The organism is Pseudomonas sp. S60 (assembly GCF_016647865.1).
Classification (GTDB): domain Bacteria; phylum Pseudomonadota; class Gammaproteobacteria; order Pseudomonadales; family Pseudomonadaceae; genus Aquipseudomonas; species Aquipseudomonas parafulva.
Map to the genome: position 1 here is coordinate 57,672 of NZ_JACVVH010000013.1, position 57,539 is coordinate 115,210.

General features: G+C 62.7%; 49 protein-coding genes (1 of these 49 only partly in view). 16 read left to right on the plus strand and 33 right to left on the minus strand.

Annotation, left to right across the window (positions count from 1 at the left end):
- On the plus strand, positions 1-663 hold the 3' portion of the coding sequence (locus tag IAE33_RS08685) for an SDR family oxidoreductase (RefSeq protein ID WP_201163188.1). 195 nt of this gene lie to the left of the window's left edge; only the last 663 of its 858 coding nucleotides appear in the window; its start codon lies beyond the left edge, outside the window; its stop codon occupies positions 661-663.
- Between the two features lie 42 nt (positions 664-705).
- On the opposite strand, the gene IAE33_RS08690 is transcribed toward IAE33_RS08685, so the two are convergent.
- The 8 genes from IAE33_RS08690 to pedF all read right to left on the minus strand — a co-directional run bounded on the left by IAE33_RS08690 (position 706) and on the right by pedF (position 8,420).
- Complete coding sequence (locus tag IAE33_RS08690) at positions 706-939, minus strand: hypothetical protein (protein WP_154660085.1); 234 nt, start codon at positions 937-939, stop codon at positions 706-708.
- A 137-nt stretch (positions 940-1,076) separates the two neighbouring features.
- On the minus strand, positions 1,077-2,804 hold the full coding sequence (locus IAE33_RS08695; protein WP_201163189.1) for a PAS domain-containing hybrid sensor histidine kinase/response regulator: 1,728 nt from the start codon (positions 2,802-2,804) through the stop codon (positions 1,077-1,079).
- Positions 2,788-3,951, minus strand: coding sequence for an alcohol dehydrogenase-like regulatory protein ErcA (gene ercA, locus IAE33_RS08700; protein ID WP_201163190.1), 1,164 nt, complete (start codon positions 3,949-3,951; stop codon positions 2,788-2,790). Before ercA ends, IAE33_RS08695 begins: the two co-directional genes overlap by 17 nt.
- Positions 3,952-4,086: 135 nt before the next feature.
- The gene (gene pqqA, locus IAE33_RS08705; protein ID WP_080667878.1) at positions 4,087-4,158 is read right to left on the minus strand and encodes a pyrroloquinoline quinone precursor peptide PqqA; all 72 of its coding nucleotides are present in this window, start codon (positions 4,156-4,158) and stop codon (positions 4,087-4,089) included.
- A 132-nt stretch (positions 4,159-4,290) separates the two neighbouring features.
- A complete protein-coding gene (gene exaC, locus IAE33_RS08710; RefSeq protein WP_028634284.1) occupies positions 4,291-5,811 on the minus strand; it encodes an acetaldehyde dehydrogenase ExaC in 1,521 nt (506 codons plus the stop codon).
- Between the two features lie 401 nt (positions 5,812-6,212).
- A complete protein-coding gene (locus IAE33_RS08715) occupies positions 6,213-7,148 on the minus strand; it encodes a quinoprotein relay system zinc metallohydrolase 1 (protein WP_201163191.1) in 936 nt (311 codons plus the stop codon).
- Positions 7,149-7,185: 37 nt separating this feature from the next.
- Complete coding sequence (locus IAE33_RS08720; RefSeq protein ID WP_236406313.1) at positions 7,186-7,896, minus strand: quinoprotein dehydrogenase-associated SoxYZ-like carrier; 711 nt, start codon at positions 7,894-7,896, stop codon at positions 7,186-7,188.
- A 62-nt stretch (positions 7,897-7,958) separates the two neighbouring features.
- Positions 7,959-8,420: a cytochrome c-550 PedF gene (gene pedF, locus IAE33_RS08725; protein WP_201163193.1), complete on the minus strand. Its 462-nt coding sequence runs from the start codon at positions 8,418-8,420 to the stop codon at positions 7,959-7,961.
- Between the two features lie 252 nt (positions 8,421-8,672).
- Between pedF and exaA the strand changes: the two genes are divergently transcribed.
- Together exaA and IAE33_RS08735 are read left to right on the plus strand one after the other, a co-directional pair.
- Entirely contained in the window at positions 8,673-10,568 is a 1,896-nt protein-coding gene (exaA, locus tag IAE33_RS08730) for a quinoprotein ethanol dehydrogenase (RefSeq protein WP_033728068.1), read from the plus strand.
- A 61-nt stretch (positions 10,569-10,629) separates the two neighbouring features.
- On the plus strand, positions 10,630-11,289 hold the full coding sequence (locus IAE33_RS08735; RefSeq protein WP_201163194.1) for a pentapeptide repeat-containing protein: 660 nt from the start codon (positions 10,630-10,632) through the stop codon (positions 11,287-11,289).
- Between the two features lie 6 nt (positions 11,290-11,295).
- Here the strand turns inward: IAE33_RS08735 and IAE33_RS08740 are convergent, their stop codons facing one another.
- On the minus strand, positions 11,296-11,934 hold the full coding sequence (locus IAE33_RS08740) for a response regulator (RefSeq protein WP_028634290.1): 639 nt from the start codon (positions 11,932-11,934) through the stop codon (positions 11,296-11,298).
- A 150-nt stretch (positions 11,935-12,084) separates the two neighbouring features.
- Here IAE33_RS08740 and IAE33_RS08745 point away from each other — a divergent pair, with 150 nt between their 5' ends.
- Together IAE33_RS08745 and IAE33_RS08750 are read left to right on the plus strand one after the other, a co-directional pair.
- A complete protein-coding gene (locus IAE33_RS08745; protein ID WP_201163195.1) occupies positions 12,085-12,645 on the plus strand; it encodes a PQQ-dependent catabolism-associated CXXCW motif protein in 561 nt (186 codons plus the stop codon).
- A gap of 58 nt (positions 12,646-12,703) precedes the next feature.
- Positions 12,704-13,369, plus strand: coding sequence for a response regulator transcription factor (locus IAE33_RS08750; RefSeq protein WP_028634292.1), 666 nt, complete (start codon positions 12,704-12,706; stop codon positions 13,367-13,369).
- On the opposite strand, the gene nahK is transcribed toward IAE33_RS08750, so the two are convergent.
- The 9 genes from nahK to pstS all read right to left on the minus strand — a co-directional run bounded on the left by nahK (position 13,366) and on the right by pstS (position 23,860).
- Positions 13,366-16,014 carry a hybrid sensor histidine kinase/response regulator NahK/ErcS' gene (nahK, locus tag IAE33_RS08755; protein WP_442967357.1) on the minus strand — a complete coding sequence of 883 codons (2,649 nt, stop codon included), beginning with the start codon at positions 16,012-16,014 and terminating at the stop codon, positions 13,366-13,368. The two genes, IAE33_RS08750 and nahK, sit on opposite strands and share 4 nt — an antisense overlap.
- Positions 15,944-17,107 carry a nitric oxide-sensing protein NosP gene (gene nosP / locus IAE33_RS08760; RefSeq protein WP_060481839.1) on the minus strand — a complete coding sequence of 388 codons (1,164 nt, stop codon included), beginning with the start codon at positions 17,105-17,107 and terminating at the stop codon, positions 15,944-15,946. The genes nahK and nosP overlap by 71 nt, the downstream gene beginning before the upstream one ends.
- A gap of 127 nt (positions 17,108-17,234) precedes the next feature.
- Positions 17,235-18,419, minus strand: coding sequence for a porin (locus IAE33_RS08765; RefSeq protein WP_201163197.1), 1,185 nt, complete (start codon positions 18,417-18,419; stop codon positions 17,235-17,237).
- A gap of 262 nt (positions 18,420-18,681) precedes the next feature.
- On the minus strand, positions 18,682-19,281 hold the full coding sequence (locus IAE33_RS08770) for a hypothetical protein (protein ID WP_201163198.1): 600 nt from the start codon (positions 19,279-19,281) through the stop codon (positions 18,682-18,684).
- On the minus strand, positions 19,281-19,973 hold the full coding sequence (locus IAE33_RS08775; RefSeq protein ID WP_028634297.1) for a hypothetical protein: 693 nt from the start codon (positions 19,971-19,973) through the stop codon (positions 19,281-19,283). The genes IAE33_RS08770 and IAE33_RS08775 overlap by 1 nt, the downstream gene beginning before the upstream one ends.
- Positions 19,974-20,066: 93 nt before the next feature.
- Entirely contained in the window at positions 20,067-20,828 is a 762-nt protein-coding gene (pstB, locus tag IAE33_RS08780) for a phosphate ABC transporter ATP-binding protein PstB (protein WP_042141089.1), read from the minus strand.
- 75 nt (positions 20,829-20,903) lie between these two features.
- Complete coding sequence (gene pstA / locus IAE33_RS08785; RefSeq protein WP_028634299.1) at positions 20,904-21,797, minus strand: phosphate ABC transporter permease PstA; 894 nt, start codon at positions 21,795-21,797, stop codon at positions 20,904-20,906.
- Positions 21,797-22,762 carry a phosphate ABC transporter permease subunit PstC gene (gene pstC, locus IAE33_RS08790; RefSeq protein ID WP_028634300.1) on the minus strand — a complete coding sequence of 322 codons (966 nt, stop codon included), beginning with the start codon at positions 22,760-22,762 and terminating at the stop codon, positions 21,797-21,799. The genes pstA and pstC overlap by 1 nt, the downstream gene beginning before the upstream one ends.
- Before the next feature lie 66 nt (positions 22,763-22,828).
- Positions 22,829-23,860 (minus strand): phosphate ABC transporter substrate-binding protein PstS, encoded by a 1,032-nt coding sequence (gene pstS / locus IAE33_RS08795; RefSeq protein ID WP_201163199.1) that lies wholly within the window; start codon positions 23,858-23,860, stop codon positions 22,829-22,831.
- Between the two features lie 196 nt (positions 23,861-24,056).
- On the opposite strand from pstS, the gene IAE33_RS08800 reads away from it, so the two are divergent.
- Both IAE33_RS08800 and IAE33_RS08805 read left to right on the plus strand, forming a co-directional pair.
- Complete coding sequence (locus IAE33_RS08800) at positions 24,057-24,752, plus strand: type 1 glutamine amidotransferase domain-containing protein (protein WP_201163200.1); 696 nt, start codon at positions 24,057-24,059, stop codon at positions 24,750-24,752.
- Positions 24,753-24,915: 163 nt separating this feature from the next.
- On the plus strand, positions 24,916-25,323 hold the full coding sequence (locus IAE33_RS08805; RefSeq protein ID WP_201163201.1) for a response regulator: 408 nt from the start codon (positions 24,916-24,918) through the stop codon (positions 25,321-25,323).
- 41 nt (positions 25,324-25,364) lie between these two features.
- On the opposite strand, the gene IAE33_RS08810 is transcribed toward IAE33_RS08805, so the two are convergent.
- Positions 25,365-26,963 (minus strand): histidine kinase famiy protein, encoded by a 1,599-nt coding sequence (locus tag IAE33_RS08810; protein ID WP_201163202.1) that lies wholly within the window; start codon positions 26,961-26,963, stop codon positions 25,365-25,367.
- A gap of 198 nt (positions 26,964-27,161) precedes the next feature.
- Between IAE33_RS08810 and IAE33_RS08815 the strand changes: the two genes are divergently transcribed.
- The 3 genes from IAE33_RS08815 to IAE33_RS08825 all read left to right on the plus strand — a co-directional run bounded on the left by IAE33_RS08815 (position 27,162) and on the right by IAE33_RS08825 (position 30,434).
- Positions 27,162-27,971: an alpha/beta fold hydrolase gene (locus IAE33_RS08815; RefSeq protein ID WP_201163203.1), complete on the plus strand. Its 810-nt coding sequence runs from the start codon at positions 27,162-27,164 to the stop codon at positions 27,969-27,971.
- Entirely contained in the window at positions 27,968-29,146 is a 1,179-nt protein-coding gene (locus tag IAE33_RS08820) for a PAS domain-containing sensor histidine kinase (protein ID WP_201163204.1), read from the plus strand. Before IAE33_RS08815 ends, IAE33_RS08820 begins: the two co-directional genes overlap by 4 nt.
- Positions 29,147-29,228: 82 nt before the next feature.
- On the plus strand, positions 29,229-30,434 hold the full coding sequence (locus IAE33_RS08825) for a zinc-dependent alcohol dehydrogenase (RefSeq protein WP_201163205.1): 1,206 nt from the start codon (positions 29,229-29,231) through the stop codon (positions 30,432-30,434).
- A 52-nt stretch (positions 30,435-30,486) separates the two neighbouring features.
- Here the strand turns inward: IAE33_RS08825 and IAE33_RS08830 are convergent, their stop codons facing one another.
- The 4 genes from IAE33_RS08830 to IAE33_RS08845 form a co-directional block, all read right to left on the minus strand.
- Positions 30,487-32,517, minus strand: a complete 2,031-nt coding sequence (locus IAE33_RS08830) for a hybrid sensor histidine kinase/response regulator (RefSeq protein ID WP_201163206.1) — start codon at positions 32,515-32,517, stop codon at positions 30,487-30,489.
- A 109-nt stretch (positions 32,518-32,626) separates the two neighbouring features.
- Positions 32,627-33,151 (minus strand): hypothetical protein, encoded by a 525-nt coding sequence (locus IAE33_RS08835; protein WP_201163207.1) that lies wholly within the window; start codon positions 33,149-33,151, stop codon positions 32,627-32,629.
- Between the two features lie 30 nt (positions 33,152-33,181).
- On the minus strand, positions 33,182-33,352 hold the full coding sequence (locus tag IAE33_RS08840) for a hypothetical protein (RefSeq protein ID WP_201163208.1): 171 nt from the start codon (positions 33,350-33,352) through the stop codon (positions 33,182-33,184).
- A 9-nt stretch (positions 33,353-33,361) separates the two neighbouring features.
- Entirely contained in the window at positions 33,362-33,595 is a 234-nt protein-coding gene (locus IAE33_RS08845) for a PLDc N-terminal domain-containing protein (RefSeq protein ID WP_201163209.1), read from the minus strand.
- A 335-nt stretch (positions 33,596-33,930) separates the two neighbouring features.
- Here IAE33_RS08845 and IAE33_RS08850 point away from each other — a divergent pair, with 335 nt between their 5' ends.
- Positions 33,931-35,217, plus strand: a complete 1,287-nt coding sequence (locus IAE33_RS08850) for an MFS transporter (protein ID WP_201163210.1) — start codon at positions 33,931-33,933, stop codon at positions 35,215-35,217.
- Between the two features lie 399 nt (positions 35,218-35,616).
- On the opposite strand, the gene IAE33_RS24550 is transcribed toward IAE33_RS08850, so the two are convergent.
- Positions 35,617-35,901, minus strand: a complete 285-nt coding sequence (locus tag IAE33_RS24550; RefSeq protein ID WP_201218392.1) for a DUF6555 family protein — start codon at positions 35,899-35,901, stop codon at positions 35,617-35,619.
- A 228-nt stretch (positions 35,902-36,129) separates the two neighbouring features.
- Here IAE33_RS24550 and IAE33_RS08860 point away from each other — a divergent pair, with 228 nt between their 5' ends.
- On the plus strand, positions 36,130-37,881 hold the full coding sequence (locus IAE33_RS08860) for a glycoside hydrolase family 15 protein (protein ID WP_236406317.1): 1,752 nt from the start codon (positions 36,130-36,132) through the stop codon (positions 37,879-37,881).
- Between the two features lie 41 nt (positions 37,882-37,922).
- On the opposite strand, the gene IAE33_RS08865 is transcribed toward IAE33_RS08860, so the two are convergent.
- The gene (locus tag IAE33_RS08865; RefSeq protein ID WP_201163212.1) at positions 37,923-39,032 is read right to left on the minus strand and encodes a Gfo/Idh/MocA family protein; all 1,110 of its coding nucleotides are present in this window, start codon (positions 39,030-39,032) and stop codon (positions 37,923-37,925) included.
- A 58-nt stretch (positions 39,033-39,090) separates the two neighbouring features.
- A complete protein-coding gene (locus IAE33_RS08870) occupies positions 39,091-39,315 on the minus strand; it encodes a hypothetical protein (protein WP_201163213.1) in 225 nt (74 codons plus the stop codon).
- 285 nt (positions 39,316-39,600) lie between these two features.
- On the opposite strand from IAE33_RS08870, the gene IAE33_RS08875 reads away from it, so the two are divergent.
- Positions 39,601-41,151 (plus strand): sensor histidine kinase, encoded by a 1,551-nt coding sequence (locus IAE33_RS08875; RefSeq protein ID WP_201163214.1) that lies wholly within the window; start codon positions 39,601-39,603, stop codon positions 41,149-41,151.
- A 128-nt stretch (positions 41,152-41,279) separates the two neighbouring features.
- Positions 41,280-42,437, plus strand: a complete 1,158-nt coding sequence (locus tag IAE33_RS08880) for a mechanosensitive ion channel family protein (RefSeq protein WP_201163215.1) — start codon at positions 41,280-41,282, stop codon at positions 42,435-42,437.
- A 47-nt stretch (positions 42,438-42,484) separates the two neighbouring features.
- Here the strand turns inward: IAE33_RS08880 and IAE33_RS08885 are convergent, their stop codons facing one another.
- From IAE33_RS08885 to pssA, 4 genes are all read right to left on the minus strand, one after another.
- A complete protein-coding gene (locus tag IAE33_RS08885) occupies positions 42,485-42,772 on the minus strand; it encodes a hypothetical protein (protein ID WP_201163216.1) in 288 nt (95 codons plus the stop codon).
- A 209-nt stretch (positions 42,773-42,981) separates the two neighbouring features.
- Positions 42,982-44,139: a GGDEF domain-containing protein gene (locus tag IAE33_RS08890; protein WP_201163217.1), complete on the minus strand. Its 1,158-nt coding sequence runs from the start codon at positions 44,137-44,139 to the stop codon at positions 42,982-42,984.
- Between the two features lie 105 nt (positions 44,140-44,244).
- Positions 44,245-46,791, minus strand: a complete 2,547-nt coding sequence (locus tag IAE33_RS08895; protein WP_201163218.1) for a bifunctional diguanylate cyclase/phosphodiesterase — start codon at positions 46,789-46,791, stop codon at positions 44,245-44,247.
- A gap of 103 nt (positions 46,792-46,894) precedes the next feature.
- Positions 46,895-48,223: a CDP-diacylglycerol--serine O-phosphatidyltransferase gene (gene pssA, locus IAE33_RS08900; RefSeq protein ID WP_201163219.1), complete on the minus strand. Its 1,329-nt coding sequence runs from the start codon at positions 48,221-48,223 to the stop codon at positions 46,895-46,897.
- Between the two features lie 195 nt (positions 48,224-48,418).
- On the opposite strand from pssA, the gene IAE33_RS08905 reads away from it, so the two are divergent.
- The gene (locus IAE33_RS08905) at positions 48,419-50,611 is read left to right on the plus strand and encodes a TonB-dependent siderophore receptor (protein ID WP_201163220.1); all 2,193 of its coding nucleotides are present in this window, start codon (positions 48,419-48,421) and stop codon (positions 50,609-50,611) included.
- A gap of 36 nt (positions 50,612-50,647) precedes the next feature.
- Here the strand turns inward: IAE33_RS08905 and katG are convergent, their stop codons facing one another.
- Together katG and IAE33_RS08915 are read right to left on the minus strand one after the other, a co-directional pair.
- Complete coding sequence (katG, locus tag IAE33_RS08910; RefSeq protein ID WP_201163221.1) at positions 50,648-52,906, minus strand: catalase/peroxidase HPI; 2,259 nt, start codon at positions 52,904-52,906, stop codon at positions 50,648-50,650.
- Positions 52,907-53,016: 110 nt separating this feature from the next.
- Entirely contained in the window at positions 53,017-53,895 is an 879-nt protein-coding gene (locus IAE33_RS08915; RefSeq protein ID WP_201163222.1) for a DMT family transporter, read from the minus strand.
- Positions 53,896-54,141: 246 nt separating this feature from the next.
- On the opposite strand from IAE33_RS08915, the gene IAE33_RS08920 reads away from it, so the two are divergent.
- Entirely contained in the window at positions 54,142-54,966 is an 825-nt protein-coding gene (locus IAE33_RS08920; RefSeq protein WP_201163223.1) for an aldo/keto reductase, read from the plus strand.
- A gap of 15 nt (positions 54,967-54,981) precedes the next feature.
- Here IAE33_RS08920 and IAE33_RS08925 read toward each other — a convergent pair whose 3' ends face one another.
- Positions 54,982-57,093, minus strand: a complete 2,112-nt coding sequence (locus tag IAE33_RS08925) for a putative bifunctional diguanylate cyclase/phosphodiesterase (RefSeq protein WP_201163224.1) — start codon at positions 57,091-57,093, stop codon at positions 54,982-54,984.
- Positions 57,094-57,539: the final 446 nt, after the last annotated feature.

Genomic DNA, 57,539 nt, shown 5'->3' on the forward strand with positions numbered 1-57,539 from the left:
GGGGCCGACGTGGCCATTTCCTACCTGGACGAACACGAAGACGCCAAGGAAACTGCCCGCTGGGTGGAAGAAGCCGGGCGCAAGTGCCTGCTGCTACCCGGCGACCTGGCCCAGAAGCAGCAGTGCCAGGCTATCGTCGAGCAAACCGTCGCCCAGTTCGGGCGCATTGACATCCTGGTGAACAACGCAGCGTTCCAGATGGCCCACGAGGCCTTTGAAGACATCGACGATGATGAATGGGTAAAAACCTTCGACACCAACATCACCGCGATTTTCCGCATCTGCAAGGCTGCCCTGCCGTCGATGCCCAAGGGCAGTTCGATCATCAACACCAGCTCGGTCAACTCGGACGACCCGTCTTCATCGCTGCTGGCCTACGCCGCTACCAAAGGCGCCATCGCCAACTTCACGGCAGGCCTTGCGCAATCGCTCGCCAAGCGCGGGGTGCGGGTGAACAGCGTGGCACCGGGCCCGATCTGGACACCCTTGATCCCCGCCACCATGCCCGATGAGGCCGTTAGAAACTTCGGCTCTGGCTACCCCATGGGTCGCCCGGGCCAGCCAGTTGAGGTGGCCCCTATTTACGTGCTCCTGGGGTCTGACGAGGCCAGCTACATCAGCGGCTCGCGTTATGCCGTCACTGGCGGCAAGCCAATCCTGTAGAGCGACGCCAGGCAAGCCTTAATGGCTTGCCTGCACACGCCATCACGGCATCAGAATGGCCTGGGGGTGATCGATGCAGGGCACAGGCACCAGGCTTCGGTTGGCCATCAGCCACTCGCGCATGCGCACGGTATCGAATATCTGCCCTTCTTCCATCATTGCCAGTATCAGGTCCTGGGACATTCGGTAACACCCGCACACCGCGCATTGGCGCTGCTCCCAGCCACTGCTGCACTCGATGGACTCGGCCTGCCCCGCGCATATCAGACAACTCATGTTAGCCCCCTATTGTTCTTGTTCAACTGCGAGCAGCTGCAAGGTCAACCCGGCTGCGCCGTGCCCGCTTTACATGAGATATCCATGCCAACCTTAAAATTCCCTGACAATTCCCTGACGTTGTCAGCCAAATAGCGTCAGGCCAGCAACTGGCTCAACACCGCCCGTAACTTGCCCGGCTTGACCGGTTTGTTGAGTATCGGCATGCCTAGCGCCTGCAGCGCCCTGCGGCATGGGTCGCTGCGGTCCGCCGTGATGACTACCGCAGGGATGTGCTGGGCGAAATGCGCCCGCAGCCGGCAAGCCACATCGCAGCCCAGCACACCATGGTCGAGGTGGTAGTCGGCCAGAATCAATTCAGGCGCCTGGCCTTGCAAGGCCAGCAAGGCAGCCTGCTGGTCGGTGGCGGTGACCACTTCGCACCCCCATTGGCCCAGCAACGCGCCCATGCTTTGCAGAATGCTCGCTTCGTTATCCAGCACCAGCAGGCGCCGCCCCGGCAGCGGATCCCCCGCCACCGGCAGCATCTGGCAGGGGGGAATCTCCACTGGCAGTGCGTCGGCCAATGGCACCTCGATGCTGAACACCGAGCCCCGCCCCGGCCAGGAGCGCACCTGAACCGAATGGCCGAGGATCTTGGCGATGCGCTCGACGATCGCCAACCCCAGGCCCACGCCCTTGCGGTCGGCAGCGCGGCCCACATCGAGCTGATTGAACTCAAGGAAGATGGCCCCCAGACGATCTTCGGCGATGCCCCGCCCGGTGTCCCATACTTCCAGCCGCAGGTACCGCCCACGGCGCCTTGCCCCCAGCAATACCCGGCCCTCGGCGGTATAGCGGAACGCGTTGCTGAGCAAGTTGCGCAAGATACGGGTCATCAGCCGCAGGTCGGTGCTGACGGCATGCTGCCCGAACCGGGCACGCAACGGGATGCCTGCTGCATCGGCCACCGAGCGGAACTCCGACACCAGCGGCGCGAACAGCGCCTCCAGGTGATACACGGCAATGTCCGGCTTCACCGCCGCCTGGTCCAGGCGGGAGATGTCCAGCAGGTCGGTAAGCAAATCCTCGGCGCCTTCGAGGGCCTGGTGGGTGCGCTCCACCAGCACCTGCTCAGCTTGGGGCAGCTGCCGCTCGCGCAGGGTGGAGATGAGCAGCCGGGCGGCATTCAGCGGTTGCAGCAGGTCATGGCTGGCGGCAGCCAAATACTTGTCCTTGCTGCGGTTGGCGGTTTGCGCGGCGTCCCTGGCATCACGCAGCGCCCGGGCAATCTGCTTGCGCTCGGCAATCTGCTGCTGCAGGTTGCGGTTGGCCTCCAGCAACTCGTCGGTGCGGGCGGCTACCCGCTGCTCAAGCTGGTCATTGAGCTGCTGCAGGTGTTGCTGGGCCAGCTTGCGCTCGGTGATATCGGCCACGAACCCCTCGACCAAGGCTTGCTGGCCGGGCTTGAGCAGCAGGTTCATCAGCACATCGACAGGGCTACCGTCCCGGCGCCGCAGGCGGGTTTCGTAGCCATGCAGGCTGTGCTCGCGGGCCAGCGTGGCGGTAATCGCCTGCAGCTCCTGAGCGCCGCCGACGAACAGGTTGGCGGCAAGGTCCTTCAGGCTGAACAGCACGGCCTGCGGGTCGTCATACCCCAGCATGCGCGCAAGCGCCGGGTTGGCGGCGCGCATGCCGTCTTCCAGGCTAGCCTGGAAAATGCCATGAACTGCGTTTTCAAACAGCCATTTGTAGCGGTTTCGCTCGGCCTCCAGTTCATCCAGCCGGGCCGCCAGCTCAGGGTAATGGCTCTTGCGCGCCGAGTGGTCACCCAGGCCCAGCAACCCGGCCAGCGCCCGCTGCTGCTCCTCAGAGGGCCTCGCCATACACGACCTCCACGTCGCGCTGGCTGGACGCGCGGGGGTTGGTGAGAATGCACGGGTCGCCCATGGCATGCTGGGACAAAAACGGTATGTCGCTGGTACGCACACCGTGCAGGCCGAGGGTTTCATGGAAGCCCATGGCGTGCTTGAGGGCGATCAGGTGCTCCACCAGGCGCGCGCAGATCTGCCGGTGGTTCAGGCCCCGGCAGTCGATGCCCATCACCTCGGCAATCACCTTGAACCGCTCCGGCGCCGAGCTGTAGTTGAACGCCACCACATGCTCGACGAGCACGGCATTGCACAACCCATGAGGCAGGTCGAGAAAGCCGCCCAGGCTGTGTGACATGGCGTGCACCGCGCCCAGAATGGCATTGGAAAACGCCAGCCCCGCCTGCATGCTGCCCAGCATCACTTTTTCGCGCAGGCCAATGTCCCGGGGGTTGGCGATCATCTCCACCAGGTTGCCATTGATCAGGCGCATGGCTTCCAGGGCATGGGGGTCGGTCAGCGGGCCGTGACCCGTGGAAACGAACGCCTCGATGGCGTGCACCAGCGCATCGATGCCGGTACAGGCCGACAGGAAGGGGTCCATGCTCAAGGTGGTCTGCGGGTCGATCAGCGACACATCGGGCACTACCGCCTTGCTGACGATGGAAAACTTCATGCGCTCCTGCTGGTTGGAGATGATCACGAACTGCGACACATCCGCCGATGTACCGGCAGTGGTCGGGATGAGGATCAGCGGTGGGCTGGGCACGCGGATCATGTCCACCCCTTCGAACTCGAGAATGCTGCGGCCATGGGCGACCACGATGCCGATGGCCTTGCCGCAGTCCATGGGGCTGCCGCCACCCACCGCAACGATCACATCGCAGTGGTGCTCGCGGTAGATGTCGGCCCCGAGCATCACCTCTTCAACCCGGGGGTTGGGTGATACCGCACTGTACAGGCAGTAGTCGATGCCCTGCGCCTGCAGGCTGGCCTCGACGTCCGCGACCCAACCGGCAGCGATCACGCCGGGGTCACTGACCACCAGTACCTTGCGCGCGCCGAAGGTTTTGGCGTAGTTGGCCACGTTGTGCCGGCAACCGGCACCGAAGATGATTTCAGGCGAGACGAACTTGCGAAGCGGGCTGAAACTCTGGCTCATGGGCAAGCCTGTTCTTATTGTTCTGGAAGGTAGCTGCCAGCGTAATGCATCCCCCAGCGCAAGCAACCAGACCAAAGTGCCAACCAGGCGTGTGGCCGGCGCCGGCCGCCGTCGTGACGGCCGGTGCCTGATGCCTCAACGGTTGGCGAAATACATCGTCACTTCAAAGCCGATGCGCAAGTCGGTATAGGCGGGTCGGGTCCACATGGGCAGGTCCTCTTCTTGTGCCGGGCGATTCCGGTAACGGCATTAATGCACGGGGGGCGTCACGGCCAAATGCTACTTTGGAACGAACTTTCCCCCGACAGGGACAGGCGGCGGCACTACTTCAGAAGAAGTTCAGAAGAAGCCCAACGGGTTGATGTCGTAGCTCACCAGCAGGTTCTTGGTCTGCTGGTAGTGGTCGAGCATCATCTTGTGGGTTTCACGCCCCACGCCAGACTTCTTGTAGCCACCAAAGGCAGCGTGGGCCGGGTACAGGTGGTAGCAGTTGGTCCACACGCGCCCGGCCTTGATGCCCCGGCCCATGCGGTAGGCGCGGTTGATGTCGCGGGTCCACACACCGGCGCCCAGGCCGAATTCGCTGTCATTGGCAATGGCCAGGGCTTCGGCCTCGTCCTTGAAGGTGGTTACACCCACCACCGGGCCGAAGATTTCCTCCTGGAACACGCGCATCTTGTTATCGCCCTTGAGCAGGGTCGGCTGGATGTAGTAGCCGCTTGCCAGGTCCCCCTGCAGCCGCTCCGCGCTGCCACCGGTGAGCAACTGCGCACCCTCGTCCTGGGCGATCTGCAGGTAGGAAAGAATCTTGTCGTACTGCTGCTCTGATGCCTGGGCGCCCACCATGGTGTCGGTGTCCAGCGGGTTGCCACGGGTGATCTTGGCGATCTTCTTCATGACCTCGGCCATGAAGGGTTCGTAGATCGATTCCTGGATCAGCGCACGTGAGGGGCAGGTGCACACCTCCCCCTGGTTGAAGAACGCCAGTACCAGGCCTTCTGCGGCTTTTTCGATGAACGCAGGCTCGGCCTGCATGATGTCTTCGAAGAACACGTTGGGTGACTTGCCGCCCAGCTCCACGGTAGAGGGGATGATGTTGTCAGCAGCGCACTTCATGATGTGCGAACCCACCGGGGTGGAGCCGGTGAAGGCGATCTTGGCGATGCGCTTGCTGGTGGCCAGCGCCTCCCCTGCCTCGCGGCCGAAGCCTTGCACGATGTTGAGCACCCCTGCCGGCAGCAGGTCGGCGATCAGCTCGGCGAACACGGTAATCGACAACGGCGTCTGCTCGGCCGGCTTGAGTACCACGCAGTTGCCGGCAGCCAGCGCCGGTGCCAGCTTCCAGGCGGCCATCAGCAGCGGGAAATTCCAGGGGATGATCTGGCCCACCACGCCCAGGGGCTCATGGAAGTGGTAGGCGACCGTGCCTTCGTTGATCTCGGCCGCTCCACCCTCCTGGGCGCGGATGCAGCCGGCGAAGTAGCGGAAGTGATCCGCCGCCAAGGGCACGTCGGCATTGAGGGTTTCGCGCACAGCCTTGCCGTTGTCCCAGGTCTCGGTCACCGCCAGCAGCTCTAGGTTCTGCTCGATGCGGTCGGCGATCTTGAGCAATACCAGGGCACGGTCCTGCACCGAGGTTCTACCCCATGCATCGGCTGCAGCGTGGGCAGCGTCCAGGGCCTTGTCCACGTCTGCGGCCGTGGAGCGCGGGAATTCGGCAATGGGCTGGCCGTTGACGGGCGAGCTGTTGGTGAAGTACTGCCCAGCCACCGGCGCAACGAACTCGCCGTTGATGAAGTTGCCATAGCGTGGCTTGAAGGACACGACGGCGCCTGGGGTTCCGGGTTGTGCGTAGATCATGCTGAGCCTCTGCGGGTCGATGCCTGTCCAGCGACAGGCGATGCAGCGATGGTATGAAGCCTGCGCAGGGGGGCGAATGCATCGTTGGCAGGGGGCGGCTCGTCATTTGGTCGTAGGCGCGTGCGGCGGGTTCCAATCACAGGCAACCCAAGAGCCTGTGGAAACTGTCTTCCAAAAAACTCTGAATGCTGGCGCAATCCACCTTGTGGGAGCGGGTTCACCCGCGAAGCAGGCAGCGCGGTGCATGGCACCGGCTTCGCCGGTGTTCGCGGGTGAACCCGCTCCCACAGTGATTGCGCCGACTTTGAGATCTTGTGGAAGACAGTTGATCCCACAGGGGGGGCGCCAACTTTGGGGTTTATGCAAAACCGTTGCTCTCGCATTGGTACCGATCAACCCGCTTAATCGGGTTTGATATCCACACGCTGTAGTGCCCGCCGTTCATACAGGGGGTACAGGTGGCTGACACTGCGGATCAGCTCATACCGGGCTAGGCGGATGCCGGCGAACCGCTCAGGGATTGGTGTGCGGATCACCTCGGTCATGTCATCCCCACGCGCGGCACCCTCGCGCATCAGCCCATCCAGCCAGCCCAGGTAATCACGCATCTGCACCAAAGGCTGCGGATCGCTGGCCAGCGGACCATGGCCCGGTACCAGCTGCTTCCAGGGCAGCGCCTGCAAGGTGTCCAGGTCTTGCAGCCAGGTGCCAAGCCCTGGGCTGCTGGGCGTGGTCAAGGCGCGTTGATAAAACACCAGGTCACCCGCAAACAACACACCAGTGGTTTCATCGAAAATCGCCAGGTCGGCACCGGTGTGGCCTGCCAGCCCCAGCAGGCGCAAGCGGTGGCCTCCCACAGTGTGCAGCCCAGGTTCCAGCACGTGTGCTGGCAGCACCACTTCGGTGCCGCGCATCCAGTCCCCGACCAGCCGATACATGTTCTCGGCCATGGCATCGCCCTGCTGGCGCAGCAGTTCAGTGGTGCCTGCCAAGGCCCTGATGGGCACGTCGGCAAAGGCCTGATTGCCCAGTACATGGTCGGGGTGATGATGGGTCAGCAACACCTCGACCACAGGTTTGTCGGTGATGCTGGCAATGGCCTGGCGCAGCGCCTCGCCATAACGCTTCGAGGGCCCGGTGTCGATGACCACAACGCCGCTGTCAGTGACAATGAAGGCCGTGTTGACCACGTTGCCGCCATTGTCCTTGGCAAAATTGTCGGTACTGCCCTCCAGCAACCAGGTGCCCTGGGCGATCTGCCGGGGTGCCAGCCGGTATTGCAGGTCGGCCAGGGCGGGCAAGCCCAGGCCCACCAGCAGCAATAGCATCCAACGCATGACGGCTTCCCCCGTTAGTCATAAGCCAGGCATGGCATCACGGCACAGCGGCCTCGAAGCGGTTGCCGCTGTTGTCCTGCAATACCAACCGGGTCAGCCCGTGACCCTGCAGATCAAAGCCCAGGTTGGGGTTCTCGCTCACCGCCGGGTACAGCGCCAGCGTGGCAAGAACCTGGCCCTGGGCGTCCTGCAACTCTACATGGTCGATGAAGAATTCAGGGATGCCACTGACCAGCCCGTTGTCCATCGGGTGCGCCACCTCCACCCGCAGCCGGTCGCCGGCCCCACGTGGGTAACGCCCGCCCAGTACCTCACCCAAGTGCTCCTCCCAGCCGGGTTGCGTGCGCACCACGCTGGGTGCTGTACAGCCACCGCCGGCGGCGTCGATCAGGGCCGAGCCCACATGCCAGGTACCGTCGCGGGTGAGTACCGCCGCGCGTAACGGCGTTGCCTGCTCGATGCGGATACGGATGGACAGCCACGGCAGCACGCCCGGGCCGGGTTCGAAGTCGACGATGCGGGGCAAGGGGTTGAGCTCGGCCCAGGCGATGATCCGCACCACCTCCGCACCCAGCGCCCGGGCGTCGATTTCCAGCGGCACCTGGCGGGCATCTTCGGCAAACGGCGGCGCAAGCAGCTTGACCCGCTCATCGAAGACAAACGCGCCCTGCCCTAGCAGTTGCTTGTGGTAAAAGGCCCACATCACCGAAGGCACCGGGTCGGCGTTGCCGCGGCTGTCGTCCGCCATGGCGGCGCTTGCCAGGCAGCACAGCAGCAATGTGGGCAGCAGCCCGACCAGCCGCATGGCCGTCACTCCTCGATGTGAACACTGTCGAGGTAGGTACGCACGGCCCACAGGGCTTCCTGGCTCAGGTAGTCAGCCATTTTTGGCATGTACACCCGGCCATCGCGTACGGCGCCGTTGCGCACGCGCTCCACAAACCATTCGTCCCCGGCATCACCGGCATCGAGCATGCGCAGGTCCGGGGCGATGCCACCGGATTTCGCCTCCAGGCCATGGCAAGCCGCGCAGTTCTGGTTGTAGGCAGAAGCGCCGATCTCCACCGCCCTGTCGTGCTCGGGGGAGGTGCGGTAAGGGTTGGCCGTGGCCCAGCCGTTATCGTCGAGGGCGGCGCCGGTATCCTTCACCGGGGTCAGGCCCTTGGTCTCCACGGCCTCGGGCACCACATTGCCATGGGCCCAGGCCGTTCCGGCCACCAGCGCGCCGACCAACAGGCCTGAAGCAAGCACGACGTTGCGTTTGGTTTTCATTGTTATGCCCTCACGGTTGCACGCAAAGCCTCAACCACAGAGGCCGTGCCGCCATACTAGAAACCGCCCTGCAAGGCCCGAATGCTGCTTTGGTGGCCGGGGCCTCGTCCGTTGGTAGTAGGGCTTGTGGCGAAGGGCCAAAAGAGGTGGGCAATGGGAAGTTTTCCCGTGTTCACCGGGACTTTCTCCCTATGCCCAGACCTCACGCAGGACCACCCTGTGCTGGCCAAAACTCCACAGGGAATTGCAACCATGACAACAAGATCGCTACCCGCCCCTTCCCCCCTGGCCCTGAGCGTGCGGGCCCTGTTGCTGGCCGGGAGCCTGGCCATGGGGACAGCGGCCACGGCGGCCACCCCACCCGCGGCACCTGCCACCAAGAACGTGACCTGGGAAGACATCGCCAACGACCACCTCACCACCACCGATGTGCTGCAGTACGGCATGGGCACCAATGCCCAGCGCTGGAGCCCACTGGCCCAGGTGAACGACAAGAACGTGTTCAAGCTGACGCCGGCCTGGTCGTACTCGTTCGGCGACGAAAAGCAGCGCGGCCAGGAGTCCCAGGCCATCGTCAGCGACGGCGTGGTGTACGTCACCGGTTCGTATTCGCGGGTGTTCGCTCTCGACGCCAAGACCGGCAAGCGCCTGTGGACCTACAACCATCGCCTGCCAGACAACATCCGCCCGTGCTGTGACGTGGTCAACCGCGGCGCCGCCATCTACGGCGACAAGATCTATTTCGGCACGCTGGATGCCCGCGTCATCGCGCTGAACAAGAACACCGGCAAGGTGGTCTGGAACAAGAAGTTCGGCGACCACAGCGCCGGCTACACCATGACCGGCGCACCGGTGCTGATCAAGGACAAGACCAGCGGCAAGGTGCTGCTGATCCACGGCAGTTCCGGGGATGAGTTCGGCGTGGTGGGCCAGTTGTTCGCCCGCGACCCGGAAACCGGCGAAGAAGTGTGGATGCGGCCCTTCGTCGAAGGCCACATGGGCCGCCTGAACGGCAAGGACAGCACCCCGACCGGTGACGTCAAGGCGCCCTCCTGGCCCGACGACCCCACCACCGAGACCGGCAAGGTTGAAGCCTGGAGCCATGGCGGCGGTGCACCGTGGCAAAGCGCAAGCTTCGATGCCGAGACCAATACCATCATCGTCGGCGCCGGCAACCCCGGCCCCTGGAATACCTGGGCACGTACCTCCAAGGACGGCAACCCGCACGACTTCGACAGCCTGTACACCTCTGGTCAGGTGGGCGTGGACCCCAGCACCGGCGAGGTGAAATGGTTCTACCAGCACACCCCTAACGATGCCTGGGACTTCTCTGGCAACAACGAGCTGGTGCTGTTCGACTACAAGGACAAGGACGGCAAGGTGGTCAAGGCCACTGGCCACGCCGACCGCAACGGTTTCTTCTACGTGGTGGACCGCAACAACGGCAAGCTGCAGAACGCCTTCCCCTTCGTCGACAACATCACCTGGGCCAGCCACATCGACCTGAAGACCGGCCGCCCGGTGGAAAACCCCGGCCAGCGCCCAGCCAAACCGCTGCCGGGTGAAACCAAAGGCAAACCGGTCGAGGTTTCGCCACCGTTCCTGGGTGGCAAGAACTGGAACCCCATGGCCTACAGCCAGGACACCGGCCTGTTCTACATCCCCGGCAACCAGTGGAAAGAGGAATACTGGACCGAGGAAGTGAACTACAAGAAGGGCTCGGCCTACCTGGGCATGGGCTTCCGCATCAAGCGCATGTATGAAGACCACGTCGGCACCCTGCGCGCCATGGACCCCACCACCGGCAAGCTGGTGTGGGAACACAAGGAGCACCTGCCGCTGTGGGCTGGGGTGCTGGCGACCAAGGGCAACCTGGTGTTCACCGGCACCGGCGACGGCTTCTTCAAAGCCTTCGACGCCAAGACCGGCAAGGAACTGTGGAAATTCCAGACCGGCAGCGGCATCGTCTCGCCGCCCATCACCTGGGAACAGGATGGCGAGCAGTACATCGGCGTTACCGTGGGCTACGGCGGCGCGGTGCCGCTGTGGGGTGGCGACATGGCCGAGCTGACCAAACCCGTGGCACAAGGTGGGTCGTTCTGGGTGTTCAAGATCCCGAGCTGGGACAACAAGACCGCGCAGCGTTGACCCTGCAGGGGGCGGGCATGCCTGCCCCCGTCATGCCTCTGCAAGCCAGGAGACCTCGACCATGAACTACCTGCCACTCGCCCTGCTGCTGGCCCTGAGCCCCGCATTCGCCACCCAGGCGGACGACGACGGTGGCGATGAACCGTTGGTGATCAACGGCTGCGTGATCGCCGAAGCCAGCCAGTGCCCCGGTGCAAACCTGCGCGGCGCCAAACTGGCCAACCAGGATATGCGCAAGATGAACCTGGCCGGTGCCGACCTGCGTGATGCCGACCTGCGCCATACGCGGCTGGACCTCGCCAACCTGGAAAAAGCTCGCCTGCAAGGCGCCAACCTGACCCGCGCCAGCCTGCAGCAGAGTAACCTGCGTCTGGCCGACCTCAGCGGCGCACGCTTGATGGCCGTGCAGGGCTGGGGCCTGTTCGCCCAGGGCGCGCAGTTCGAAAAAGCCGACCTGAGCGCGGCCTACCTGCAGTTCGCGCGGTTGACCGGCGCCAAGATGCAGCAAGCCAACCTGCAGGCCGCCGACCTGGAAATGGCCTGGTTGAGCAAAACCGACCTACAGGGTGCCCACCTCAACGATGCCAACCTGCAGGAGGCCAAGCTCGGCCAAAGCAACCTCGCCCGCGCTGACCTCACCGGTGCCCGCCAGCACTATGGCAACTTCCAGGATGCCGACATGCAAGGCTGCAGCGGCTGCCCCGACAGTTGGGACCATTGAACCCCGTCAACCGGCTAGTCTTACCACGCCCAGCTGGATGCCCAAGTGCACCAGTTCGGCATGGGAGCTGACCTGCAGTTTGCTCTTGAGCAATGTGAGGTGGTTGGAGACGGTCTTGGTGCTGATGCACAGCTGGCCTGCGATGGACCGCGTCGGCGTGCCGTTGGCCAGCATCATGAAGATCTCCAGCTCCCGTTGGGTCATACGCTGCAACCGTGGGTCCTGGGCGCTTGGCTGGGATGCGCAGGCCAGTTGCGTGGCCAGCGGCTGCTCGATGTAGGCGTGCCCGGCCATGACCCGCTGCACGGCCTCGACCAGTACGTGCGGGTCGGCCTGCTTGGTCACATAACCCATTGCGCCCGCATCCAGCACTTGCCGCACGATCAGGGGTTCGTCGTGCAGGCTGAAAAACAGCACCCGCAACTGAGGCAGGCGTTGACGCAGGCGGCGCAGGGTTTCCAGGCCGCTGATGCCCGGCAGGCCAAAGTCCATGATGACCAGGTTGGGCACCTGCTCATGCACCCGGGCCAGCGCCTCTTCACCATTGGCCGCTTCGCGCACCTGCAGCGCGGGGAACGCTGCGAGCAGCAGGCTGGCATAGCCACGGCGGACCACAGCGTGGTCATCTACCAGCACGATATTCATGGCGACACTCCTGCGCGACTTTCTGGCCATCGTAGGGCCGCCCGGCCGGGTATTGGCTACTACTTTGGTACTGCCCGGGCCGTCTGATCGTCGCATTCACAATTGCGCCGCCCTGGCATGTAATGGCGCTATAACAAGAAGGATCTGACCATGCCACGTGCCCTGCCCCGGCTGCCATGCCTCCTGCTGGCCGCCGCCGCGTCATGCCTCTCGCCGGGCGGCGCCCACGCCGAAACGCCCGCGCTGTTTACGCCCGATGGCTACCGCGCCACCTTGTACCGCAGCCCTACGCCCCAGGAGGTTGCAGGTGGCACAGTCATTGACACTGCCACCTTGCAGCACTTGCTGAACCAACAGCCACGCCCTGTGCTGATCGACGTCTACCGCCGCCAGTGGCTCCAGGGCCGCTTCATCGAGGATGAGCCCCACGCCAACCTGCCGGGCAGCCTGTGGCTGGCCAACACAGGCGATGGGCAGCTGACGCCGGCCTGGCAGGCCTATTTCGCTCAAAACCTGCAACGGGCCACCGCCGGCCAGGCTCAGCAACCGTTGGTGTTCTATTGCCGGTCCGATTGCTGGCTGAGCTGGAACGCGGTAAAACGCGCTGCAGGGCTGGGGTACAGCACGCTCTATTGGTACCGCGACGGCGTGGATGCGTGGCAGCAGGCCAATTTGCCCGTGCAACCCGCGCAACCTGTGCCGTTCCCTTGAAACTGCCGCCATGCCTGAGCGTGCCCGGGTCATCCAATAACAAAAAGGTGAAAAGGCCATGTACAAAATCTTGATCGCCGACGATCACCCACTGTTCAGAGAAGCCATCCACAACGTCATCAGCGACGGTTTCCAGGGCACCGAGGTGATGGAAACCGCCGACCTGGACAGCGCCCTGGCGTTGACCCAGGCGCATGACGACCTCGACCTGATCCTGCTGGACCTGAACATGCCGGGCATGCACGGCCTGAACGGCCTGATCACCTTGCGCAACGAGGCGCCCACCACGCCGGTGGTGATCGTGTCCGCCGAACAGGACAAGCAGATCGTGCTGCAGGCCATTACCTACGGTGCGGTAGGGTTCATCACCAAGTCCTCCCCACGCGGGCAGATGATCGAGGCCATCGAGCAGATCTTGAACGGCAACGTGTACCTGCCCCCCGATATCATTCGTGCGCAAAAAAGCACCACCAGCCGGCGCCTGAGCGATGCCCCCAGCTTCCCGCCGGAGATGCTGCAAGCCTTGACTCGCAAGCAGTTGCTGGTGCTCGAACGCATGACCAAGGGCGAGTCGAACAAGCAGATCGCCTACACCCTGGACATTGCCGAGACCACGGTAAAGGCCCACGTCTCGGCGATCTTGCGCAAGCTCAACGTGCATAACCGGGTACAGGCCATTCTCAGTGCCGGCGACATCGACTTTACCGACTACCTGCGCCGCTAGGCGCGCGGGGGCTGATGCAGGGCCAGTAAATGGCTCATGGCGGTTTTCAGCTTCATGGGCCGCACCGGCTTGTGCATCAGCGTGTGGCCCAGCTCACGTACCTGCTGCTTTAGCTCATTGCTGTAGTTGGCCGTGATCATCAACGCTGGGAGTGGCCGTGCCCGCCGCCCATTGATGCGCGCCACCGCATCCACACCGTTGCAGTCGTTGTCCAGGTGGTAATCGGCAATCAGCAAGTCGGCATGGGCGTGGAAGTTGTCTACCTGGCGGGCCAGGTCCTGCTCCGAGAGCGCGGTAACCACCCGGCACCCCCAGCCCTCCAGTAACGTACGCATGCCGGCACAGATGGCGGCGTCGTTGTCCAGCACCCAGACCTGGGCGCCACGCAGGCACTCAAGCATCGGCTCGCACACGGCCTGGGCCAGCGGTGCTTTGGGTGCAGCAGCGCTCAACGGCACCTCCACGGCGAACACCGACCCTTTGCCAGGCCATGACCGTACCGCGATGCGGTGGCCCAGAATGCCCGCGATCTTTTCCACGATCGCCAGCCCCAGCCCCAGGCCACGGTCCTGATCGGGCCGCTGCACGGCCCCGCGCTTGAACTCCTGGAACATCTCCTCCAGGTGCTCTTCGGGGATCCCGATACCGCTGTCCCAGACCTCGATGCGCACCCGGTCGCGCAAGCGACGGCAACCCAGCACCACCCGGCCCGACGGGGTGTAGCGGATGGCATTGCTGAGCAGGTTGCGCAGCACCCGCGCCAGTAGCAGGATATCGCTGCGCACCACCGCCGAGCAGCCCACGAAGTGCAGCGCCAGGCCTACACTGCGCGCCACCTGGGCATATTCGGCGGCCAGGTTGTCCATCAGTTCGGCCAGCGCGAAGGGCGCGATATCGGCCTTGATCACCCCGGCGTCGAGCTTGGAAATGTCTACCAGTGTACCCAGCAGGTTCTCCACATCCTCCAGCGAGTTGCTGACGTTGCGCACCAAGTGCGCGCTGGCCTGTGGGTCGCGGCGTTCGAGCAAGGCCGCGGTGAACAGCCGTGCGGCATTGAGCGGTTGCAGCAGGTCGTGGCTCACAGCCGCCAGAAACTTGGTTTTCGACAGGTTGGCCTGCTCGGCCTCGCGCTTGGCTTCTTGCAGCCGCGCCTCGGCGCGGCGGCGTTCGTCGATTTCGCGCAGCAGCTGGCCGTTGAGCGAGGTCAGTTCGGCGGTGCGCTCGCGCACGCGCAGCTCCAGGTGCTGGTAGGCCTGGTGCAATGCCTGCGAGGTGTTGCGCCGCTCGGTGATGTCGCGGATCAGCACAAAAATACCCACCACCTCCCCCCCCGCCAGGCGGTTGGGCACATAGGAGCGCAACATGTAGCGCTCCTGGCCGCTGGTGTTGGTTTCGGCGAACTCGAACGTGACGCTCTCCCCGGCCAGGGCACGTGCCACATAGGCCTCCAGGCGCTGACAGTGTTGCTCGCTGTGGGCTTCGCGCAGGCTCTGGCCCAACATCAGGCCACTGGGCCAGCAGTACCATTGCTCGTACACCTTGTTGGTGAACTCGTAGACCAGGTCTGCGTTGAGGTAGGCGATTAGGGCCGGCACATGATCGGTAATCAGCCGGATCCAGCGGGCGCTTTCACTCAACGCTTCAGCATGCTGGTAACGCTCGGTGATGTCGGTGAAGGTATTGACGAACCCGCCGGTGGGTAACGGGTGGGTACGGATCTCCAGCATGCGGCCGCCGAACAGGCGTTGTTCGCACTCGTGCAGCACGCGCCCGTGCGCATCACGGCTGTCGGGGGTAAGCAGCCGCAATTCGCTGTCGGCGATCACGTCGGCGAAGGGGCGGTGTGCAGCCACCGGTGCCAGGCCGCTTAGCTCCAGAAAACGCCGGTTCCACAGCTCCAGTACACCCTCGGCATTGACCATGGCCACGCCCTGGGACAGGTTGTCCACCGCCCGTTGCAACAGGTGCGACTTCTGCGCCAACGCCTGCTCGCGGCGCAGGGTCTCGCTCTGCTTGACCTCGGTGATATCGGTGAACAGGATCACCCGTCCACCATCGCAGGTAGGCCGCTCGCTCACCTGCAACCAGCGGCCGTTGTGTTGACGGTACAGCACGTTCTCCTCAGCATGGCCGCGCGGCTCTTCACTGAACAACCCGCTGCTGGCCATCAACCGCCTGACTTCGGCCAGGCGCATGCCGGCCATGATGCGTACCCGTCGGTTGGCCCAGAATGCCTTGAAGCGGCTGTTGCACAGCACCATGCGCAGGTTGAGGTCGAACAGCACGAAGGCGTCCGAAATGCTTTCGATGGCATCGACCAAGTGCTGGTGAGCCGTTTCGGCGCGCAAACGGGCCTCGCTGAGCAACTGGTTGCCCGCCTTGAGCTCGGCCATGGCCTGGTTGAGGGCGTCGGTACGCTCGCGCACCTGTTCGGCCAGCACCACCGAGTGCTGGAACGCCGCATACGGGCCGTTGCCCCGCGTGGCACCGGTTTCGATGCGCTCGATCAGCGCACCATTGATGCGCTGCAGCTTGTGGTTTTCGTGCTGCAGCCGAGCGATTTCGGCGTGCAGCTCATCGACCGATGGGGGGGTGATTGCGGGCAATGGCAACGCCGGTGAAGGTCTGGTTGATGTGCATGCCATTGAACTGTTCTCCGTAGGTGTTGAAGCCGATCACCCGTTGCTCGCGCAGAAACGCCCCGACCGGCTCCAGGCCGCGCTGGCCCTCGAGCTCCAGGCGGCGCAGAAAACAGTCGCAACCAATGGTCAGCAACAGCGGGCCCAGGCGCTGCTGCAAGCCTTCGAACAGCTGATGCAGGTTCGGCAACAGCGGGCCTGGGGTCATGGCGGTCAGCACGATGCCGGTTTCCACAGCGCAGTAGAAGCTCAGGCTCAGGTCGGCGTGCACCTGCTGGATGGCCCGTACGTAATGCTGGTCGTGCATGCGCACGGCCAAGGGGTGGGCGGCGAATACACGGTGGTCCAGCGCCGCCACCGGCACACCGATCAGCCGGGCATATTCCTCGGCGGCAGGCTCGGCGTTCAGTTCGTAGACCCTGCGCTGGGTGCTATCGGCGCCGGTAACCACCAGTTTGTCCTGCCGGGGCAGGATGTGGTGGGTGGTGAACACCTCGAAATCCAGCCAGGTGTTGACCAGCACCACTACGGCTGCCCCCGTGTGAAATGCCCCGGCGTAGTACACGTGGGTACGGGTGAGGTAGTTGTCGTCCCCGGCCGACCCGCCAAAATGCGGGATGTCACCCAAAGCTGCGCTGAAGGCTGCCAGCACTGTCTCTTCGCGGCTGGACAGCCCATCGAGCAAGGTCAGCGCAAAACTGTGGCCTTTGATAGGCGCCAGGGTGTTGCTGCGACAGCAACTCACCAGCCGCTCGACCGTCTGCTGGGCGTCGATCAGGCTGAAGCGCTCCATTTCGTCGATCAACTCTGCGGCGATCGAGAAGTGGCGGTGGTCAAAACCGACCGCCGTGACGCAATTGCGCCCATAGCCTTGCGGGGTGATCTCACCGGCGCTGGTGCAGCCCACCAGGCGAATGCCGCCGAAGCCCTGCTCCAGGGCTTCGGCCAGCGTCGGCAGGTCGTACTCGGCCGTGCAGAAAAACAGCACGAACCCCAGGTGCGGATGCAGCAGTTGACGCGCCAGTTCCTGGGCGGCCAGGCGGGCATCGCTGGCCTGGGACATGGCGCTGACCACGCCCTCGTTGTGCGCCTGCTGCATCGTGGTCTCCGGCATGGGCTGGCTGAACGGTCAGTGTACGAAGCCCGCGCCGGGGCACGAATGCTACTTGGGTAGCGGGTGGGGGCTTCGATGGTTGTAGTTGCGGCTGCCGCGCTTAACCGGCTGCTTACCAGGTGAGTACCGCACCTACGGCAAAGGTGTCGGTGTCTTCGTTCTGGGCGCTGGTGCCATGCCCATCGATAGAGAACTGGTTGTACTCGGCCACCAGCTTGAGGTTGTCGTTGATGTCATGGAACAGCGCAATGCCGCGGGTTTGGTAATCTGCGCCGCTGCCCACCGCGCCATTGCCGTCGTCCTTGGTCTTGCCGTAGGACAACGCCAGGCGGTTCTTGCCCAGCTTGTACGACGCCTGCAACAAGTAGCCATCGCTGTCGACGTTGCGCAGCACCGGCTCCCCCGCATTGTTGGTGAAGAACGGGTTGATGCCTTTGGCCTGGAACCCTGAACCGGTCACAGAGAAGCCACCCATCTTGGCCTGTACGCCATAGCCAACCCCCTTGGAGGTCACGGCGTTCACGTCGGCGTCGGTGTTGTCGGAGGTCTGGTAGCTGCCGTTGAGCCAGCTGTAGACCTGCGCACCGCCCAGGTCGAACTGGTAAGTGATTTCAGCCTCGGTACGTGGGTTTTTCTGGTAGGCCTTGCCGGTCGGGCTGCTGTCGTTGGTGTCCACCGGGTCCATGATGCCCACCGCTACCCGCAGCCCCTGCATGACCGGCGTACGGTAGGTGATCTGCGAGGTTGGGAACGGGTACGGGTAGCCGCTGCCGATATTGCCGAACGAGACACCGCCACCGTCCACCAGCCCGAGCGTGTCGCTGACCTGACCGTAGCCGGCAAGCAGTTCGTCCAGCAGGATGTTGGAGCGGGCGAACAGCCCGAAGTCCTTGCCGATCAGCACTTCACCCCACGCCGGGTTGGCCACGGTGCCGTAGAACTGCCTGACATCGATGGCGGTATCGGTGCCGTTGCTTTCGCTGTCATTGATGCTGACCCAGAACGAAGCGCGTGCACCGAGCTTAAGGTCATCCACCTGTTTGCCCATGTTGAAGCCCAAGTAGTTGGGCAGAAACCTCATCTTTACCCGCGACTGGCGGCGGTCGAACTGCTCGCCTTCACGGTCGACCTTGCTGTTGACGTAGAAGGCATTGATATAGCCATCGGTAGAGAACGTGGTCTGGTCCTTGTCATACAGCATTATTTCGGCACTGGCGGCATCGCTCAGGCACAGCGTTGCAACGCTCAACGTGGCAGCTGCGAGCAGACGGGGGTGCGGGTTCTTATTGTTGTACATGGCGCGCTCCGGAACGGGGACGGGTTGTCGGAGGCGATTATCAGAAGCCGCATGGGCGCAGGGTACGCTGCTTTGGAGGGCATTGGCGTGGGCTTTGGGCAGCCTTGCCGGGCGCAATGATTCAGTGCCAGGACCGGCCTAAGCCAGGTCTCGGCACTTCAGGCCTACGCCTGGGTAGCAGGCAGGGCCTGGCACTTGCGCAGGCCGCGGGAAGGACATACATGAGGAGTACCAGGCAAGCACCGCCTGGCAAGCGTCGGCGTCAGGAGGCCAGGGCCGAGGGGCGCCGGGATACCGGCCTTGGGAACCTGTGCGGTTGCTGCCAGGCCAATTGCGCCTGCACCTCGCCGGCTGCGTGGAGCACCTTCTGTGCCCAGTGCCGGTCCTTGGGGCACACCACCACCACGCGGAAACCGTGGTCTACGCCTTCGAGGCGCACGCCTTCGGAATCGTCGACATGCAGGTCGATATCGAACGCCGACGGCAACTTCGATGGCGCCAGGGTCAGGCCCTTGTCAGCCAGCACCTGCTGGTGTCGGTCGCTGTTGACCACGCCATCGACGCGGATGCCATACAGCATCAGCCAGCGGCGGATGTAGGCTGGCGTGCGGCCGGACGAGGTGTAGATCCAGATGCTGCAGCCCTGCCGACGCAAGTCACGGATGAGCGCGCGGGTGCCCTTGCGCAGCGGCTCGCCCCACCAGCGGTGGACAAACGCGGGCAAGCGGCTACCCTCTGCCGCCGCATGGTCCGGCTGGCAGGCCAGCGTGTCGTCGATGTCGAACGAAATACGCACCTGTGGACGGCGCAGTGTACGCGCCAGGGCCCGTTGGCCTCGCTGCAGCATTGAAATACGCTCCATCAGCGGCTGCCCCCATGAGCATGCGCCCCGCGCAGGAAGAACTTGCCAGGGGCAGGTGCCTTAGCTTCAAGGAAGGCAGCGTATTTTTTCTTGATCTTGGGCAATTCGTACAAAGCTTTCACACCATGCTTGGCGGAGTTGCGAATGACCGAGGACGGGTTGAAGTAGCCCTCGGCGTTGTCCAGCGACAGCACGAACGGTGGTAACCCTGCGCGCATCAGCAGGTAACTGACGATCAGCGAACCGGTGCGGTTGTTACCTTCGATGAACAACTGCGGCTTGCTGAGGATGCGCACATAAACGCCCGCTGCACGTTTCCAGATCGAGTCGCTGCCGTAGGAGCAGTACCAGTTGTACAGGTCCTTGATGCCGCCTTCGACGTTGTTGAAAAAGTGCGCCTCGGTGGCGGCCAGGTGCGGCGCGAATTCCTTGCGCCGCTCAGGGTCGCTGCCGCACAGCACGGTGGCATTGATTTCGAGCATCAGGTTCAACTGCTGCAGGTCGAACAGGTCGATACCGCGAGCGACATAGTCGTCAATCAGCGCATAGCCTTCAAGCACATTCAGCAGCACCTCGTCGGTGAACGGGTCGCGGGGTTCGGTAAAGTGCCGGCTGAGTTCGGCAAAGTGCCCCTGCACCTCGCGCAGTGCGCGCTCTATCGCTGAAAGATCAAGTCGGGGTATGGCTGCCATCGGTTATCCCTGGTTACATTTTAGTGACACACATGCAGCCGGGTGCAGGCGCCTTCCTGGCCCCTGCACCCGGCTGCCTGAAGCTCATCAGCGTCAGCTGAACTTGCCGCTGATGTAGTCGGAAGTGAGTTGCTCACGCGGGTTCTGGAAAATCTGGGTTGTCGGGCCCATCTCGACCAGGTAGCCGGTACGGGTGCCCTGGGTGATGTCCACCGAGAAGAACGCGGTGGTATCCGCCACGCGGATCGCCTGCTGCATGTTGTGGGTGACCAGGGCGATGGTGTAGTCCTTCTTCAATTCCACCATCAGTTCTTCTACCCGGCGCGTGGCGATCGGGTCCAGGGCCGAGCACGGCTCGTCGAGCAACAGCACTTCAGGCTCGGTGGCAATGGCGCGGGCGATGCACAGGCGTTGCTGCTGGCCGCCGGACAACGACAGGCCGCTGACCTTGAGCTTGTCTTTCACCTCGTCCCACAGCGCGGCCCCTTGCAAGGCGTGTTTCACGCGGTCGCCGATATCACCCTTGTAGCGGTTCAGGCGCAGGCCGAAGGCAACGTTGTCGAAAATGCTCATGGAAAACGGGTTGGGCTGCTGGAACACCATGCCGATGTAGCGGCGCACCACGACCGGGTCAACACCCTTGCCGTACACATCCTGGCCCAGGAAGTGTACGTGGCCTTCGAAGCGGAAACCCTTCACCAGGTCATTCATGCGGTTGAGGCTGCGCAGCACGGTACTTTTGCCGCAGCCGGACGGGCCAATGAAACCGGTGATCTCGTTTTTACGGATAGGCACGTGGCTGTCGCGCACGGCCATGAAATTGCCGTAGAAAATCTTGTCCAGCTTGCAGTCCATGACGATAGGGGCTTCGCTGGCCAAGGGAGCGGCTCTTTGGGCGGTGGATACGTTCACGGTCGAATGCTCCCTTTCTCAATACTTGGGCTTGCCGAAAACTCGGCTAAGAATGTTGATTACCAGCACGATCATCACCAGTACCAGCGAGGCCGCCCAGGCGAGCTCGAGCTGGTTGTCGAACGGCATGCCGGAGAAGTTGTAAATGAGCACGGCCAACGACGCAGTCGGGTTCATCACCGCCAGGCTGCCGTCGTGGTAGATCCAGTAGTTGCTGAACAGCGCGGTGAACAGCAGCGGTGCGGTTTCGCCCGCAGCCCGTGCCACGGCCAGCATGACGCCGGTCAGAATCGCCGGCAGCCCGGTGGGCAGCACGATTTTCCAGATGACCTGGGCACGGGTGCAGCCCATGCCGTAGGCAGCGTCTTTCATGATCTTGGGTACCATCTTCATCGCTTCTTCGGCGGTGAGCACCACGATGGGCAGCATCAGTACCGCCAGCGCCACACCACCGGCCGGGGCCGAATAGGTGCCCGTGGTCATGACCACCAGGGCGTAGGCGAACACACCCGCCAAGATCGACGGCAGGCCGGTAAGCATCTTGGCCGCGAAGCGTGCCGCGTTGGCCAGCTTGCTGTCAGGGCCCAGTTCGGCGAGGAACACCGCAGCCAGGATACCCACCGGTACTGCGATGGCGGCCGCGATGCCGACCATGACGAAGGTACCGGCCATGGCGTTGCCGAAACCGCCGCCCATTTCGAAGCCAGTGGGCGGCAACTCGGTAAACACTTCGAGGTTGAGCCGCGCGCCGCCGCGGGTAATCAGCATGTACAGCACCGAAATCAGCGGCACGCTGGCCACCAGGGCGGCGAACCATGCAAGGCTGGTCAGCAGCACGCTGCGCAGGGCGCGGCCTTCGAGCTTGCGCTGCAGGCTGGGCAGCGCGGCAACAGGGGTAGAGAGGTCAGTCATCATTTATTACCCCGCTGGGCGTAGAGCATGATCATCGAGCCGAGCACGTTCACCAACAGGGTGATGAACATCAGCACCAGGGCGGCGTACATCAGCACTTCCACCTCGTTGGGGCCAGCCTCCGGGAAGTTCAGCGCCAACAGTGCAGCCAGGGTATTGGCCGGGGCGAACAGCGACAGGGAAATGGTGTTGGCGTTGCCCACCAGCATGGCCAGTGCCATGGTTTCCCCCAGGGCGCGGCCCAGGCCGAGCACCAGTGAACCGAAGATGCCGGTTGCAGCGGAGGGCACCATCACCTTGAGGATCGCTTCCCAATGAGTAGTACCCATGCCGTAGGCGGCCTGCTTGGTCTTCATCGGTACGCTGGTCAGCGCGTCCTGGGACACCGCCGCGATGGTCGGCAGAATCATGATTGCCAGTACCAGTGCCGCTGGCAGCAGGCCAGGGCCGCTCAGTGAAGTACCGAAGAAGGGGATCCAGCCCAGCTCGCTGTTCAGCCACGCCGTGAGCGGGCGGATGGCCGGGATGACCACATAGATGCCCCACAGGCCATAGACCACGCTGGGGATGGCAGCCAGCAGCTCGACGATGGTGCGAAACACCGCCGCCAGCCTGGCAGGGAGAAAGTCCTGGGTCAGGAAAATAGCCATGCTGACGCCGAAGAAGCCTGCGATCAGCAATGCAATCAGGGCGCTGTAGAGCGTGCCCCAAATGGCAGGAAGAATGCCGTACTTGCCTTGGTTGACGTCCCAGACGCTGCCGAACAGCACGTCGAAACCGTGCTTTTCGATGCCGGGCAATGCCTTGCGGCCCACTTCATAAACCAGCGCGAAGACCAGGGCCAGCACCAGTACCACGCCAATACGGGCGAGCGCACGGAAGGTGCGGTCCACCAGAAAGTCTTTTGTCGACGGTGGCTGGCACGCGGAGTCTGGGTTATCCGGTATGGCAAAGGGTGTGTTCATTGGCAGGTTCCGGGACAGGGTGCAACACCCCCGGCGCGGTACACGCACGCCGGGAGCGCCTGGGTGTTACTGGATGTTGGCGGACGCTTTACGCACTTGCTCGACAACCGACGGTGGCAGCGGGATGTAGCCCATGGAGTCGGCGATCTTCTGCCCTTCGGTCAGGCTGTACTCGACCATTTCACGCATGGCCTTGGCCTTGGCCGGGTTGCCGTTGTCCTTGCGGAAGATCATCCAGGTGTACGAGGTGATCGGGTAGGACTTGGCGCCATCCGGGTCGGGCAGCCAGGCCACCAGGTTTTCCGGCATGTTCACGGCAGCCAGGGCTTCTGCACCGCTCTCGGCGGTCGGTACCACATACTGGCCGGCCTTGTTCTGCAGCTGGGCGAAGTCGACCTTGGCCAGCTTGGCGAAGCCGTACTCGATGTAGCCGATGGCCCCTGGGGTCTGGCGAACGGTGGCGGTTACGCCATCGTTTTTAGGCGACTTGATGAACTTGTCGGTGGCGGGCCAGTTGACGGTGTTGCCCTCACCCAACCCCTGCTTGAAGTCTGGGTTGATGGCCGACAGGTGCTTGGTGAAGACGGCGGTGGTGCCGCTGGAGTCGGCGCGTACCACCACGGTGATCGGCGTGGCTGGCAGTTTCAGGTCAGGGTTGGCCGCGGCGATCTGTGGGTCGTTCCACTGGGTGATCTTGCCCAGGAAGATGTTCGAATACACATCACGTGGCAGTTTCAGGCCCTTGGGGTTGCCTGGCAGGTTGTAGGCCAGAACGATTTCGCCGGCAGTCATGGGCAGCAGTTGCACGCCCTCGCCTACTTTGGCGATGTCCGCTTCGCTCATGGCCGAGTCGCTGGCAGCGAAATCGACGGTCTTGTTCAGGAAGTCCTGAACGCCTGCGCCGCTACCCTTGGATTGGTAATCAACGGTGACACCAGCGGTCTTCTTGCTGAAGTCCTTGAACCAGGTCAGGTAGATCGGTGCAGGGAAACTGGCGCCCGAACCGGTCAGGCGGACATTTTCTGCGGCGAAGGATGCCGAGGTGGCGCAAAGGGAGACCGCAACGGCGAGTGCAGCAGACTTCATCAGGCGTATCATGGAAAAGCGCTCCGTGTGATGGCCGGCACACTTTGCATCAGCTGTGTTACAGCTTTGTGACCATCCGGTGGCACCCCGCTTGCCAAGGCACCGGCGAGGCCCTGGGCACATCGATGGAACGCTGCCGGCGCACCGAACTCCCATTCTTCAGGCAGCGCGTTTGGCGCTGCGCGCCCTTACCTGGAGGAAGCCCTGCATGAAGAAAATCCTGATGGTGCTGACATCCCACGATCAACTGGGTAACACCGGCAAGAAAACCGGCTTCTGGCTGGAGGAGTTCGCCGCTCCTTATTATGTCTTCATCGACAATGGCGCCGATGTGACCCTCGCCTCGCCCAAAGGCGGCCAGCCACCCCTGGACCCTAAAAGCGACGAGGCCGATGCCCAGACCGAAGCTACCCGGCGCTTTGCCAGCGATACCGAGGGGCAGGCGGCCCTGGCTGATACCGTGCCCTTGGATCAGGTGGACCCCTACCACTTCGATGCCGTGTTCTACCCAGGTGGCCATGGGCCGTTGTGGGACCTGGCCGAAGACAAACATTCGATCACCCTGCTTCAGGCATTCTATGCAGCCAACAAGCCGATTGCCGCCGTGTGCCACGCACCCGGGGTGCTGAAGAACGTCAAGGCGCCTGACGGGCACCCTGCTGTGAAAGGCAAGCAGGTTACGGGCTTCACCAACAGCGAAGAAGCGGCTGTAGGGCTTACCGATGTGGTGCCGTTCCGGGTCGAAGACATGCTCAAGGCCAAAGGCGGTACCTACTCCAAAGGGGCTGACTGGTCCAGCCATGTGGTCGAGGATGGGCATTTGATCACGGGCCAAAACCCCGCATCCTCCGAAGCCGCAGCCAAGGCGCTGCTTGCCCGGCTGGCGCAGGAACCTGGCGCCTGACCCCCCAGCCCTGGCACTTGCGCCCTTGAAGCAAACGTTTACGGAATTATTGCTCAGGGGCGGCGGTCAGACGGGTAGCGCACAGTTATCGCTCGCGCGTTGCCTTGCGAGCCAACACGGATGTCCCTTCTAAAACCTGAGTGCGCCTAGCCTGAGTACTGCCATGAAAGTGTGCGAGCTTCCAAGATGTCCGACTGTCCTGCTGGTCGAGGACGAACCCATCATTCGCGAACTGATTGCCATCGCACTTGAAGACCTGGGCGCCACGGTCACCAGCGTTGAAACCGCGCAGGAAGGCCTGGAAATGACCTCGCATTCCTCCTTCTCGATGCTGCTGACCGACGTACGTACCCCCGGTACCGTCGACGGGCTGGAGTTGGCACGCCAAGTGGGCAAGCAGCAGCCGGACACGCGTATCGTGGTCATGAGTGGCTATCACGACCCCTCCAGCCAGGCGCTGCCGTTGGGTGCCGTGTTCCTGCCCAAGCCGTGGACGCTTGACCATTTCATTGGTGTGGTCAGCGACCAGTTATCGCGCTCAGTAAAACCGCTGGCACAGCCATTGAGGTGATGCCGTATCAGCGCCCTGGCATGCAGGGCGCTGATGAATTCTCAGGCGATCCCAGTTGGCCCGTCCAACACCTGCCTTACCCGCCTTGCCAAATCATGTGGCTGGCAGGGCTTGGAAATCACATCAAATTCCGACCCGCCAATATCCGTGCGTTCGATGGAGTTCTCTGCGTAACCCGTGGTCAGCAGCACCTTTATTTGCGGCTGCAGGCGGCGCACCTCCCGCGCCAGCATCACCCCGTTCATGCCACCTGGCATGATCAGGTCGGTGAACAGCAGGTCGTAGCGTTCACCCGCCTGGATAAGCTTCAACGCCTCGCGCGCGTTAAGCACCATATCTGCGTCATAGCCATAATTTTCCAGCACCATCTTGGCCAGTTCGGCGACGTCCGGGCGGTCCTCGACAATCAAAATACGCTCTGTGCCCGAGCTGCGCTCCGCAAGCTTTACGGGCTTTTCCTGCACCGGGCTTGCTTCATCCACTGGGAAATACAAGCGCAACGTAGTGCCCTCGCCTTCTTCGGTATAAATACGCGCAGCGCCCCCGGACTGCCTGGCAAACCCGTACACCATCGACAGCCCCAGCCCGGAGCCTTTGCCCTCCTCCTTGGTGGTGAAGAACGGGTCCATCACCCGGTCGCGGATGCTGGCTGGCATGCCGATACCGTTGTCGGTAATCGAAATGCTTACATAGCTGCCGGGCAACAGCCCATCAAAGGACTGGTTGATATCGCTCACCTGGATATTGCGGGTTTCGATGAACAGGTGGGGCCGTTTGCGGCCGATCAGGGCGTCCCGCGCATTCATGAAGATATTCAGCAGCGCAACCTCGGCCTGGGTGCCATCGATACGGCAATTGCGCAGTTGCGGCTCCAGGTCGTAATCCACCGTCACTTCGCCGCCGAAGGTGCGCTCGATGATGGGGCGCACGTCATCAATGAGGTGGTTGAGGTTAAGCACCCTGCCGTGCAACTTCTGTTTGCGGGCGAATGCCAGCAGCTGTTTGGTCAGCGTGCTGGCCCGGTCCACGGCGGTTTGCGCGTGGCCCACACTGCGGCGAATGCGGCTCAGGTCGGGCTGGCCTTTGTCGGTCTCGTTGGCGACCAAGCCCATGTAGCCGCCCATGACCTGCAGCAGGTTATTGAAGTCATGGGCGATACCGCCAGTGAGCTGGCCGAGGGCTTCCATCTTCTGCGCCTGGCGCAGGGCGTCCTCGGCATCGCGCCGACGGCTTACATCCAGCTGCGAGGCAAAGAAATAAATCAGGTCACCCCGTTCGTTGAAGATCGGCGAAATGAACAAGGCATTCCAGAAGCTGGAGCCGTCTTTGCGGTAATTGAGCACTTCCGTGGCGATATCGACCCGGCGGGCGATGGCGTCGCGGATGGCATCCACCACTGCCACTTCGGTTTCGGCGCCCTGCAGAAAACGGCAATTGCGCCCCAGGATCTCGCTGCTGGCATAGCCGGTCATGTCCAGAAAGGCGCGGTTGGCGAAGATGATCGGGTTGTCCTCGCGGTTGGGGTCGGTCACGATCATCGGCATGCGCGTGGTTTGCACCGCCGCGAAAAACATGTCGTGCGGCAGCTTGGAGATATCCCCGGAAGCCTGATTGCTGACGCGTGCCTTCTTGTCCGTCACGGGACTCTCCTGAATGAGCGGTGGTGCAAATCGTCAACTCTTGACAACGGCGCAGCCCAAGTTGCTCATTCGGCGTTCCGCGTTTACGAAACTTATGCCGAACAGCCACTGTCGACTCGTTCGCGCCTGGCCTATCCTGCACAATGAGCTGCCAAGCCCGACACCCAACAAGCATGATGCTGCTGCCCGTGGAATCTCATGAATCTAGCGCTGCGTAACAACGTACAGGTCACCGGTAGCGGCCCAGCCACCCTGGTGTTTTCCCACGGTTTCGGCTGCGACCAGTCCATGTGGAAGTACCTGCTGCCCCACTTTCACGGGCGCTTCAGGCTGGTGACCTACGACCTGGTAGGCGCCGGGCAATCGGACCTCACCGCCTACGACCGCCGCAAATACGATTCGCTGCAGGGCTACGCCCAGGACCTCAACGAGGTTATCGATGCCTTCGCCGAAGGCCCGGTGATCGTGGTCGGCCATTCGGTCAGCGCAATGATCGGCGCCCTGGCCGACCGCAAGCAGCCAGGGCGCATCACTGCCCATGTAATGGTCGGGCCGTCCCCCTGCTACATCGATGACGGCGACTACATAGGGGGCTTCAGGCAGGCCGATATCCAAAGCCTGCTCGACACCCTCGACAGCAATTACCTGGGTTGGTCCAGCACCATGGCTCCCGTGATCATGGGTGCCCCCGGGCAACCGGCGCTGGGCGATGAGCTCACCAACAGCTTCTGCCGTACCGACCCAGAAATCGCAGGGCACTTCGCCCGCGTCACGTTCCTGTCGGACAATCGCCAGGACATTGCCGGCCTGACCACGCCGGTATTGATCCTGCAGTCCCACGATGACCTGATCGCCCCCGTTTCGGTGGGTGAGTATCTGCATGCGGTCATGCCCAACAGTACGCTGTGCCTGATCGAGAACATCGGCCACTGCCCGCATATGAGCGCACCTACTGCCTGCTCCCAGGCCATGGACGCGTTCTTGCAGCCCTGGGCGCTCGGCCAATGACCCCCGAAGACGCCCTGCCGCTTGTAGAGCAGCTGTACGAAGGCGCCCCCTGCGGCTTGGTCGTCACCACCGAAGCCGGCGTTATCGTGCGGGCCAACCAGACCTTCTGCAACTGGCTGGGGCACTCGCTGGAAACGTTGTTGCAGCGCAGGTTTCAAGAGCTGTTGACCATGGGCGGGCGCATCTTTCACCAGACCCACTGGGCGCCCTTGATGAAAATGCAGGGCTCCGTGGCGGAGGTAAAACTTGAAGTGCTCCACCGCGACGGCCATGTCATCACCATGCTGCTCAACGGGGTGCGGCGCGAGCACGCCCATGGCGTATTTCACGAAATGGCCCTGTTCGGCACCATCGAACGTGACCGCTATGAGCGTGAGCTGCTGGCTGCCCGGCGCCGGGCCGAACAGTTGCTGGCCCAGACCACTGAAGCAGAAGCGGCCTTGCAACACGCCAAACAGGAGCTTGCCGACGCCTACCATGATGCCCAGCGGCGCGCGGCCTTTGCCGAACAGATGGTGGCGATCGCCAGCCACGACCTGAAAAACCCGCTGACGGCGATCAAGATGGCCACCCAGTTGCTGGAGCGCGGCGAGCACCGGGAAAAGGAGCGGCGCCTGCTGAGCAGCATCAGCCATTCTTCGGAACGGGCGCGGCGCATGATTGCCGACCTGCTCGACTTCGCCTCGGTGCGGATCGGCGAAGGCATCACCATCCGGCGCAGCCCTACGGACCTGCCAAGGACCGTGGACCAGAGCGTCAACGAGTTGCGCGTGGCCTTTACCCACGCCCACATCCGCCACCTGTCCCGCGGCCATGGCGAGCTGGACATCGACGGTGATCGGCTGCAGCAGATGATTGGCAACCTGGTTGCCAACAGCGTGGCGTACGGGGACCTCGCCCATCCCATCACCCTGACCACCGACCTGCAGCCCCACGCGGCCGTGATCGCCGTGCACAACCATGGCCCCTGCATCCCCGAGCGTTCGCTGCCAACGCTGTTCGCCCCCATGACGCGCGCCAGCAGCCACCGCGACCCGGTGCGCTCCATCGGCCTGGGCTTGTTCATCGTCAGCGAGATCACCCAGGCGCATGGGGGCGCTGTCACCGTCAGTTCCGATGCGGTGTACGGCACCACCTTCACCATTCGCCTGCCAGTCGGGGCGGCTGCCTGCTGAGGCCGGTGCGCGCCGGGAGCTGAACTATACTCACGCCGTGGTTAACCCTGAACTGCACAACCGACCTTGCAGGAGCTGAACCATGAGAGCACTGACCTTCCACGGCGCGCAGGATGTCCGGGTCGATACGGTTCCAGACCCATCGCTCCAGGCCGATGACGACGTCATCTTGCGCGTGACTGCCACGGCCATCTGCGGGTCGGACCTGCACCTGTACCACGGCAGGATTCCGCAGACCGAACCGGGCGATATCTTCGGCCATGAATTCATGGGTATCGTCGAAGAGGCAGGCCCCGGCGTTACAGACCTGAAGGTCGGGGACCGGGTAGTCATCCCTTTCGTGATTGCCTGTGGCAACTGCTTCTTCTGCCAGCACGACCTGTTCGCCGCCTGCGAAACCACCAATACCGGGCGCGGCGCCATCATCAATAAAAAAGTGATCCCGCCAGGGGCAGCCTTGTTCGGCTACAGCCACCTGTATGGCGGCATACCGGGCGGCCAGGCGGATTACGTGCGGGTACCCAAGGCCAATGTGGGGCCGTTCAAGGTGCCCACGGCGTTGCCGGACGACAAGGTGCTGTTCCTCTCCGATATCCTGCCGACGGCCTGGCAGGCTGTGACCAATGCCGAGGTAAGCCAGGGCTCGACAGTGGCCATCTACGGGGCCGGGCCTGTGGGGCTGCTGAGCGCGGCCTGTGCCCGCATGCTGGGCGCCCAGACCATCTTCATGGTCGATCACAACGACTACCGCCTGGCGTTCGCCCGCGATGCCTACGGTGTGGTGCCGATCAACTACGAACAGGATGATGACCCGGCAGACAGCATCATCCGCCTCACCCCAGGCAAGCGCGGCGTGGACGCGGCCATTGATGCGGTGGGCTTCGAAGCCAAAGGCAGCACTGCCGAGGCGGTACTCACCACCCTCAAGATCGAGGGCAGCAACGGCAAGGCCTTGCGTCAGTGCATTGCTGCCGTGCGCCGAGGTGGGGTGGTGAGCGTGCCAGGCGTGTATGCGGGGTTCATCCACGGCTTCATGTTCGGCGACGCATTCGAAAAAGGCCTTACCTTCAAGATGGGCCAGACCCACGTGCACAAATATCTGCCGGAATTGCTCGAGTACATCGAGGCAGGCCGGTTGCAGCCGGAACAGATCGTTACCCACCGCATGGCGCTCGAAGAGGCCACCCTGGCGTACAAGCTGTTCGACCAGAAAAAAGACGATTGCCGCAAGGTGATTCTGGTGCCTGGTGCGGCGGCGAGCGTATCGGCGAGCGGCATGTCGGCTTGATCGAAGGGTTGGCTGACCGGGGCCGCCTGTCGGCCCCAACCATTACCAGAAACTACAGGCTGAGGGTGTTGAGCGCCTTGATGAGCGCATCAAGCGTGAACGGCTTGCTCAACACCGCCCCCGCCTGCCCCGGCCAGCCTACGGTTGCAGGCTCGGTCGGGGCATAGCCAGTCATGAACAACACCGGCAGCCCTGGCCGTGCAGCCCGGGCCGCTTCGACCATTTTTCTACCATCCAGCCCACCCGGCAGGCCCACGTCCGTGATCAGCACATCGATGCGCGTGTCAGAGCGCAGCAACTGCAAACCTGCCAGGCTGTCTGCTGCTTCGATGACCACATACCCCAGCCCATTGAGGATCTCGCTCACGTACATGCGCACCGAGGCTTCATCATCCACCACCAGCGCCGTGTGCCCGGGCACTGCGCGGTGGCTGGTGGCGCTGGGCGGCGGTGCCATGGCCACATGGCCCGGCTCCCCATGGCTGGGCAACTGCAGGTAAACCCGGGTACCCACCCCCTCGGTGGACTCGATGCGCACCTGCCCGCCACTCTGTTTGGCAAAGCCATACACCATCGACAGGCCCAAGCCCGTACCCGCCCCTACGGGCTTGGTGGTGAAAAACGGCTCGAAGGCCTTGGCCAGGGTGTCCGGGGCCATGCCTGTACCCCCATCGGCCACGCAGATGCACAGGTAGTCGCCACCCTGCAACTCAGGGTCGGCACCGTCTTCTAGATGCTGGTCTTCAGTATGAATACTGATACAACCCGCGCCGGCGAGTGCGTCACGGGCATTGATGCACAAGTTGACCAGTACGTTCTCAAGCTGGGCCGGGTCTACCAGGCAAGTGCTGGCCAAGGCCTCAAGGCGCACCTCGAGCGTGATCGAAGGCCCCACAGTACGGCGGATCAACTCCTCCATACCGCCAATCAATGCATGCACATCGGTTTCCACCGGCAGCAACGTTTGCCTGCGGGCGAATGCCAGCAGCCGGTGAGTCAGTGCCGCTGCCTTGCGGGTAGCACCATGGGCCACGGTCAGGTAACGCTCGACATCGTCCATACGCCCTTGCCCCAAACGCGCGCGGATCAAGTCGAGGCTTCCCGAGATACCTGCCAGCAGGTTGTTGAAGTCATGGGCGATCCCGCCCGTCAACTGCCCCACTGCCTCCATCTTCTGCGCCTGGCGCAGGGCTGCTTCAGCTTCTTCACGCTCGGCCACCGCCTGACTGATGCGTGCTTCGAGCGTGCGGTTGAGCTCCAGCAACTGGGCCTCGGCCTGCTTGCGGGCCGTGACATCAATGGACGAACCAATCAGCCCGATCACCTCGCCATCGTCGCCAAGCAGGGGCGCTTTCAACGACAGCCAATAGGTGGCAGAGCCATCAGGCATATCCACGCGCTCCTCGACCTCCACGGCCTTGCCGGCTGCCATGACGCGCTGATCGGTTTCCATCACCTGCTGCGCCTGCTGCTTGTCTTCGAGGAACTCCAGGTCGGTCTTGCCGATGTAGTACTCAGGTGGCTTGCCGATCAGCACGGTGGTGCCATGGTTGGCTACCAGCATCCGCCCCTGGCGGTCCTTGGCATACACCACACCCGGCACCGCAGCCGTGAAGGTGCGCAGCATGGCCATGACCCGGTCGCGCTCGGCCTGGGCGGCGCGGCGTGACTCGATGTTCATCAGCACACCCGGGAAGCGCACCGGCGCCCCCTCCCCGTTCAACTCAACCCGCCCGCTGGCCTCTACCCAGCGGTAGCAACCATCGTCATGACGTACGCGGTACTCGCAGCGAAACGCACCGCCGCAGGCCATGGCGGCCTGAATGGCATCGGCCACATGCTCACGGTCTTCGGGGTAGATGGAGTCGAATGCCTCGACCAACGGCATACCCGCCAGGCACTTGGCAAGTGGCAAGCCGAACGAGTGGGAAAAGCGCTCGTCAGCGGTTACCCGGTCGTTGGTGATGTCCCACACCCAAGTACCGATGATTGCGCCCGCGCTAAGCGCAAGCTGCAGCCGCTCGGCCGTCTGAGCAGCGTCATCCTGGCCCCTGGCAGCGCTGCCAGCGGGTTGTTGTTCCATGAGTCGACCTCGAACATCGTGAAGGGTCAGCACAGCCAGGGCGCCACGGCCCGCGTGCTGCAGGTGCACATGATGGGCATGACACACGGGGGTTGAAAAGGGCTTGGCGCTAAGCCAGCTGAATAAACAGGGCGTATGCGCCCAGCAGCACCCAGCAGGCGAGGAAAATCCACGGTGTACGCAGTGAGAACAACAGCGATTTACGATGCCCGGCTCGGGAGGTTTCCGCCTCACTGAACAGTGGAGACTCATCGTAGGCCAGGCCCATCATGGGCTCGCTGCGCAGTAAATGGCTTTGCTTAAGCTGCCAGTGTTCGATGATCTTGAACGCTGCGCGAATACCCGGCCACGCATTAAGTGAGCTGAGCACACCGAGCAGTGCCAGAAACGGAGGAACGACCAGGGTAAACATCTCACCCCAGCTTTCGTTCAGGTTACCCATTGCCGAGACAAACGCGATGACCAGAAATGACTGAGCCGCCAAGTACGCATCTGTCCGGTTAGCGAGGATACTGGTTTCGTACTGGATTTCCTGCCTGTAAAAATCCAGCCGCTCCTTGGGGGAGCCGAACATGCGCGCGTTTTGCTCCTCCAGATCAGTCTCAGGCGTAGCCGGGGTGATAATACGTGGCACGTTACAGCTCCTTGGTGTGCTGGCGACTCATTACTGTTTACGTGCTTTCCGGGGTGTTTCCCGGGCGGCTTTCTGCGCTGTTGAATCCTGCGAGGTACCGGTTGAACCCTCAGGGCGGTGAGCATCGTTGTCGCGCTCCTGCTCACCGTTGGTTTTGGCCAGATCCGCGCCCTTGCGTTGCTCGTCACGTAGCTTGCTCATACTGCCACCTCAACCTTTGCTGTGTTCCGGCGAGGAGGGCCCGGTGCCGCGCTTTATGCCACGCGGGCCCCACACACCCCATATCCCCAGGCCGATAACCGGGAGCGCCAGCAGTACGAGTGCCCACAGCGCCTTGGTGGTGTCTGCCTTGTCACTGCGAAACACGCTGACGATGGCCCACAGGTCCACCAGAAGAATGATCACCGCCACGGCAATCCAGAAGTAGGTCACAGGCTCAGTCATGATCACGCCCTCAGTTGGCGGCCAGCGATCCCGACCTCCTATGTAGAGGAAGCCCATGCGCACCCTGAAGTTCAGCCTGGTTCCTCCAAGGTGGACGGGTGGGCGTGGATGCACTGGATCAAACCCGCTTGCGAACCGCCCCTGAAATGCACAACGCGCATGCGATGACTTTCACGAAGCGGTACAAGAGCCTGCTCCCTCTCCTGTCGCGTGAAGCACCTGTGCGCCCTGCGCGACCGTGAACAGAATATTTCATTAAGCATTTCAGGATGTGTCCAGCATACTCGAGGCGATTGATCGCTCAACAACAATAGATTTGTGCTGGAGAACCGTGTATGCCTGCTTCCCCTCCCGCCCGGTCCAAAGCCGCGGCGGTTTTACGTGTCACATCTGGTAACTTCCTCGAACAATTTGACTTCTTCCTGTTCGGTTTCTACGCCACCCAAATCGCCTCAGCTTTCTTCCCAGCCTCCAGCGAATTTGCCTCGCTGATGATGACCTTCGCCGTGTTTGGCGCCGGTTTCCTCATGCGTCCATTGGGGGCAGTGATTCTGGGTGCTTACATCGACGATGTTGGCCGCCGCAAAGGTCTCATCGTCACGCTGTCCATCATGGCCAGTGGCACGTTGCTTATCGTCCTGGTCCCTGGCTTCGCCACGATAGGCTATTGGGCACCCGCGCTTGTGCTGCTTGGCCGCTTGTTGCAAGGCTTCTCCGCCGGTGCTGAATTGGGCGGTGTGTCGGTCTATCTAGCTGAAATGGCTACACCGGGTCGCAAAGGGTTCTACACCAGCTGGCAATCCGGCAGCCAACAGGTCGCCATCGTGGTCGCTGCTGCGTTGGGTTACGGACTGAACCAAAGTCTGGCGCCGACCGAGATCAGCGAGTGGGGCTGGCGAATTCCATTTGCCGTTGCCTGCCTAATCATCCCGTTCATCTTTTTCTTGCGCCGTAACCTGCAAGAAACCGAAGCGTTCGAGAAGCGTCAGCATCGCCCGACCATGAAGCAGGTGATCGCCACCCTCGGCCGCAACTCATCGCTAGTCGTCGCGGGCATGCTGATGGTCGCCATGACCACCAGTACCTTTTACCTGATCACCGTGTACGCTCCTACCTTTGGTAAGACTGTACTGAACCTGAGCACCACCGACGCGTTGCTGGTGACGCTTCTGGTAGGCGTGTCCAACTTTATCTGGTTACCAATCGGTGGCACGCTCAGCGACCGCTTCGGTCGTAAACCGATGCTGATTGCCATGACCGTGCTCACCTTGTTCACCGCCTACCCGGCAATGTCTTACCTTGCCCAGGCGGCAAGCTTCGCGCACATGCTTGAGGTACTGCTGTGGTTCTCGTTCCTCTATGCGATGTACAACGGTGCAATGATCCCGGCGCTCACGGAAATCATGCCTGCCGAAGTGAAGGTAGCGGGCTTCTCCCTGGCCTACAGCTTGGCTACGGCCCTGTTCGGCGGGTTCACGCCGGCCATGTCGACCTGGTTGATCCATGAAACCGGTGACAAGGCTGCGCCTGCTTACTGGGTCGCGTTCGCTGCACTGTGTGCGCTGTGCTCGACGGTGGTGTTGTATCGCCGAATGGCAAGGAAGGGCCGGGCTCCGATTTGAACCATTATGAGCCCTGAGGCGCCAAGGCCCGTGTCACTGGAAGAGCCGAGAATCCGCGCGTTGGTGGAGCGTCGCAACCGCGAAATCGTCGCCGGCCAAGCTGCCAGTTACGGGGTCGGCGCCGAAATCGATTACCAGTTGCTGGCCCCGGTGCTGGTCAACAGCGAAGCCGATACCGAACGCTTGCGCACCGTGGTCGAGGCGGTACTGGGCGCTGAAAACGTGTCTTCGAACAGCTTTCACCCATGCGCTGGCAACCTCTGCCCCGCGCCCACCATCTGGGCCCACCATCTGGGCCCACCATCTGGGCCCGCATGGCAAAGCGCTACGAACCCTCCGACGCACCGTGGGAATCGATCAAGTTACGCGGTGAGCGCGCGTAACCCGCACCTACAATCCTCATTTGCTAACAGCAAACTTTTTCATGTCCACCGCAGGCGCCACGAATTCAGGGCCTGTGCCAGACAACCGCCATTTCACATTGGCCAAGCCATACCGCTCAGCCATCGGGCGGCTGACTTTCTTGATGGTGTGCTGCCCAAACCGGGGAATGATCCCGACTCCGGCATCGCAACTCGCCCAATGCCAAGCTTCGCTATTATCCATGCGCTCAAGGCGAATGATGAACGTGCGGAAGTCCCCGTGAAGCTCATACTCGATCACATACAGTTGCTGCCCTGCCATTGGACTCTTCTCCATCAAACCCAGCCTAATGGAGCGAACAGCCGAGCAAAAGATTCCATTTATTTTGACTCATTGGTCATGCCTGTGGCTTTGCGTCTGAAGCCCAGAACTCTTCGCACAACCATCCAGTCCCAGCACTACGACTGACGTTGGAGCTTGCCTGTGGACGACGATACGAAAAGCCTGACGCAACAAGGGGAACCCCAGCGCGATGCCGGGGGCTGGCTTTTGCTGGAACACTACGCAGCACTTGGCGACGGGCGCTCAGTGGCCCTGGTCGGCCTGGACGGCTCCATCGATTGGTGGTGCGTGCCGCACATGGACTCACCGCCCTTGTTCGACAGGTTGCTGGCGCCGACCACCGGGGGCCACTTTGCCATTACCCCAAGCCAGCCCTATGTGGCTGAGCGGCGCTACCGGCCGGGCAGTAATGTGCTGGAAACCGACTACATCACCAACAGCGGCAGGGCCAGGCTGACTGAGTCGCTTAACAGCGGCCCGGCCGGGCGGCTGCCCTGGGCGGAACTGGCCAGGCGAATCGAAGGCATCGAAGGCTCGGTGGCATTCCACGTGGCCATCGATTTCGGCACCCAGGCCGATACTGTCAGCCCCTATCTTTCGCCCAACGATAATGGCTGCGTATTCCATGCCGGGCACATTCTGGGCATGTTCCTGCACGATGACCGGGTGGATGTACAGCGCAAGGATGACCTCGGCGTGCGAGGCACCGTGGAGATCACGGCTGGCCAGCGGACGGTGCTCGGCCTTATCGCCGGTTACGACGAGCCGCTGGTGGTGCCTGCGCTGAGTCTGGTGGATGCCCGCATCGATGGCTCTGACCGGGAGTGGCGGCAATGGTCCCAGGGCCTGGATTACCAGGGCCCCTACGAAGCGGTAGTGGTACGCAATGCGCTGGCGCTGAAACTGCTGCTGTCATCGCCCAGTGGGTCGATCATGGCGGCGGCGACCACATCGCTGCCAGAGCGTATCGGCGGCTTCAAGAACTACGATTATCGCTTCGCCTGGATACGGGACGCCGGTTACACCATCGAGGCGTTCCTGGGCATTGGTGCCCAGCCTGAAGCCAAGGCTGCCTATACCTGGTTGCTGCGTCGGCTGGACGAGCATGGCGCACGTGTCTTTTACACTCTCGACGGGCACGTCGGTGACGGCATCCACCCCATAGACCTACCCGGTTACAAGCAATCGCCGCCTGTAGTGGGCAATGACGCACACAATCAACTGCAACACGGCGTGTTTGGCGACATTTTCGAGACCACCAGCTGCTTTATTCAATGCGGCAATATCCTCGACAACGTCAGCGCAGCGCTGCTGGCGCGCCTGGCCGACGACTGTGCAGACTGTTGGCGCCAGCCCGATTCCGGTATCTGGGAGCTGCATGAGGTACGGCACTACACCTTGTCCAAGATCAGTTGCTGGCAGGCCCTTAGCCGCGCCATCGAGCTGGCCGACGGCGGGCATCTGCCCACCACCTGCCGGGAACGCTGGGTACGCGAGCGGGGTCGCATCCAGGAGTGGGTAGAAAGCCATTGCTGGAGCGAGCGGCTGCAGGCTTATGTGTTTTACCCCGGCAGTGAACGCCTTGACGCAGGCATTGCGCTAGCCGTGCGTTTTGGCTACCCGCAGCGAGAGCGCCTGCGCAGCACCCTGCATGCGGTACAGCAGTCTCTGGGCACTGGCCCCTTCCACTATCGCTACAGCGGGGCCAGTGACGAGGAGGGCTGCTTCCTCGCCTGCTCGTTCTGGTTGGTGGAAGCCTGGGTGCTGCTTGGCCATGAGACTGAAGCGCAAAAGGCCTTTCACGCGGCACTGGAGGGCCTCGGCCACGGCGCAGGCATCTACTCGGAAATGGTAGACCCCGACTCGGGCAACTACCTGGGTAACCTGCCACAAGGGCTGACACATCTGGCGGCACTGCGCGCAGCCCTGGCGCTGAGCGGTCGACGCCCACCCTGCTGAAAACCCCGCCTGCGCGCCAAACGTGGCGCGCAGGCGGCTGATTATTCGGTGGGCGATTCGGTATCCACCATCGGCGGCACTTCGGCGAGCGGGAAGGCCCTGTGCTGTTCGCGGCGGCGAGCGTGCTGGCGGGCCGGCAGGGGTTCGAGCTGCTGCGGCTGCCCCGTCTGCAATGCCCGTTCGATGGCCGCGATCACGCGCACGTCGCGCAGCCCCTCTACCCCGTCCGGCTCCGGCGCCTGGTCGCGCAGTATACAGTCGGAGAAGTAGGCGGTTTCACCTGCAAACTGGTCCACGACCGGGTTCACATGCACGCGGGTTTCGCCGTCGATTGTCGCCCGGTAGCTGATCGCCACCCCCTCGCCGTAGCCGAAGCACGGTGAGGCCTCGATTTCCCCTTTGCTGCCCAGCAACTGGAAACGCTCGGCGTCTGGCAGCGTGTAGCTCACCGTGAACTGTGCCAGACGCTCGTCCGGAAAGCGCAGGCTAACGGTGACGGTGTCCCAGGTGTTCACAGCGCTACCCGGTGACTGCACACCGATTGCCGCCACCTCGATGGGCTCGGCGTTGAACAGCTGGCGCACCATGTTCAGCGGGTAAGGGCCCATATCTGGCACTGGCCCTGCGGCAAAGCCATTCTGGGCACGGTGGTTACTGGGTTTGACCCGCTGCGTGAAAATCGAGGTAAACAGCCTGGGGTCGCCGAAATCGCCTTTGTGCACACGTTCGATCATGTCCAAGGTGCCGGGCTCGCAGTGCAGCCGGTAAGCGACCATCAGCTTGGCGCCTGTGCGCGCTGAGGCATCGATCATCGCCTGGCAGTCTGCTTCGCTGGTACCCATGGGTTTCTCCAGCAGTACGTGGATGCCCGCCTCAAGAGCCGGGATCACGAACTCACGGTGGCGGAAGTTCGGCGTTGCGATATAGAGGGCGTCGACTTCGCCGGCCGCCAGCAGTGCCGGATACTCCTCGTAGGCATAGGTACGCAGCCCATACCGTTCGCCGAGTTGCCGGGCTTTTTCGGGGTCACCCGTCACCAGCGCGGTGATCACCGAGTTATCGGTCTGGCCGACCCCCGGCATGAATGCACCCTGGGAAATAGAGCCGCCGGCAACCACGCCGTAGCGAATCTTTTTGGGTGTATCAGGCATGACAGTCCTCCTCGTTATTGCGATCAGGTGGGTTGCGTACTGCAGACCAATCGCCCGCCTAGCGGCCCACCTTTTTTTCCACATCCTGCAACCGGCGCTCGATGGCCTCGGTTTGCGCTTCCTGTTCCTTGATCGAGGTTGGGGTGATCACTTTGTCGACCACCTCGGTATCGGGGTCGGGGCGCTGGAGTATCGGGTCTGGGACCTGTTCACCTTGTTGCGCCTCTTCAGAGGACAGTGGACGCGGTACCTTGTCGCCAACATGGGGGTGGTTGTCTTTCATCAGGCATCTCCAGAGTGAAGGGTGTCTTTCAGAAGAGCGCAGAGAACCGCGATAGTTTTATCTTTCTGAACAGTTGGTTTTGTTGAACAGGCACAACGCTGGGCGGCTACCTGGCGCATTCAGTCGGCTTTGCCCCAAGCAGCGCTGTTACTTTTGCCGCCATGCGTGTAAATTCCCGCATGATTTGGCCACTGCGCTGTGGCCCAGGCAATGTGGCTGTGCACTACCCCTCCATGCCAAGAACTGTTGTCTATCTCCCCACCTGCCTTATGCCGGATGCACCCCATGCCCGAATTGTCGACTGACGAAATCATTCGTGCCGCCTTGCAGATCTCCCACACACGCTTACGCAAACAGCATGAACTGGTGGTCGGTTTTGGTGTGCAGTCGCTGAAGCTGACAGACCTTGATCAGCTTCTGGACCAGGCCTGTGAAATAGCCGCGAAAGGGATGGATACGCTGTTCACAAAGGTATTGCGGCCGGTGCCTGGCGAACCGCTGTTGGTGCTGGCCAATGGTGTAGGCTGGAAGGCCGCAGACATTGGTACTGCAACGGTAGGGGCCGACGAAGCCAGCCCGGCGGGTTACGCGTTCGCTACCAACCGCCCCGTCATCTCGAACCACCTGGGCGAGGAGCTGCGGTTCAGAACCCCCTCATTGCTCAGGGAGTATGGGATTGAACGTGCCATTAATGTTCCCGTCCGAGGAGTGACGGGCACGTTCGGCATCCTGGAGGCAGACAGCCGCGATGGCGACGATTTCATCGAAAGTGACGTCGTTTTCCTGGAAGGCCTGGCCAATATCATTTCCATGGCCATCGAGCGCCTTGCTGTTCAGTTCGAATCAAAAACCTCCCCGGCCTACTCAGAGAGCGTCCTCAATGCCAGCCCGGACTGCGTCAAGATCCTCTCAAGGGACGGCAGGGTGGAGTTTTTCAATGCAGCGGGCTTGTGCCGCATGCAGATTGACAGCCTGGACACCGTGTCAGGCCAGCCTTGGGTAAACCTGTGGCCGGAAGGCTCCAGGCCTGTGGTGGATAATGCACTCGCACGGGTTGCCGCGGGTGAGTCTGTACGGTTCGAATCCTTCTGCCCAACCGCCAAGGGCGAACCAAGGTGGTGGGACGTGACAGCGGCCCCCATTCTCGACCCACAAGGCCACATCGACAAGATCATTGCCGTTTCCAGGGACATCACGGAACGCCACGAGCAGGAAGCCCGGCTAGAGGCTTTGATCGACGCGCAGAACGTAAAGCTGACTGAAAAGGGTTTACACCTGGAGGAAATCCACCATCGGGTTAAAAACAGCCTGCACCTGGTTAACACCCTGTTGATTTTGCAGGCCAACCTTTCGAACGAAGAAGCCGTCCAGTCCCAGTTGCAAATCGCAGCCAACCGTGTACTCACCATCGCAACCGTCCACGAACGCCTCTATCAGAATGCCTATTGCGAGGGCGTCAGCGCGTCGGAGTACTTGAGCGGGCTGGTTGGGGATATCGGCAAGGCGTTTGCAGAGCGCAAGATCGAACTGCAGATCGAGACGTTCCAACTGTCCTCAGAACGGATGGCGCCGTTGGGGCTGGTAGTTTCGGAACTGGTTACCAACGCGCTGAAGTATGGCCGAGGCCTCATTACGGTCAACGTCACCCGCGATGGCAAAGATGCTGCAATCGTGGTCACCGATGAGGGTGACGGTTTTCCCGATTCCTACCCAAAACCCAGTGGAACGGGGTTGGGCATGCGGCTGGTGAAGAGCTATTCGGGCTATGGCGCGCAAGCTATCCGTATTGATGCTTCAGCCCCGTTCAGCACGATACGGGTGCGCTTCAAGCTCTAGCCCCGTCCCTCGGTTTTCGACAATTCGATCGAACCCATCGCACCGAATTCTGACCAAGCACTGCGAGGCATGTATTTCGCGCTGCACGCGAAGCCGTCGAAACCACAGTAGGAGGAGGCAAGCCTTTCATGAGCGATCGCATCATCACACTGTTCACCGACACCACGCTGTTCGGTATCTCCATACTCAATTTGCTACTGGCGGTCACGGTCGCCGTACTCACCTTCCTGGTATCCCGGGCGGCAATCAGTTTTCTACTGCGCCGGGTCCAGCGCTGGTCGGAGCACTCCGGGGCGCTGAGTCACGTTGTGGCGAGGGTGCTGTCGGGGACCAGCAATTCCTTGCTGTTCCTCGCTTCACTGCTGGTAGGCCTGAGCATGCTGGACCTGCCTGAACGGTGGCTTAGCCGGGTGGGCAGCCTGTGGTTCGTGGTAGCGGCCCTGCAGATCGGCTTGTGGGTGAACCGCGCCATCAGCCTGGGGCTGGACCGCTACTTCCTGCACAACGGCGCCGACGGCACCAGCCAGGGCAGTGCACTGGCGACACTGTCGGCCTGGGGCGCGCGCGTGCTGCTGTGGTCGGTGGTGCTGCTGGCCATGCTGTCCAACCTGGGGGTGAACATCACCGCGTTCGTTGCCAGCCTGGGGGTGGGCGGTATTGCCGTTGCGCTGGCCGTGCAGAACATTCTGGGCGACCTGTTCGCCTCACTGTCGATTGCCGTGGACAAGCCCTTCGAAGTGGGGGATTTCATCGTCATTGGCCCGTTGGCGGGCACTGTAGAGCATGTAGGGCTGAAAACCACCCGCATCCGCAGCCTGGGCGGTGAACAGATCGTTATGGCCAATGCCAACATGATTGGCAGCACCATCCAGAACTACAAGCGCTTGCAGGAACGGCGCATCGTGTTCGAATTTGGCCTGTCGTACGACACCCCGACCGAGGCGGTCAAACAGGCGCCCGCCATTGTCGAAGAGGCGATCAAGGCTCAGCAACAAGTGCGCTTCGATCGTGCTCATTTGCGCGGGTTCGGTAAGGAAGCGTTGGAATTCGAGTGTGTGTATATCGTCAAGGACCCGGGCTACAACCTGTACATGGACATCCAGCAGGCCATCAACTTTCAACTGCTGGAAAAATTCTCCAGCATCGGCGCCGCATTTGCCGTACCCGTGCGGGCCATCAAGGTAACTGCGCTGCCGCAGGAGACGACAGGATCTGGCAACGTGCGGGACAGGGAACAGACGCACACAGGTAACAGAGAGCGCGCGGCTTCATTCACGGCAAGGTGACAGGAACGCCGGGGCGGCACTGGCCGCCTCGGCCGCGCACCTCAGTTTCAGCGCTGATCATCCTTCATCTGGCCACCTTGCTGGCCGGCGTGCCCGCCCTGCCGGCCGATTTCCTCGTCATCCATCTCTGCGGTGCCTGCGGCCCCCCCTGCGCCGGTCCCCACTCCACCCTGACGGCCTTGGTCAGAATCGGGTTTGGGGGTCTTCGTGACGTCCGGACCGGGCATCTGCCCGCCTTGATGGCCAGTGTCGGGGCTACGATCACGGTCTTGGTCGGTGCCATGAGTGTCTGCCTTGCCGCCCTGAGTGCCTGGCATGTCTTGATTGTTAGCCATGGTGATACACCTCATATCTGCTACACAGATAAGCCTGTGTACACGTAGGACTGAGCGACGTTGCATTCAGCCGGCTTTTTTCACGCAATCCAGACCAAACGCATGAAGCACTCGCACGCGATATGCCTATGCACCAGCGCCCGTTGCGCTGGCTTAAAGGCCCCAGTTAATCCACGCTCCAATCGCTAAGAACGCAAGAGAGCGCTGGCTCAGGCCTGGACCTGGCGCTCGGCGAACCGAATGCTGTCCCGCCCACCACGCTTGGACTGATACAACGCCACATCGCCCTGCTCGATCAGCGCCGCCAGGCTCACCGGCGCCTGGTCGAACACATTGGCCCCGATACTCAACGTCACCGCCTCTGTTGTAGGGACGGTCACACGCGCGTATTGCTGGAACTGCTCGCGCAGCATTCCCCCCAGCTCCAGCACCCGTTCGTTACTCGCCCCACTCAGCAAAATGACGAACTCATCCCCCCCAAGCCGCGCCGCCAACGAGCGCTCCGGGAGCACCGCACGGATCATCTCACTCAGGGCCACCAGTAACCGGTCCCCTGCGATGTGCCCATGCAGGTCATTGACCAACTTGAAGTTGTCAATATCGATCAACAGCAAAGCCCCAGGCCGCACGGCGCTTACATCCTTGAAAAATGGCCCTGCCCTCACCTCCAGCGCACGCCGATTATAGAGCGCAGTGAGTGGATCACGCGCCGCCAGCCGGGCAATCCGCTCTTCGCGGCGGTAGCGCACCGTACCGGTCATGGACAAGGCAATCAGCATGATCGCCATGGCCCCTTCCACCAGCGAGACCTGGATGATCAGCCCACCGAAGTTGGCCAGGTCTATCAACGTTCCTGGCGCAATGGCGATGATGGCCTTGATCACGTAGAACAAACCATGAATCAGCAGCACATAGCGCAACTGCACAGCCCCTACGCTCAGCGACTGGCCATGGGGTTGCAACAGTGAACTGGCCTTGAGCGTGAGCGACGCCACCAGCAACGAGTTGGCCATCAGCATCACCTTCGACCACTCCGGCCCGGCCGGCAGCATCAGCAACGCGAACCAGATCACCACGATCACCAGCCATGCCCGTGACACGCGGTCTTGGGTAAAGCGCAACACCCCCAGCAAAAACAACCCGTGGGCCACCACCAGCAAGCCGTTGGCGAACCAGATACCAATGAACAACAGGCCGATGCCACGCATCAAGGCGAGGGTGCAGCCAACCGTGATGGTGGCGAAGCCAGCGCTCCAGTACAGCAATGATTGCTCGCGAACGCTGCGCCACTCGATGGCCAGGTAAAGCGCCGCCGCCGCAGCCAGGGCGATGGAAATGGTGAGCATGGTCGGTGGATCAAGCGCCATGAAAGGTGTAGCCCGTGTGAGTGGTCATGAAAGCGGCGATTGTATGCGCTCTGGATGGCTTTTCAGAGGGGGCCACCGGGTTGCACGCAAAGGTTTTTCGCGATTCTAGGCACCTTTCGGGGTGTTGACATGGCTATTTGCTATCAACCGGACGAACGCCTCGTTCTCGATCGGTCGGCTTAACAGAAAACCCTGCACTTCATGGCACTGATCGTCCCGCAACATGGCCAACTGCTCCGGCGTTTCCACCCCTTCGGCCGTGACTGTCATGCCCATTGCGTTACCCAGGTTGATGATTGCCTGCACCACGCTGCGATCGCTGCTGCGCTTGCCCAGCGCCTGGATGAAGCGCTTGTCGATCTTGATGCTGTCGAACGGGTAAGTACGCAAGTAGCCCAAGGATGAATAACCCGTACCAAAGTCATCCATGTTCAGACGTACGCCCAGCTCCTTCAGCGCATTCATGGTGTGCAGGGCGCCTTCCACGTCGTTGAGCATCACGTTCTCGGTGATTTCCAGCTCCAGGCGGTGCGCCGGCAGCCCGGTGCTGCGCAGCGCTTCGGCAACGTCCCGTACCACATCGCTGCGGCTGAACTGGGCGGGCGACATGTTGACCGAAACCAATATGTCCAGCGGCCAGGCTCGGGCCAGACCGCAGGCCTGATACAGTACCCAGTTGCCCAGCAGCACGATCAGGTCCGACTCCTCGGCCAACGGGATGAAGCGGTCCGGCGCTAGCAAGCCAAGGCGCGGGTGGTGCCAGCGCACCAGCGCTTCGGCGGAGGCGACGGTTACCCCATCGACCTTGAAGCGTGGCTGAAAATGCAACCTCAATTCGCCAAGCGGTATGCCTTCGCGCAGTTCCTGTTCCAGCACGCGTTTGTCTAGCAGCGCGGTGTTCATCTGCGGCGAAAAATAGCGCCAGGTGCTCTTGCCCGCCTGCTTGGCACCGTACAGGGCCACGTCGGCGAAGCGAATCAGGTCGCTGGGGGTGCCAGGGTAATCGGCAGACAGCACGACCCCCAGGCTACCTCCGACCTGCACCCGGTGCTGGTCGATCGCCATCGGCCGCCTCAGCGCCTCGATGACGCGGGCGCAGAAGCGGTCGACCTCCTCGCGTGTGCCGGGCCCTGCCAACACCAGGACGAATTTGTCGCCCCCCAGGCGTGCCACCAGGTCGGTGCCCCGGGTTACCTGGCCGAGCCGGGCGGCGACTTCGATCAGCACCGCATCCCCTGCCGGGTGGCCCAGGCTGTCGTTGATGGGTTTGAAATTGTCCAGGTCCAGCATCAACACCGCCTGGGAAGCCTTGCCGGCGTCTTCCAGAAAACGGAACAACTTGTTGCGGTTGGGCAGCCCGGTCAGGGGGTCGTGCTGGGACAGATGCTGGATACGGGCGTGGGCCGTGACCTCGTCGGTGATGTCGGTGCAGGTGCCACGAAAGCCCTTGCAGATCTTGTGTTCAATGATAGCTTTGGCGGCTACCCGGCACTCGCGCCGCTGCCCGGCCTTGTCGTGGTACTGGCAACGCAAGCTGCCCGTGGCTTCGCTGGCGCCCAGGCCATGCAGCCAGGTTTCGACATGCCCGGTTTCGCAATCGAACAGCTCGCTGACGGGCTTCTGCAACCAGTGTTCTGCAGGGTGCCCGGTCAATTCGGCAAACCGTGGGGACAAGTAGGTCAGGTGCTGCTGGGCATCGGTTTCCCATATCCAGTCGGAGGCCGCTTCGGCCACGGCCTTGAAGCGCGCCTCACTGGCCTCGAGTGCCTGCTTGGACGCCGCCAGCTGCCGGTGGCTGCGGTCGATGCCGGCGCTGGTGCGCATGGCATACCGGGCAAACAGCGCCATGATCAAGACGATGATCAGCACCGCCACGATCAAGGGGCCAAACACCGCGCGGATCAACGCGCTGCCAGGCTGCTCGATGTGCCAGGTCAGGCTGTGGCCGCTCGCCTCCAGCGGCAGGTGCCCTTTGCCTTTTGGTGGCTGGGCACCAGCAGTGACCGCAAACTCAGCCAGCCCGACAGATTGCCCGAGCTGGCCCAGAACCGCCGGCGCCAGCACCCGAATGAACACCAGCACGGTTTTAGGCGCCGGCAGGTGGTGAGGGAGCGTTGGTGGGCGAATGACTGCGGCGGTGAACAGCGCTGGCTGGCCGGCGAATACCAGGTAACCGGACGCCGGTTGCTGGCGCTGCACGGCCTCCCGGGCCTGCTGCAAGATACGGCCACTGCTGGCGCTGTACTGCTCCAGGCCCTGATCGCTGAGGCGCCCGCGAACAACGGCGTAATGTGTACCGTCGTCATCGAGAACGAATACGCCCTCATAGCCGTCCTCGGTAAACAGCGTTGCGCCGACGTTGTCTTCCTCGAACGCCCAATGGGTGTCTACTGCCACCACAAGGTGCTCGTAGGCCGCTTGCCAGGCCGCATGGGTCCACAGGTAGCTGCGCTCGCTTTTCTGCAACTGCACCAGCGCAGATTCGGCGTGGAAGCGGCTTTGCACCAGCTCCCGCTCGTCCAGCCCCTGTGCGATGCGGTACAGCGACACCATGCCCAGCACCAGGGCCAGCAGCAGCAGGCCGGAAAACGCCAGGATCAGCTGGCGAACCACGTGACTGCGCGGCGAATCATTGCCAAACGTTGCTTCCATTCCGTGAGCGCCTTTAGCCGAAGTCCACAGGGTTGACTCACAGCCCATCACGTTGATCGCAACAACTGACCACCGGCCTTCGCACTAGCACCCTGGCTGGCCGCTAAAGCACCCGCTTGATCAACGGTTCCAACCGGCTATAGCGTAGCCTGCGCAGCAATTTGCGCACGGGCTTGGGGTGATCGGCCTTGACACCCAGTTCATCTGCCGACCCGATAGCGGGGGCGAACCGGCGCAGTGCGGCCAGTTCCGCCTCCCGCGGCGCCAGCCATTGCTGCTGCGGGTCGTCGATCAGCAGGCCGTTTTCCAGGTCCAGGTTGAAGCCACGCGGGTTCAGGTTGTTGCCGGTCAGCAATGAGTAGCGTTGGTCTACCCACATGCCCTTGGCATGGAAGGTATGCCCGGGGTCGTTCCAGATGCGGATCTGCAAGTGCCCACTGGCCAGGTACACGTGCCGGCGGCGGGCGAAGGCCCGCAGGTTGTCTTCATACAGGTAAGGCAACGCACCGCTGGCGCTGAACGGCTCCCCCGGGGCGATGTAGAAATCGTTGGCCGTGCGGTCGCCCACGATCAGCTCCACCTCGACGCCCCGCGCCAGGGCCTGGTCAATTTCCCGCATCACCGCCCTGGGCGGGTTGAAATACGGGGTGCAGATGACGATGCGCTGCTGCGCCACGGCCAGCAACGCACACACCGTACGGTTCAAGGTATTACCCCGGCCTACGCCAAGCAGCGGTATAACCCGCATGCCCTGCCCCGGGCGACTGGGTACAGCCTCATACACCAGCCGCCGAAGCCGCGCCCGCAGGCGTCGGATGTCGCTGCGCAGGCTGCCTGTGGCGGGCGGCTCGGGCAGGTCCAGACGCGGTGTGGCCACAGGGTGCAGCAGGCGCTGCACCAGGCCGGCCATGGCATCGGCAAGGGCCGGCGACTGGAAAACGTGATAACGGTCCAGGCGATAGCGGTCAAAGTGGTGCAGGTAGACGTTATTCAGGCTGGCGCCGGTGTACAGCACACAGTCGTCGATGATGCTGCCCTTGAGGTGCAACACCCCGAACAGCTCACGGGTTTGCACCGGCACGCCGTAAATCGGTACGTCCAGGCCCTGCAACTGGCGCTGGGCCTGATACCAGGCGGCATTGCCGGGTTGCCGCCCAGCACCCAGCAGGCCGCGCCGGGCGCGGAACCAGTCGACCACCACGATGATGTCCAACGCTGGCCTGGCGGCCTTGGCCCGGTACAGTGCATCGAGTACTGCCTGCCCCGCCTCGTCCTGCTGCAGGTACAGCGCCACGATGACAATGCGCCGCTCAGCGGCGGCGATACGCGCCAGCAGGCAGTCACGGTAGGCCCTTGCATCGGGCAGCACCTGTATCGCGTCGGGGGTTAGCGCTATGCCGGAGAGGGCATCCAAAAAGGTTTCGGGGTTCACGTGCGGTCATCTTCGCGGCCAACTGTGCCCCCAGCTTGCACAGGAATCGCGTAACGGTCCACCCCGCGTGGGTGAGGCGCAGCTTCAGTAATTCACCCAACTCCAAAATTCTGACCGATTTGGGTACGAGACGCTTGACATATTAAGTAGCAAATATTCTCATTCGCTCCTTATTTTCCATTTGGTGCATCTTTCATGAACCACCCGGCCTCATCACGTCGTTTTGGCCATGCCCGTAGTCTGCTGGCCGCAGCCATCTGCCTGGCTACTCTTGCACCTGCGCATGCTGCCGACGGCAGCAAGACGGCGGAAAACAAAAAACCCGGTACCCTGGAGCTTGGCGCAACCGAGATCGTGAATACCCAGCTGGGCAGCGTTACTGAGGGCTCGCAGTCTTACACCACCGGCGCCATGGCCACTGCGACCAAGCTGCCGCTGACCCTGCGTGAAACACCTCAGGCCACCACTGTCATTACCCGTCAGCGCATGGATGACCAGGGCATGACCAGCATCAACGATGTAGTGAAAAACACGCCGGGCCTGTTCCTCGATTTCTCCAGTGGCCCCGGCAGGCAAACCTACTCGGCCCGCGGCTTCGACATCGACAACCTGATGTATGACGGTATCCCCAGCGGTTACAGCGGCTGGACCGTCGGTTCGCAACCCAACCTGGCGATGTTCGACCGCGTGGAGATCGTGCGAGGCGCCACCGGCCTGGTGACCGGGGCCGGCAACCCCTCTGCGGCCATCAACCTTGTGCGCAAACGCCCCCTGGCAGAACAGAAACTCACCCTCACCGGCGCCGCCGGCAGCTGGGACGACTACCGCGGCGAACTGGATGCCTCCAGCCCGCTGAACGACAGCGGCACGCTGCGTGGCAGGGTAGTGGCCTCGTACCGTGACAATGGCAGCTTCGTGGACGATGTCGACGAGGACCACGGCCTGTTCTACGCCGTGACCGAGGCCGACCTGAGCGAGGACACCACCCTCACCCTCGGCTTCTCGCACCAGAAGGACAAGACCAACTATTTCTGGGGTGCCTCCATGGTTGGCCTGGATGGCCATCACCTGAACCTGCCACGCTCCTACAACCCTGGCACATCCTGGGAAGACAAGGACCAGAACATCGACACCGTGTTTGCAGAACTGCGCCAGCGCCTGGCCAATGACTGGCAGTTGCAGGTCAACGCCAACTACAGCGACCAGCAGGCCACCTTTTCCGGGTCATACCTGTCGCGCTGGGCTGAGGACCTGAGCCTGGCGCGAACGGTTTATCAGTCCAGGCATGACCAGAAGCAGGCCGGGGTGGACGCATTCGTGAGTGGCCCATTCGACGCATTTGGCCGTACGCACGAATTGGTGGTGGGCGCCAGCCGACGGGTCGCCGACCTCAAGGAAAAAAACTATGCGCCGTATGACATGTACTGGCCGCTGGAGGCTGGCAAGCCTGATTTTCAACGCTCTGGCAGCAGCCGGGCAGTCACCACCCAGGACGGCGTCTACCTGACCACTCGCCTGAGCCTAGCCGACCCGCTGAAACTGATCCTGGGCGGCCGGCTGGACTGGTACGACTACGACAGCAAGGACGATTCGGCAGCCGATTACAAGGTCACCCGCAATGTGACCCGCTACGGCGGCCTGATCTACGAACTGGACGATCACCACTCGGTCTATGTCAGCTACAGCGATATCTTCAACCCGCAAAGCTACCAGGACACCGCTGGCAGCATTCTCAAGCCGGTGGTGGGCAAGAACTATGAAATCGGGCTGAAAGGCGAATACTTCGATGGTGCGTTGAACGCGAGCGTGGCGGTGTTCCGGGTAGACCAGGAGAACCGCGGCGTTCAGGTCACCGGGGCGGGCCTGGCAGGCTGCGCGGACCCCAACAACTGCTATGTGGCTTCCGGTGAAATCCGTAGCCAGGGTGTCGATTTCGAACTGCAGGGTGCACTGCTGCCCAATTGGCAGGTGGGCGCCGGTTATACCTATGCCCGTACGCACTACGTGAAAGACTCGTCCAACCCGCAGAACGAAAACCAGCGCTTCGACACCGACATGCCTGAACACCTGTTCAAGGTTTCCACAACCTACAGGTTCCAGGGCCCGTTGGAGAAGCTGCGCGTCGGGGGCAACGTCTACTGGCAGAGCCGCATGTACAACGACTTCACGACGGCGACCGGGGCGAGCTACCGCCTGCAGCAAGGCAGCTACGCTACCACCGACCTGATGGCAGGGTACAAGGTCAACGAGCATCTGGACCTGCAGCTCAACGCCAACAATATTTTCGACCGCACCTATTACTCGGCGATTTCGAGTTCGGTGTATTACGGCGGGGACGTGTACGGCGCACCACGCAACCTGATGCTGACGGGGAAATACAGCTTCTGATGCTGCTGGGGCCGCTTTGCGGCCCCAACACCTCAGCTACCGCAGGTCAAACCGGTCCAGTTCCATCACCTTCTCCCACGCTGCAACAAAGTCCCGAACGAATTTGCCCTGCGCGTCGCTACTGCCATACACCTCGCTCAACGCCCGCAACTGAGCATGGGAGCCAAACACCAGATCGACCCGGCTGGCCGTCCACCTCACCTGCCCGGTGCTGCGGTCGCGGCCCTCGAAGGCCTCGTTGTCCGCTGAGGTTGGCTTCCACTCCACCCCCATGTCCAGCAGGTTGCGGAAGAAATCATTGCTCAACACACCGACCTTGTCGGTGAACACCCCTTGAGTACTGCCAGCGTGGTTGGCCCCCAGCACCCGCAAACCGCCCACCAGCACAGTCAGTTCCGGCGCTGTAAGCGTCAGCAGTTGTGCCCTGTCCAGCAGCAGCTTCTCGGCCTTGACGCTGTAGCGGGCTTTGAGAAAGTTGCGCAGGCCATCAGCCACCGGCTCCAGCACGGCGAACGATTCCACATCTGTCTGCGCCTGCGAAGCATCAGCGCGCCCGGGGCGGAAGGCCACGGTCACACTGTGGCCAGCGTCAGCCGCCGCCTTCTCCACCGCTGCTACGCCCGCCAGCACGATCAGGTCTGCCATCGACACCTGCTTGGCGCCGGCATTGAATTCAGCCCGCACCGTTTCCAGCGCTGCCAGCACCTTGTCGGTGCCTTGGTTCACTGGCCAGTCTTTCTGTGGAGACAAGCGCAAGCGCCCGCCGTTGGCGCCACCACGCTTGTCCGAACCGCGGAACGTGGAGGCCGCCGCCCAGGCAGTGGCCACCAGGTCCCCAACCGCCAGGCCGCTGGCCAATATCCGGGTTTTCAATGCAGCGATGTCCTGCGCATCGATCAGCGGGTAGTCCACCTTGGGGATGGGGTCTTGCCAGAGCAGCTCTTCGGCAGGCATTTCCGGGCCCAGGTAACGCGCCAGCGGCCCCATGTCCCGGTGGATCAGCTTGTACCAGGCGCGGGCGAAAGCGTCCGCCAGCTGGTCAGGGTTGTCCTTGAAGCGCCGGGCGATAGGCTCGTACACGGGGTCGAAGCGCAGGGCCAGGTCCGAGGTGAGCATCATCGGCGCGTGGCGCTTCGCCGGGTCGTGGGCGTCGGGCACAGTGCCGGCGCCCTTGCCATCTTTCGGCCGCCACTGGTGCGCGCCTGCCGGGCTCTTGGTCAGTTCCCAGTCGAAGGCGAACAGGTTGGTGAGGTACTCGTTGCTCCACTTGGTCGGGGTAGACGTCCACGTCACCTCCAGGCCGCTGGTGATGGTATCGCCGCCCTTGCCGGTGCCGAACGTACTGGCCCAACCGAAGCCTTGCTGCTCCAGGCCCGCAGCTTCGGGCTCGGCCCCGACGTTGTCGGCTGGGCCGGCGCCATGGGTCTTGCCGAAAGCATGGCCGCCTGCGATCAGTGCCACGGTTTCTTCATCGTTCATGGCCATGCGGCCAAACGTTTCACGGATATCACGGCCTGAGGCGACCGGGTCGGGGTTGCCCTCGGGGCCTTCCGGGTTGACGTAGATAAGCCCCATCTGGACGGCGGCCAGGGGGTTCTCAAGGTTGCGCTCACCCCCCAGGTTGCGGCTCTGTTCTTCGCCGTGCTTGGCCGGCTCGGCCACCAGGTCGCCCTCCCCGGGGGGTTGGGCCTTGGCCTGCTCCTTGCCGTAGCGGGTGTCGCCGCCCAGCCAGACCTTTTCCGAGCCCCAGTACACATCTTCGTCTGGCTCCCACACGTCCGCACGGCCACCGGAAAACCCGAAGGTCTTGAAGCCCATCGATTCGAGGGCGACGTTGCCGGTGAGTACGATCAGGTCGGCCCAGGAGATCTTGTTGCCGTATTTTTGCTTGATTGGCCACAGCAGGCGCCGGGCCTTGTCCAGGCTGACGTTGTCGGGCCAGCTGTTGAGCGGCGCAAAGCGCTGCTGGCCAGAGCCCGCACCCCCGCGGCCATCGCCGGTGCGGTAGGTACCGGCGCTGTGCCAGGCCATGCGGATGAACAGCGGCCCGTAGTGGCCGAAGTCGGCCGGCCACCAGTCCTGCGAGTCGGTCATCAGCGCTGTCAGGTCGGCCTTCAGCGCCTGGAAATCCAGGCTCTTGAATGCCTTGGCATAATCGAAATCAGCGCCCATGGGGTCAGACAGGGAGGCGTGTTGGTGAAGTATTCTCAGGTTCAGCTGGTCCGGCCACCAATCACGGTTGGTGGTGCCGCCACCGGCGGTTTGATGGAACGGGCATTTCGGTTCGTTCGACATCTGCGGATACCTTCAGGTCGGTTGTCCAGATTCCCACCCGAAAGCCTAGCCGAGGCCGTGCAGAGGTCTAATAGAATGGCTATTGCGGGGCAATAGCCTGACGCTCTCGACTACTTGCTCCGCTGCATCCAGGCCGCCCCCAGGCCGCTGAAACAGATGACCAGGATGCCCACCAGGCTAAGGGTGTCGGGTACCTGGCTGTAGAACAGCACCCCAAGCAGGCCGGCGAACACGATCTGGCAGTAGCTGAAGGGCGCCAGCAGCGCCGGCGCTGCGAACCGGAACGCCTGGGTCAGCAGCAGGTGGGCGGTCATCCCGAAGCCGCCCAGGGCCAGCATCAGCAGCGCATGGTCCCAACGCGGTGTTTCCCAGAAGAACGGCACCAGGGCACTCATTGCCAGTGTATTGCACAGCCCCGCGTAGAAGTTGCTGGTGGTGGGGCTGTCGTGCGCCGCCAGAATGCGCGTGAGCAACTGGTAGAAGCAAAAGCCCAACGCTGAACCGAACGGGAACAGGATGGCCGGGGTAAACATGGCCCCGCCCGGGTGCACCACCACCAGTACGCCGATGAAGCCCAACACCACGGCCACCCACTGCCCTACCGTTACCCGCTCCTTGAGCAGGGGAGCCGACAATGCGGTGACCAGCACCGGGGCGAGAAAGTTGACCGCCGTGGCCTCGGCCAATGGCAGGTACTGCAAGCCAGTGGTGAACAGCAGGCTGGTACTGAGCAGGCTGAGGGCGCGCAGGGTCTGCAGCACCGGGCGGCGCGTACGCAGCACATTGAGGCCCGACTTGGGCAGGAAGATGCCGGCCATCAACAGGGTGTGCACCACATAGCGGGCCCACACCACCATGACGATCGGATAAAGGCCGCCGAGAAACTTGGACAGTGCGTCGTGACTGGCAAACAGGAACGTGGCCCCGACCACCAGCGCGATGCCACGCAGGGGTTGGTTGACGCCGGACAGCGGGGTGCTGGAACTCATGGCTCTCTCGATGGGGGCGCCACACCAGGCGGCGCCGTTTGAATGCCGCGCGGGCAATGCCGTGCGGGGGCAGCACTGGGATTCTAGAAGAGATGCGCGACGAGAAGGAAGTTCAATTGCCGCCAGGGCCGGCCCAGGTCAATTTGTGTGCGTTAATCGACCACTTTGCCGCCTGCCGGCGTGGCCCGTGGCCTGCCTATCGCTCACCATCGGGCAGGCACCCAGTGTTCATACAAGGATTCTTCAATGCACACGCTCACCACCAACAACGGGCTGGCCCTGCCGGCAGTCGGCCTGGGGACCTGGCCGATGACAGGCACCGCCTGCACCCAGGCGGTTGTTCAAGCGCTGGAGTTGGGCTACCGGCACATCGACACCGCGACCGCTTACGAAAACGAGGCAGATGTGGGCGCGGCACTGCGCACCAGCAACGTGCCGCGCGAGCAGATCCACCTGACCACCAAGGTGTGGTGGGACAGCCTGTCGCCCAAGGCCATGCGCCAGTCGCTCGAAGCCAGCTTGCGAGCGCTGGGCACCGAGCACGTGGACCTGTTCCACATCCACTGGCCGGGCAAGGACTGGGACCTGGCGCGCAGCATCGAAACCCTGGTAGCGCTGCGCGAAGAGGGCAAGGCGCGCCACATCGGGGTAGCCAATTTCCCTCTGGGCCTGCTACGCCAGGTGATCGAGACGTTGGGTGCGCCGCTTTCGGCCATCCAGGTGGAATACCACGTTTTGCTCGGCCAGCAGGCGCTGCTGGACTACGCCCGCAGCAACGACTTGCTGCTCACCGCCTATACCCCGCTGGCCCGCGGCCAGGCGGCAGCAGAACCGGCCATCCAGGCTATCGCCCGCAAGCACGGGGTGCTGCCCAGCCAGGTGGCGCTGAAGTGGCTGCTGGACCAGGACGGGGTGGCGGTGATTCCAAAGGCCAGCAGCCGTGAAAACCAGCTGGCCAACCTGGGCTCACTGCAGGTCCAGCTCGATGACGAAGACCGGGCGGCAATCGCCGCACTGCCCAAGGACCAGCGCGTGGTCAGCCCAGCGTTCGCGCCGGACTGGAACAGCTAAGCGGCACGCTGGCGCTCAGGCGGGTTGTGGCGAGCCCGCCACGTCAATGTGCTTCAAACGCTCGCTGGCAGGCACGGGCCGGCCATACAGGTAGCCCTGCAAGTGCGAACAGCCCTCGGCCGCCAGCCGCTTGCGCTGCTCTTCCGACTCGACGCCTTCGGCTGTGGTCTTGATCATCAGGCTGTTGGACAGCCCAGTGATGGCGCGGATGATCGACATGGCCTCGGGGCTGTCGCACATGTCATGCACGAACGACTTGTCGATCTTGATCCGATCAAACGGAAACGACCGCAGGTAACCCAGCGACGAGTACCCCGTGCCGAAGTCGTCCAGCGAAATGGACACGCCCAGGTCTTTCAGCGCCCGCAGTACACGCACGTTCTCGTCGCTGTTGCCCAGCAGCACCGACTCGGTAATCTCCAGCTCCAGGCGCTGCGCGGGCAGGCCTGAGTCCGCCAGCGCCAACGCCACAGTGTGCACCAGGTTGGCGTTCTTGAACTGCACGGGCGACAGGTTCACCGATACCGTCTGCTCGCTGTCCCAGCGCACTGCTTCCTGGCAGGCCAGGTTCAGCGCCCGTGTGCCCAGCTCATGGATCAGCCCGGTTTCTTCGGCAATGGGTATGAAGTCCATTGGCATCACCATGCCGCGCGTTGGGTGCAACCAGCGCAGCAATGCCTCGTAGCCTGTCACGCTGCTGGTCAGCTGATCTACCACGGGTTGGTAGTGCAGCTGCAACTGGCCCAGGTGCAAGGCCGTGCGCAGGTCGGTTTCCACCAGGCGGCGCTGGCGCGCCGCGACATCCAGCTGCACGGCGAAACACTCGTAGCGGTTACGCCCGTTGCGCTTGGCCTCGTACAGCGCCATGTCGGCATAGCCGAGCAACTGGTCGGCGTGCTGGTGATCATCTGGCGCGATGGCAACGCCGATGCTCACCCCCACACTGAACTGGTGCCCTTCGATCTGAAACGGCGGCGTGATCGCATTGATCAGGCGCCGGGCAGTATTGTGAGCGGCCTCACGGCTATCCAAGCCGGTGAGCACGATGGCGAACTCATCACCCCCCAGGCGCGCCAGGGTGTCGCGCTCGCGCAACTCTCGGCGCAGGCGCTTGCTCAAGACCCGCAGCAGTTTGTCGCCAAAGGCATGGCCCAGCGAGTCGTTGATGTTCTTGAAGTGGTCCAGATCCAGGCACAGGGCAGCCGTCAGCTTACCCGCCTCGGCACCGCGCAGCAGTGCCTGGCCCAGCCGTTGGCTGAACAGGGTGCGGTTGGGCAGCCCGGTCAGCGCATCATGATGAGCCATATGGTGAATCTGGGCATGGGCTGCCAGCTGCTCGGTGGCGTCTTCGGCCACGAACAGCACGTAGTCGGCCTGCCCTTCCCGGTTCTGACTAAGCAGGGTACGGCTGCGCAACATGCGTGGGCCACAGGCGGTGTCAACCCGGGTCTCGGCCGCATGCCCTTTGGTGCTGCGGGCACCACGTGCCAGCTGTTGCTGTACATAGGCCGCAGCACCAGGTGCCAGGCAGTCTGCTGGCAACTGCCCAACCATGGGCTGTTGCGGCCCGGCGAACAGGCGCAGGGCCTGTTGGTTGGCCAGCAGAATGCGCTGGCTCTCCAGCCCCAGCACCATGACACTGGCGGGGATATTGGCGATGACCGAGTCAAGAAACTGCGAGAGCCTGGCCATCTCTTGGCTGTATTGCTCGGCCAGCTCCTTGGCCTGCAGCAACGCCTGCTCTTGCTGGTAGCGCTCGGTAATGTCGCGGGTGACCTTGGCAAACCCGACGAGGTTGCCTTCATCGTCATACACCGCGTCGATGACCACATGCGCCCGGAAGGCGCTGCCGTCCTTGCGCAGGCGCAGCCCGGTTTCTTCGAAACGCCCGGTGCTGCGGGCCTGCGCCAGGTTATGCGTGGGTGCGCCGGCACTGCGTTCGGCTTCGGTGTAGAACACTGAGTAATGCTGGCCGACGATCTCATCGGCGCTATACCCTTTGGCGCGCTGCGCGCCGGGGTTCCAATTGGCGACCAGGCCCTCGGGTGTGAGCATGTAGATGGCGTAGTCGACCACGCTCTGGATCAGCAGCCGGTACATGGCGTCGGGGCTTGCGGCTAGCGGCATGGGTTTTTACCTGGGCCTGGGGAGGGCGAGCGTTGACTGGCGGCTGGGGCCGGCCTTTGATCAATGATGGCATTATGCTGTTAATGAAGGTTTTGTGAAGGGTGGTGGCCATTTGGCCTGCCCAGCGGCGGGTTGCGTTGAGTGGCGGTGGGACCTGACAATGTCAACTATGTGCCCGTAAACGTGTTCACCCTGTATCCGGCCTGTACTGCCACGACAAAAAGGGGCCCACCTTGAACGCTGAGCTATGAACTTATTCAGGTAGGCGCGTACACCGAGCAAACATTCTTTCGCGCAAGTGGCGCTTAGTCACCTTTCCGCCCTTACGGCGGGTTACTTTGGTCTTGGCCAAAGTAACCAAAGCCGCCCGCTCCCGTCATCCGGCCCCTACGCTTCGCTCCGGGGTTCCCTCGCTCCGGGCTTGCTCCCGGGAGGACCGCGCCGAA

Bases quoted from the DNA above. Each gene is read 5' to 3' on its own strand.
- IAE33_RS08690 (WP_154660085.1), bottom strand. From the start codon at position 939: ATGAGTTGTCTGATATGCGCGGGGCAGGCCGAGTCCATCGAGTGCAGC.
- IAE33_RS08695 (WP_201163189.1), bottom strand. From the start codon at position 2,804: ATGGCGAGGCCCTCTGAGGAGCAGCAGCGGGCGCTGGCCGGGTTGCTG.
- ercA (WP_201163190.1), bottom strand. From the start codon at position 3,951: ATGAGCCAGAGTTTCAGCCCGCTTCGCAAGTTCGTCTCGCCTGAAATC.
- exaC (WP_028634284.1), bottom strand. From the start codon at position 5,811: ATGATCTACGCACAACCCGGAACCCCAGGCGCCGTCGTGTCCTTCAAG.
- IAE33_RS08715 (WP_201163191.1), bottom strand. From the start codon at position 7,148: ATGCGTTGGATGCTATTGCTGCTGGTGGGCCTGGGCTTGCCCGCCCTG.
- IAE33_RS08720 (WP_236406313.1), bottom strand. From the start codon at position 7,896: ATGGCGGACGACAGCCGCGGCAACGCCGACCCGGTGCCTTCGGTGATG.
- pedF (WP_201163193.1), bottom strand. From the start codon at position 8,420: ATGAAAACCAAACGCAACGTCGTGCTTGCTTCAGGCCTGTTGGTCGGC.
- exaA (WP_033728068.1), top strand. From the start codon at position 8,673: ATGACAACAAGATCGCTACCCGCCCCTTCCCCCCTGGCCCTGAGCGTG.
- IAE33_RS08735 (WP_201163194.1), top strand. From the start codon at position 10,630: ATGAACTACCTGCCACTCGCCCTGCTGCTGGCCCTGAGCCCCGCATTC.
- IAE33_RS08740 (WP_028634290.1), bottom strand. From the start codon at position 11,934: ATGAATATCGTGCTGGTAGATGACCACGCTGTGGTCCGCCGTGGCTAT.
- IAE33_RS08745 (WP_201163195.1), top strand. From the start codon at position 12,085: ATGCCACGTGCCCTGCCCCGGCTGCCATGCCTCCTGCTGGCCGCCGCC.
- IAE33_RS08750 (WP_028634292.1), top strand. From the start codon at position 12,704: ATGTACAAAATCTTGATCGCCGACGATCACCCACTGTTCAGAGAAGCC.
- nahK (WP_442967357.1), bottom strand. From the start codon at position 16,014: ATGGCATGCACATCAACCAGACCTTCACCGGCGTTGCCATTGCCCGCA.
- nosP (WP_060481839.1), bottom strand. From the start codon at position 17,107: ATGCAGCAGGCGCACAACGAGGGCGTGGTCAGCGCCATGTCCCAGGCC.
- IAE33_RS08765 (WP_201163197.1), bottom strand. From the start codon at position 18,419: ATGTACAACAATAAGAACCCGCACCCCCGTCTGCTCGCAGCTGCCACG.
- IAE33_RS08770 (WP_201163198.1), bottom strand. From the start codon at position 19,281: ATGGAGCGTATTTCAATGCTGCAGCGAGGCCAACGGGCCCTGGCGCGT.
- IAE33_RS08775 (WP_028634297.1), bottom strand. From the start codon at position 19,973: ATGGCAGCCATACCCCGACTTGATCTTTCAGCGATAGAGCGCGCACTG.
- pstB (WP_042141089.1), bottom strand. From the start codon at position 20,828: ATGGACTGCAAGCTGGACAAGATTTTCTACGGCAATTTCATGGCCGTG.
- pstA (WP_028634299.1), bottom strand. From the start codon at position 21,797: ATGACTGACCTCTCTACCCCTGTTGCCGCGCTGCCCAGCCTGCAGCGC.
- pstC (WP_028634300.1), bottom strand. From the start codon at position 22,762: ATGAACACACCCTTTGCCATACCGGATAACCCAGACTCCGCGTGCCAG.
- pstS (WP_201163199.1), bottom strand. From the start codon at position 23,860: ATGATACGCCTGATGAAGTCTGCTGCACTCGCCGTTGCGGTCTCCCTT.
- IAE33_RS08800 (WP_201163200.1), top strand. From the start codon at position 24,057: ATGAAGAAAATCCTGATGGTGCTGACATCCCACGATCAACTGGGTAAC.
- IAE33_RS08805 (WP_201163201.1), top strand. From the start codon at position 24,916: ATGAAAGTGTGCGAGCTTCCAAGATGTCCGACTGTCCTGCTGGTCGAG.
- IAE33_RS08815 (WP_201163203.1), top strand. From the start codon at position 27,162: ATGAATCTAGCGCTGCGTAACAACGTACAGGTCACCGGTAGCGGCCCA.
- IAE33_RS08820 (WP_201163204.1), top strand. From the start codon at position 27,968: ATGACCCCCGAAGACGCCCTGCCGCTTGTAGAGCAGCTGTACGAAGGC.
- IAE33_RS08825 (WP_201163205.1), top strand. From the start codon at position 29,229: ATGAGAGCACTGACCTTCCACGGCGCGCAGGATGTCCGGGTCGATACG.
- IAE33_RS08830 (WP_201163206.1), bottom strand. From the start codon at position 32,517: ATGGAACAACAACCCGCTGGCAGCGCTGCCAGGGGCCAGGATGACGCT.
- IAE33_RS08840 (WP_201163208.1), bottom strand. From the start codon at position 33,352: ATGAGCAAGCTACGTGACGAGCAACGCAAGGGCGCGGATCTGGCCAAA.
- IAE33_RS08845 (WP_201163209.1), bottom strand. From the start codon at position 33,595: ATGACTGAGCCTGTGACCTACTTCTGGATTGCCGTGGCGGTGATCATT.
- IAE33_RS08850 (WP_201163210.1), top strand. From the start codon at position 33,931: ATGCCTGCTTCCCCTCCCGCCCGGTCCAAAGCCGCGGCGGTTTTACGT.
- IAE33_RS24550 (WP_201218392.1), bottom strand. From the start codon at position 35,901: ATGGCAGGGCAGCAACTGTATGTGATCGAGTATGAGCTTCACGGGGAC.
- IAE33_RS08865 (WP_201163212.1), bottom strand. From the start codon at position 39,032: ATGCCTGATACACCCAAAAAGATTCGCTACGGCGTGGTTGCCGGCGGC.
- IAE33_RS08870 (WP_201163213.1), bottom strand. From the start codon at position 39,315: ATGAAAGACAACCACCCCCATGTTGGCGACAAGGTACCGCGTCCACTG.
- IAE33_RS08875 (WP_201163214.1), top strand. From the start codon at position 39,601: ATGCCCGAATTGTCGACTGACGAAATCATTCGTGCCGCCTTGCAGATC.
- IAE33_RS08880 (WP_201163215.1), top strand. From the start codon at position 41,280: ATGAGCGATCGCATCATCACACTGTTCACCGACACCACGCTGTTCGGT.
- IAE33_RS08885 (WP_201163216.1), bottom strand. From the start codon at position 42,772: ATGGCTAACAATCAAGACATGCCAGGCACTCAGGGCGGCAAGGCAGAC.
- IAE33_RS08890 (WP_201163217.1), bottom strand. From the start codon at position 44,139: ATGGCGCTTGATCCACCGACCATGCTCACCATTTCCATCGCCCTGGCT.
- IAE33_RS08895 (WP_201163218.1), bottom strand. From the start codon at position 46,791: ATGGAAGCAACGTTTGGCAATGATTCGCCGCGCAGTCACGTGGTTCGC.
- IAE33_RS08905 (WP_201163220.1), top strand. From the start codon at position 48,419: ATGAACCACCCGGCCTCATCACGTCGTTTTGGCCATGCCCGTAGTCTG.
- katG (WP_201163221.1), bottom strand. From the start codon at position 52,906: ATGTCGAACGAACCGAAATGCCCGTTCCATCAAACCGCCGGTGGCGGC.
- IAE33_RS08915 (WP_201163222.1), bottom strand. From the start codon at position 53,895: ATGAGTTCCAGCACCCCGCTGTCCGGCGTCAACCAACCCCTGCGTGGC.
- IAE33_RS08920 (WP_201163223.1), top strand. From the start codon at position 54,142: ATGCACACGCTCACCACCAACAACGGGCTGGCCCTGCCGGCAGTCGGC.
- IAE33_RS08925 (WP_201163224.1), bottom strand. From the start codon at position 57,093: ATGCCGCTAGCCGCAAGCCCCGACGCCATGTACCGGCTGCTGATCCAG.